The 55,330-nt window shown below is 59.5% G+C and carries 55 protein-coding genes and 1 rRNA gene (1 of these 56 cut by a window edge); 28 read left to right on the plus strand and 28 right to left on the minus strand.

All coding sequences use genetic code 11. The features are described from left to right. Positions 1-19: 19 nt before the first annotated feature. Positions 20-1,556 (minus strand): 16S ribosomal RNA (locus tag U367_RS0116645). Between the two features lie 591 nt (positions 1,557-2,147). Between U367_RS0116645 and U367_RS0116650 the strand changes: the two genes are divergently transcribed. Next, positions 2,148-2,477, plus strand: a complete 330-nt coding sequence (locus U367_RS0116650; protein ID WP_028617857.1) for a hypothetical protein — start codon at positions 2,148-2,150, stop codon at positions 2,475-2,477. An 8-nt stretch (positions 2,478-2,485) separates the two neighbouring features. Here U367_RS0116650 and U367_RS0116655 read toward each other — a convergent pair whose 3' ends face one another. Beyond that, positions 2,486-3,121 carry a LysE family translocator gene (locus U367_RS0116655; protein ID WP_028617858.1) on the minus strand — a complete coding sequence of 212 codons (636 nt, stop codon included), beginning with the start codon at positions 3,119-3,121 and terminating at the stop codon, positions 2,486-2,488. 126 nt (positions 3,122-3,247) lie between these two features. Here U367_RS0116655 and U367_RS0116660 point away from each other — a divergent pair, with 126 nt between their 5' ends. The 4 genes from U367_RS0116660 to U367_RS1000000130975 all read left to right on the plus strand — a co-directional run bounded on the left by U367_RS0116660 (position 3,248) and on the right by U367_RS1000000130975 (position 5,810). Next, entirely contained in the window at positions 3,248-3,619 is a 372-nt protein-coding gene (locus U367_RS0116660; RefSeq protein WP_028617859.1) for a PH domain-containing protein, read from the plus strand. 132 nt (positions 3,620-3,751) lie between these two features. Beyond that, positions 3,752-4,915 carry an S-type pyocin domain-containing protein gene (locus U367_RS0116665; protein ID WP_028617860.1) on the plus strand — a complete coding sequence of 388 codons (1,164 nt, stop codon included), beginning with the start codon at positions 3,752-3,754 and terminating at the stop codon, positions 4,913-4,915. 15 nt (positions 4,916-4,930) lie between these two features. Continuing rightward, complete coding sequence (locus U367_RS0116670; RefSeq protein ID WP_028617861.1) at positions 4,931-5,218, plus strand: colicin E3-like toxin immunity protein; 288 nt, start codon at positions 4,931-4,933, stop codon at positions 5,216-5,218. A gap of 4 nt (positions 5,219-5,222) precedes the next feature. Further along, complete coding sequence (locus U367_RS1000000130975; protein WP_317135398.1) at positions 5,223-5,810, plus strand: hypothetical protein; 588 nt, start codon at positions 5,223-5,225, stop codon at positions 5,808-5,810. A gap of 294 nt (positions 5,811-6,104) precedes the next feature. On the opposite strand, the gene U367_RS0116680 is transcribed toward U367_RS1000000130975, so the two are convergent. Together U367_RS0116680 and U367_RS0116685 are read right to left on the minus strand one after the other, a co-directional pair. Then, positions 6,105-6,482, minus strand: a complete 378-nt coding sequence (locus U367_RS0116680) for a c-type cytochrome (RefSeq protein WP_028617863.1) — start codon at positions 6,480-6,482, stop codon at positions 6,105-6,107. A gap of 43 nt (positions 6,483-6,525) precedes the next feature. Beyond that, positions 6,526-6,957, minus strand: coding sequence for a bleomycin resistance protein (locus U367_RS0116685; RefSeq protein WP_028617864.1), 432 nt, complete (start codon positions 6,955-6,957; stop codon positions 6,526-6,528). Positions 6,958-7,105: 148 nt separating this feature from the next. On the opposite strand from U367_RS0116685, the gene U367_RS0116690 reads away from it, so the two are divergent. From U367_RS0116690 to U367_RS0116700, 3 genes are all read left to right on the plus strand, one after another. Continuing rightward, positions 7,106-7,486: a response regulator gene (locus tag U367_RS0116690; protein ID WP_028617865.1), complete on the plus strand. Its 381-nt coding sequence runs from the start codon at positions 7,106-7,108 to the stop codon at positions 7,484-7,486. Between the two features lie 195 nt (positions 7,487-7,681). Continuing rightward, positions 7,682-8,296 (plus strand): biliverdin-producing heme oxygenase, encoded by a 615-nt coding sequence (locus U367_RS0116695; RefSeq protein WP_028617866.1) that lies wholly within the window; start codon positions 7,682-7,684, stop codon positions 8,294-8,296. Next, on the plus strand, positions 8,293-10,536 hold the full coding sequence (locus U367_RS0116700; RefSeq protein WP_028617867.1) for an ATP-binding protein: 2,244 nt from the start codon (positions 8,293-8,295) through the stop codon (positions 10,534-10,536). Before U367_RS0116695 ends, U367_RS0116700 begins: the two co-directional genes overlap by 4 nt. 11 nt (positions 10,537-10,547) lie before the next feature. On the opposite strand, the gene U367_RS0116705 is transcribed toward U367_RS0116700, so the two are convergent. Together U367_RS0116705 and U367_RS0116710 are read right to left on the minus strand one after the other, a co-directional pair. After that, positions 10,548-11,864: a sensor histidine kinase gene (locus U367_RS0116705; RefSeq protein ID WP_028617868.1), complete on the minus strand. Its 1,317-nt coding sequence runs from the start codon at positions 11,862-11,864 to the stop codon at positions 10,548-10,550. Continuing rightward, a complete protein-coding gene (locus tag U367_RS0116710) occupies positions 11,861-12,571 on the minus strand; it encodes a response regulator (protein WP_028617869.1) in 711 nt (236 codons plus the stop codon). Before U367_RS0116710 ends, U367_RS0116705 begins: the two co-directional genes overlap by 4 nt. A 165-nt stretch (positions 12,572-12,736) precedes the next feature. Here U367_RS0116710 and U367_RS0116720 point away from each other — a divergent pair, with 165 nt between their 5' ends. The 4 genes from U367_RS0116720 to U367_RS0116735 all read left to right on the plus strand — a co-directional run bounded on the left by U367_RS0116720 (position 12,737) and on the right by U367_RS0116735 (position 17,019). Then, positions 12,737-13,525, plus strand: coding sequence for an MlaA family lipoprotein (locus tag U367_RS0116720; RefSeq protein WP_028617870.1), 789 nt, complete (start codon positions 12,737-12,739; stop codon positions 13,523-13,525). A 131-nt stretch (positions 13,526-13,656) separates the two neighbouring features. After that, positions 13,657-13,863 carry a hypothetical protein gene (locus U367_RS0116725; protein ID WP_028617871.1) on the plus strand — a complete coding sequence of 69 codons (207 nt, stop codon included), beginning with the start codon at positions 13,657-13,659 and terminating at the stop codon, positions 13,861-13,863. Positions 13,864-13,974: 111 nt separating this feature from the next. After that, positions 13,975-15,864, plus strand: a complete 1,890-nt coding sequence (locus U367_RS0116730) for an alkaline phosphatase D family protein (protein ID WP_028617872.1) — start codon at positions 13,975-13,977, stop codon at positions 15,862-15,864. Between the two features lie 141 nt (positions 15,865-16,005). Continuing rightward, positions 16,006-17,019, plus strand: a complete 1,014-nt coding sequence (locus U367_RS0116735; protein WP_028617873.1) for a sensor domain-containing diguanylate cyclase — start codon at positions 16,006-16,008, stop codon at positions 17,017-17,019. A gap of 12 nt (positions 17,020-17,031) precedes the next feature. Here U367_RS0116735 and U367_RS0116740 read toward each other — a convergent pair whose 3' ends face one another. Further along, on the minus strand, positions 17,032-18,060 hold the full coding sequence (locus U367_RS0116740) for an amino acid ABC transporter substrate-binding protein (protein ID WP_028617874.1): 1,029 nt from the start codon (positions 18,058-18,060) through the stop codon (positions 17,032-17,034). Positions 18,061-18,204: 144 nt separating this feature from the next. Between U367_RS0116740 and U367_RS0116745 the strand changes: the two genes are divergently transcribed. Together U367_RS0116745 and U367_RS0116750 are read left to right on the plus strand one after the other, a co-directional pair. Further along, positions 18,205-19,104 carry a LysR substrate-binding domain-containing protein gene (locus U367_RS0116745; protein WP_032864356.1) on the plus strand — a complete coding sequence of 300 codons (900 nt, stop codon included), beginning with the start codon at positions 18,205-18,207 and terminating at the stop codon, positions 19,102-19,104. Positions 19,105-19,187: 83 nt separating this feature from the next. Then, positions 19,188-20,438, plus strand: a complete 1,251-nt coding sequence (locus tag U367_RS0116750) for a 2-aminoadipate transaminase (protein WP_028617876.1) — start codon at positions 19,188-19,190, stop codon at positions 20,436-20,438. Here the strand turns inward: U367_RS0116750 and U367_RS0116755 are convergent. Next, positions 20,435-22,459, minus strand: a complete 2,025-nt coding sequence (locus tag U367_RS0116755; RefSeq protein WP_028617877.1) for a c-type cytochrome — start codon at positions 22,457-22,459, stop codon at positions 20,435-20,437. The genes U367_RS0116750 and U367_RS0116755 overlap by 4 nt on opposite strands. Positions 22,460-22,658: 199 nt before the next feature. Between U367_RS0116755 and U367_RS0116760 the strand changes: the two genes are divergently transcribed. Beyond that, positions 22,659-23,162, plus strand: a complete 504-nt coding sequence (locus U367_RS0116760) for a DUF6622 family protein (RefSeq protein ID WP_028617878.1) — start codon at positions 22,659-22,661, stop codon at positions 23,160-23,162. A 70-nt stretch (positions 23,163-23,232) separates the two neighbouring features. Next, positions 23,233-23,952 carry a hypothetical protein gene (locus U367_RS0116765; RefSeq protein WP_028617879.1) on the plus strand — a complete coding sequence of 240 codons (720 nt, stop codon included), beginning with the start codon at positions 23,233-23,235 and terminating at the stop codon, positions 23,950-23,952. A 31-nt stretch (positions 23,953-23,983) separates the two neighbouring features. On the opposite strand, the gene ptaA is transcribed toward U367_RS0116765, so the two are convergent. The 8 genes from ptaA to hmpA all read right to left on the minus strand — a co-directional run bounded on the left by ptaA (position 23,984) and on the right by hmpA (position 32,751). Beyond that, the gene (gene ptaA / locus U367_RS0116770; protein WP_028617880.1) at positions 23,984-25,081 is read right to left on the minus strand and encodes a pyoverdine biosynthesis transaminase PtaA; all 1,098 of its coding nucleotides are present in this window, start codon (positions 25,079-25,081) and stop codon (positions 23,984-23,986) included. Positions 25,082-25,226: 145 nt separating this feature from the next. Then, positions 25,227-26,114 carry a heme o synthase gene (gene cyoE, locus U367_RS0116775; protein ID WP_003194050.1) on the minus strand — a complete coding sequence of 296 codons (888 nt, stop codon included), beginning with the start codon at positions 26,112-26,114 and terminating at the stop codon, positions 25,227-25,229. An 11-nt stretch (positions 26,115-26,125) separates the two neighbouring features. Then, positions 26,126-26,467, minus strand: a complete 342-nt coding sequence (cyoD, locus tag U367_RS0116780) for a cytochrome o ubiquinol oxidase subunit IV (protein WP_010206434.1) — start codon at positions 26,465-26,467, stop codon at positions 26,126-26,128. Continuing rightward, the gene (locus tag U367_RS0116785) at positions 26,467-27,093 is read right to left on the minus strand and encodes a cytochrome o ubiquinol oxidase subunit III (RefSeq protein ID WP_010206435.1); all 627 of its coding nucleotides are present in this window, start codon (positions 27,091-27,093) and stop codon (positions 26,467-26,469) included. The genes cyoD and U367_RS0116785 overlap by 1 nt, the downstream gene beginning before the upstream one ends. 3 nt (positions 27,094-27,096) lie before the next feature. Beyond that, positions 27,097-29,115, minus strand: coding sequence for a cytochrome o ubiquinol oxidase subunit I (gene cyoB, locus U367_RS0116790; protein WP_028617881.1), 2,019 nt, complete (start codon positions 29,113-29,115; stop codon positions 27,097-27,099). A 3-nt stretch (positions 29,116-29,118) separates the two neighbouring features. Next, on the minus strand, positions 29,119-30,060 hold the full coding sequence (cyoA, locus tag U367_RS0116795) for a ubiquinol oxidase subunit II (protein WP_028617882.1): 942 nt from the start codon (positions 30,058-30,060) through the stop codon (positions 29,119-29,121). 792 nt (positions 30,061-30,852) lie between these two features. Further along, complete coding sequence (locus U367_RS0116800; RefSeq protein ID WP_010206438.1) at positions 30,853-31,359, minus strand: disulfide bond formation protein B; 507 nt, start codon at positions 31,357-31,359, stop codon at positions 30,853-30,855. A gap of 210 nt (positions 31,360-31,569) precedes the next feature. Then, a complete protein-coding gene (gene hmpA, locus U367_RS0116805) occupies positions 31,570-32,751 on the minus strand; it encodes an NO-inducible flavohemoprotein (protein ID WP_028617883.1) in 1,182 nt (393 codons plus the stop codon). A gap of 147 nt (positions 32,752-32,898) precedes the next feature. Here hmpA and norR point away from each other — a divergent pair, with 147 nt between their 5' ends. Continuing rightward, positions 32,899-34,422: a nitric oxide reductase transcriptional regulator NorR gene (gene norR, locus U367_RS0116810; protein ID WP_028617884.1), complete on the plus strand. Its 1,524-nt coding sequence runs from the start codon at positions 32,899-32,901 to the stop codon at positions 34,420-34,422. Between the two features lie 46 nt (positions 34,423-34,468). Here the strand turns inward: norR and U367_RS0116815 are convergent, their stop codons facing one another. Further along, positions 34,469-35,368 carry a DMT family transporter gene (locus tag U367_RS0116815; RefSeq protein ID WP_028617885.1) on the minus strand — a complete coding sequence of 300 codons (900 nt, stop codon included), beginning with the start codon at positions 35,366-35,368 and terminating at the stop codon, positions 34,469-34,471. Positions 35,369-35,506: 138 nt separating this feature from the next. Here U367_RS0116815 and U367_RS0116820 point away from each other — a divergent pair, with 138 nt between their 5' ends. Further along, complete coding sequence (locus U367_RS0116820) at positions 35,507-36,382, plus strand: helix-turn-helix domain-containing protein (RefSeq protein WP_028617886.1); 876 nt, start codon at positions 35,507-35,509, stop codon at positions 36,380-36,382. On the opposite strand, the gene U367_RS0116825 is transcribed toward U367_RS0116820, so the two are convergent. The 8 genes from U367_RS0116825 to U367_RS0116860 all read right to left on the minus strand — a co-directional run bounded on the left by U367_RS0116825 (position 36,379) and on the right by U367_RS0116860 (position 46,693). Next, positions 36,379-38,880, minus strand: a complete 2,502-nt coding sequence (locus U367_RS0116825; protein WP_028617887.1) for a LuxR C-terminal-related transcriptional regulator — start codon at positions 38,878-38,880, stop codon at positions 36,379-36,381. The genes U367_RS0116820 and U367_RS0116825 overlap by 4 nt on opposite strands. Positions 38,881-39,121: 241 nt before the next feature. Beyond that, on the minus strand, positions 39,122-40,480 hold the full coding sequence (locus U367_RS0116830) for a DUF1329 domain-containing protein (protein ID WP_028617888.1): 1,359 nt from the start codon (positions 40,478-40,480) through the stop codon (positions 39,122-39,124). 26 nt (positions 40,481-40,506) lie between these two features. Beyond that, positions 40,507-42,297, minus strand: coding sequence for a DUF1302 domain-containing protein (locus U367_RS0116835; protein WP_028617889.1), 1,791 nt, complete (start codon positions 42,295-42,297; stop codon positions 40,507-40,509). A 484-nt stretch (positions 42,298-42,781) separates the two neighbouring features. Further along, positions 42,782-43,693 carry an SDR family oxidoreductase gene (locus tag U367_RS0116840; protein WP_028617890.1) on the minus strand — a complete coding sequence of 304 codons (912 nt, stop codon included), beginning with the start codon at positions 43,691-43,693 and terminating at the stop codon, positions 42,782-42,784. 117 nt (positions 43,694-43,810) lie between these two features. Beyond that, on the minus strand, positions 43,811-44,713 hold the full coding sequence (locus U367_RS0116845) for an alpha/beta fold hydrolase (RefSeq protein ID WP_028617891.1): 903 nt from the start codon (positions 44,711-44,713) through the stop codon (positions 43,811-43,813). Continuing rightward, a complete protein-coding gene (locus U367_RS0116850; protein ID WP_028617892.1) occupies positions 44,713-45,495 on the minus strand; it encodes a class II aldolase/adducin family protein in 783 nt (260 codons plus the stop codon). Before U367_RS0116850 ends, U367_RS0116845 begins: the two co-directional genes overlap by 1 nt. A 150-nt stretch (positions 45,496-45,645) precedes the next feature. Beyond that, complete coding sequence (locus U367_RS0116855) at positions 45,646-46,332, minus strand: LrgB family protein (protein ID WP_028617893.1); 687 nt, start codon at positions 46,330-46,332, stop codon at positions 45,646-45,648. Further along, complete coding sequence (locus tag U367_RS0116860) at positions 46,322-46,693, minus strand: CidA/LrgA family protein (RefSeq protein WP_028617894.1); 372 nt, start codon at positions 46,691-46,693, stop codon at positions 46,322-46,324. The genes U367_RS0116855 and U367_RS0116860 overlap by 11 nt, the downstream gene beginning before the upstream one ends. Before the next feature lie 98 nt (positions 46,694-46,791). Here U367_RS0116860 and U367_RS0116865 point away from each other — a divergent pair, with 98 nt between their 5' ends. After that, a complete protein-coding gene (locus U367_RS0116865; protein WP_028617895.1) occupies positions 46,792-47,688 on the plus strand; it encodes a LysR family transcriptional regulator in 897 nt (298 codons plus the stop codon). On the opposite strand, the gene U367_RS0116870 is transcribed toward U367_RS0116865, so the two are convergent. Next, entirely contained in the window at positions 47,669-48,124 is a 456-nt protein-coding gene (locus tag U367_RS0116870) for a flavodoxin (RefSeq protein ID WP_028617896.1), read from the minus strand. The two genes, U367_RS0116865 and U367_RS0116870, sit on opposite strands and share 20 nt — an antisense overlap. 128 nt (positions 48,125-48,252) lie before the next feature. Here U367_RS0116870 and U367_RS0116875 point away from each other — a divergent pair, with 128 nt between their 5' ends. After that, positions 48,253-48,720, plus strand: a complete 468-nt coding sequence (locus U367_RS0116875; protein WP_028617897.1) for a PAS domain-containing protein — start codon at positions 48,253-48,255, stop codon at positions 48,718-48,720. 58 nt (positions 48,721-48,778) lie between these two features. Beyond that, positions 48,779-49,384, plus strand: coding sequence for a hypothetical protein (locus U367_RS0116880; RefSeq protein WP_028617898.1), 606 nt, complete (start codon positions 48,779-48,781; stop codon positions 49,382-49,384). Positions 49,385-49,386: 2 nt separating this feature from the next. Here the strand turns inward: U367_RS0116880 and U367_RS0116885 are convergent, their stop codons facing one another. Then, the gene (locus U367_RS0116885) at positions 49,387-50,337 is read right to left on the minus strand and encodes a MerR family transcriptional regulator (protein WP_028617899.1); all 951 of its coding nucleotides are present in this window, start codon (positions 50,335-50,337) and stop codon (positions 49,387-49,389) included. Positions 50,338-50,552: 215 nt separating this feature from the next. On the opposite strand from U367_RS0116885, the gene U367_RS0116890 reads away from it, so the two are divergent. Genes U367_RS0116890 through U367_RS0116915 form a run of 6 tightly spaced genes read left to right on the plus strand, consistent with a single transcriptional unit; the run spans position 50,553 to position 53,480 of the window. Continuing rightward, positions 50,553-51,113 (plus strand): antibiotic biosynthesis monooxygenase, encoded by a 561-nt coding sequence (locus U367_RS0116890; protein WP_028617900.1) that lies wholly within the window; start codon positions 50,553-50,555, stop codon positions 51,111-51,113. A 57-nt stretch (positions 51,114-51,170) separates the two neighbouring features. Beyond that, complete coding sequence (folM, locus tag U367_RS0116895) at positions 51,171-51,881, plus strand: dihydromonapterin reductase (RefSeq protein WP_028617901.1); 711 nt, start codon at positions 51,171-51,173, stop codon at positions 51,879-51,881. A 19-nt stretch (positions 51,882-51,900) separates the two neighbouring features. Next, the gene (folE, locus tag U367_RS0116900; RefSeq protein WP_028617902.1) at positions 51,901-52,455 is read left to right on the plus strand and encodes a GTP cyclohydrolase I FolE; all 555 of its coding nucleotides are present in this window, start codon (positions 51,901-51,903) and stop codon (positions 52,453-52,455) included. A gap of 2 nt (positions 52,456-52,457) precedes the next feature. Then, complete coding sequence (folX, locus tag U367_RS0116905; protein WP_003176029.1) at positions 52,458-52,829, plus strand: dihydroneopterin triphosphate 2'-epimerase; 372 nt, start codon at positions 52,458-52,460, stop codon at positions 52,827-52,829. Between the two features lie 23 nt (positions 52,830-52,852). Beyond that, positions 52,853-53,149 carry a DUF1244 domain-containing protein gene (locus U367_RS0116910; RefSeq protein ID WP_010206472.1) on the plus strand — a complete coding sequence of 99 codons (297 nt, stop codon included), beginning with the start codon at positions 52,853-52,855 and terminating at the stop codon, positions 53,147-53,149. Beyond that, complete coding sequence (locus U367_RS0116915) at positions 53,142-53,480, plus strand: HopJ type III effector protein (RefSeq protein WP_028617903.1); 339 nt, start codon at positions 53,142-53,144, stop codon at positions 53,478-53,480. The genes U367_RS0116910 and U367_RS0116915 overlap by 8 nt, the downstream gene beginning before the upstream one ends. A gap of 155 nt (positions 53,481-53,635) precedes the next feature. Here U367_RS0116915 and trxB read toward each other — a convergent pair whose 3' ends face one another. Next, the gene (trxB, locus tag U367_RS0116920) at positions 53,636-54,598 is read right to left on the minus strand and encodes a thioredoxin-disulfide reductase (RefSeq protein ID WP_016976180.1); all 963 of its coding nucleotides are present in this window, start codon (positions 54,596-54,598) and stop codon (positions 53,636-53,638) included. 283 nt (positions 54,599-54,881) lie between these two features. On the opposite strand from trxB, the gene cysZ reads away from it, so the two are divergent. Further along, positions 54,882-55,330, plus strand: the 5' portion of a protein-coding gene (gene cysZ / locus U367_RS0116925; protein ID WP_028617904.1) for a sulfate transporter CysZ. It continues 319 nt past the right edge of the window; 449 of the gene's 768 nt are visible here — the first part of the coding sequence; its start codon is at positions 54,882-54,884; its stop codon lies beyond the right edge, outside the window.

Consider the following 55,330-nt stretch of genomic DNA (forward strand, 5'->3'; position numbering starts at 1 on the left):
AGCAGCTGATGTCGTCGATTAAGGAGGTGATCCAGCCGCAGGTTCCCCTACGGCTACCTTGTTACGACTTCACCCCAGTCATGAATCACACCGTGGTAACCGTCCTCCCGAAGGTTAGACTAGCTACTTCTGGTGCAACCCACTCCCATGGTGTGACGGGCGGTGTGTACAAGGCCCGGGAACGTATTCACCGCGACATTCTGATTCGCGATTACTAGCGATTCCGACTTCACGCAGTCGAGTTGCAGACTGCGATCCGGACTACGATCGGTTTTATGGGATTAGCTCCACCTCGCGGCTTGGCAACCCTCTGTACCGACCATTGTAGCACGTGTGTAGCCCAGGCCGTAAGGGCCATGATGACTTGACGTCATCCCCACCTTCCTCCGGTTTGTCACCGGCAGTCTCCTTAGAGTGCCCACCATTACGTGCTGGTAACTAAGGACAAGGGTTGCGCTCGTTACGGGACTTAACCCAACATCTCACGACACGAGCTGACGACAGCCATGCAGCACCTGTCTCAATGTTCCCGAAGGCACCAATCTATCTCTAGAAAGTTCATTGGATGTCAAGGCCTGGTAAGGTTCTTCGCGTTGCTTCGAATTAAACCACATGCTCCACCGCTTGTGCGGGCCCCCGTCAATTCATTTGAGTTTTAACCTTGCGGCCGTACTCCCCAGGCGGTCAACTTAATGCGTTAGCTGCGCCACTAAAAGCTCAAGGCTTCCAACGGCTAGTTGACATCGTTTACGGCGTGGACTACCAGGGTATCTAATCCTGTTTGCTCCCCACGCTTTCGCACCTCAGTGTCAGTATTAGTCCAGGTGGTCGCCTTCGCCACTGGTGTTCCTTCCTATATCTACGCATTTCACCGCTACACAGGAAATTCCACCACCCTCTACCATACTCTAGTCAGTCAGTTTTGAATGCAGTTCCCAGGTTGAGCCCGGGGATTTCACATCCAACTTAACAAACCACCTACGCGCGCTTTACGCCCAGTAATTCCGATTAACGCTTGCACCCTCTGTATTACCGCGGCTGCTGGCACAGAGTTAGCCGGTGCTTATTCTGTCGGTAACGTCAAAACACTAACGTATTAGGTTAATGCCCTTCCTCCCAACTTAAAGTGCTTTACAATCCGAAGACCTTCTTCACACACGCGGCATGGCTGGATCAGGCTTTCGCCCATTGTCCAATATTCCCCACTGCTGCCTCCCGTAGGAGTCTGGACCGTGTCTCAGTTCCAGTGTGACTGATCATCCTCTCAGACCAGTTACGGATCGTCGCCTTGGTGAGCCATTACCTCACCAACTAGCTAATCCGACCTAGGCTCATCTGATAGCGCAAGGCCCGAAGGTCCCCTGCTTTCTCCCGTAGGACGTATGCGGTATTAGCGTTCGTTTCCGAACGTTATCCCCCACTACCAGGCAGATTCCTAGGCATTACTCACCCGTCCGCCGCTCTCAAGAGAAGCAAGCTTCTCTCTACCGCTCGACTTGCATGTGTTAGGCCTGCCGCCAGCGTTCAATCTGAGCCATGATCAAACTCTTCAGTTCAAACATCTTTGGGTTTTTAAGAAACCCTAAACTTGGCTCAGCAATCGTTGGTTACATCTTTGATTTCTCGCGGAGTAACTTGTGATGCTGATAATCTTGTTGACTATCAGTCTGACTCCACAAGCACCCACACGAATTGCTTGATTCAGTTGTTAAAGAGCGGTTGGTTAAGATCTTTCATCTCAACCGAGGCGCGCATTCTACAGCAGCCTCATTTGCTGTCAAGTGATTATTTTTAGAAGCTTTCGAAGATTTCTTCAACAACTTCAACCACTTGCGCTTCCGATCTCTCGTCAGCGGGAGGCGAATAATACAGCTTTAAAATTCGTGGTCAACCCCTGCATGGAAATTCTTTTTTACTTACCGAAGAGCTCAGGTTGCCACTCTGAAAATGTCCGAGGCCTGTACAACATCTCCGGGCAGCACGGTCAGAAGGTGAGCTTGAAACGCGTCATGAAGTTCCGCGGCGCGCCATAAGCATTCCAGTTGCCTGCCTACGCATAGTAGTAGCCCCAGGTCTTTTTTTTCCGCCACGGAACAGGGATCATCGCCCTCCCCTACTATCCCCAAAGACGCCGAGGAACCGAGACCATGGAATTGACGCTGGAAGCGGCTGCGCTCTTTGCACTGAAGCTGGTGCACGAGACGGAAGGCGGCAGCACGGTTTTACGGGATGATCCGGTGATGGAGGGGTATGACCGCGAAGTGTTTGGGTTGTTGGTGCGGCAGGGGGATTTGGCTGGGATTCAGTTGAAGCTCAATGAATGCCTGAAGTTGGCGCTAGACTCCCTGGGCGGCGCCGATACTGTGCTGGGTCGCGAACTGCAACGGCTGGCGGTGGATGTGCGCCAAGCGTCGACACTGAATGAACTCAATGCCCCGCTCAGCGCACTCAAGGACTATCTGAAAGCCGTCCTATAAAGAACAACTTACCGCCGCCCTTCCACCGCCATCCGCACCGCCAACCCCATCAACACCGACCCCATCAACCAACGCTGCACCACCTGCCACCCCGGTCGGGTGACGAAAAACACCGCGATGGATCCCGCCATGGAGGCAATCACCGCATTGACGCTCACGCTGATAAAAATCTGCGTAAAACCCAGCACCAGCGATTGCACCAGCACACTGCCATGACCGTTCGGGTCGATGAATTGGGGCAGCAATGACAAATACATCACCGCCACCTTGGGGTTCAGCAGGTTGGTGACCAGGCCCATGGTGAACAGCTTGCGCGGACTGTCCTTGGGCAGGTCCCGCACCTGAAAGGGTGAACGCCCACCCGGCCGGATCGCCTGCCAAGCCATATACGCCAGGTACATCGCCCCGCCGAAGCGCAGCGCGTCGTAGGCAAACGGCACCGCCATCACCAACGCCGTGATCCCCAGCGCCGCGCACAGCATATAAACCAGAAACCCCAACGCCACGCCGCCCAGTGAGATCAATCCGGCCGTGCGCCCTTGGCAGATCGAGCGGGAAATGAGGTAGATCATATTCGGGCCGGGTGTGAGCACCATGCCGAGTGATATCAGCGCATAGGCCAGCCAATTGGAGAGTTCAGGCATGATGGGGCTCCGTTTTTGAAACATCTGGCCAAGGTTGTAAGGTTGGCCGCCATGGTAGGGCGTTCAAAATGCCCGTGTTAGATACAGATCCGCGAGCAAAACGGCATACACCCAAGAGGCAGGCCCATGATCGATTTCAACAACAACGGTTTCTTCAAACTCAAGCAAAACAACGAATACGCCGAACGCGTCGCCGACCTGCTGCTGGACGGTGAAGAAGTGGTGGATGCGTACAAGGCCATGCGTGATGGGGTGGTGTTTACCACCAAGCGGATTATCGCGGTGAATGTGCAAGGGATTACCGGCAGCAAGAAGGACTTCACGTCGCTGCCGTACAAGAACATCGTCGCTTATTCGGTGGAGACGTCCGGGACGTTTGATCTGGACTCGGAGTTGGAGATTTACTTTTCTTCGCTGGGCAAGGTGAAATTCGAATTTACTGGGAGGACCTCGATTGTCGAAATTTCACGGTTGATTTCCAAGCACCTGCTGACCTGATCAACCTGCAGAAACAGACGCCTTCACTCAAGCGTCAGTCCACTTTTCCCACATCAATCACCGATTGATGCCGACATAAGGTTTTAACTACCCCTCGTACGCTCACTCTCTCCCACAAGGAAGTGAGCCGACATGTCAGAACGCTTTTACCCACCCACAGAAGAAGAGTTAAGCAAGCGACGGATCCTGACCCCGCAACCATCGCGTGCGCCTTATTCGCCGTCTGTTGATTACTTCGAGGCATCCCCTGCCCCGCCACCCGCGATAGCCAAACCTCCCGGCTGCGTCTTTATCAAACCCTGCCAACTGCCTGACGGCATCACTCATTACTTCAACCCCGCCGGTTATGTCCCACTGGAGTTGATCAAGGAGTACAGCCATTTAAGCCTGTTGGGTGGGCGTGAAGTGGACAGCCGGGGGACGGTTGTCTTACGCAAGATCAGTGGTAGCGCTTTGCCTGCTGGGTTGGGGCAATTGGCATTGCGTTCGGCGGTTCTGGAGTCGGCGGCCACTGCCGTCGTGTCCGCTGCTGGTGGATTGTTGACAGGTTTGGTGGCTCTGGCTTGGCCGTCGGAATTGGGCGATAGCGCGCTCTACAGCGAAGCGCAATTGCGCTCGATGCAGCGGGCGCGTTCGCAGATGCGGCTGCATGTCGAACAAAGGGAGGACGGCACGCTCAAGGGGTATGGGTTTTACACAGGCAATAACCCTGACTGGCAGATGATTGATGTGGTGCAGTTTCAAAGCCGTGGCGATCAGTTTGTGGCGGATCTGGGTGAGGGTGTGGAGCTGATCTGGACACCTGCCGTTGATCCAGGTGACACGTTAGGTATTCCGGCGTTGGAGGCTGCGCCGCAAGCGCCGGTGATCTGGATTTATCCGCCGACGGAGAAGGCGGCGCAGATTCTGGTGAACCCGATTTACCCGCCGGAGTATCGGGATTTTATTCTGGTGTTCCCGGTGGAGTCGGGGGTTCGGCCGCTGTATGTGGTAATCAATAATCCAAGGAAAGGGCTCAAAAACCCAGACCATGATTACTTCCCTGCGCCCGAAATCGAAAACATAACAGGCTTCCCAGGTCTGATTCCGCAAAAACCTGTGACACCAAGAAGAGGTGGAGCAGGCTTACGTGAACGCTGGATAGACGCAAAAGGAAGAAAGATATTTGAATGGGATTCCAAGAAAGGCGAGCTGGAAGTCTATCGGAACAGTGATCTAGAACACCTTGGCGCGTTTGACCCTTACACCGCCGAACGTCGAGGCCCGGCGGACCCGAAACGTCGAATCTACAGATAACGAGGAACTCGGAAAATGGTGATGAAAATCAAATTACGATGGTACGAAAAGCACAGCAATGACTTGAAAGCGCATGAGTACTCAGCGGACATCGAAGATTCAGACGGTGTTTTTGAAGCGTTGGATTTAGCTGAAGAAACTGCGATATATGCAGATGTATTCAACGTATTGCCTAAGTGGCTAGCGATTATTCAACCTTACTTCCAACACATGATTGAACCCGACCACTTCGATTATCAAATCTCCTTCCGCTACCAAGGCGCCTGGCCACCACCTCCCAAGCAACCTAACAAGGAGTTTTGATGCAATGAGACCTGTACTGCAGAAGCCCCTCCTCTACCGCTCAGTCAACACCCGAACCCATGGCGTACGCCACGGGAGTTGCAGCGCTTACCGATACGAACGCCACAGCAAAAAGGCACAGCGCGCACTATCAACCCGTGGCTCAATGCACAGCCATCATCAGCACGGGCTTGATTACACCCCGCTATTCCGCTTCCTCTTATCCAAAGTCGGTCATCAATGGGATAACGTTTTCAGCGAAGCCAACGCCCGTCTGGATCGTCCGGATCCTGTGTTCTGGATGGTTGCGCTACATGAAAGCGACAAGCGGGACTACGTAGTATTGGATGAAAATAGCTATTACAGCGGCTTATGTGTCGACGAAGCGGGCCTGCTGCAAAAGGTCAATCCACAGCTGACGCCCGAGCAGATGAACCCCGTTTGCGATGGCTACACCCACACCTTCAACGGTGTGGTATTCGCCCAGCCTTTGCCACGCAAACGGAGGCCAACGCCCACCATCACCCCTCCTTCACCTCAGTCCCCGCCCCCCCGATCAACACCGATTCCCCGGATCCGTAATATCAAACACCTGCAGCGCACACGCTGTTAAGCCGGAACTGGAACTCCACCCAATACACCTTGGCCTTCTGCGGGCTGAACGTGCTCATCACTGGCCCGCAGCTGTAGTAAGTCCCATTGCCCTGGCTTCTCGCCGAGCTGAACACGATGAGTTTCTTGCCAGGATCCGCCTGTATATCCAATTGAGGAAACCGATTGAACCCCGCGCTCGCCACCGTCTGGTTGACCTTGGCAATCCAGTTGAAGACCTTGGCCGAACAACACTCCTAAGAGTTTCAACGCCGGTAAGGGCTGACCCGAGGGCTGTATGAGAGTGCGCGAATGATCACTTAGGCTGGAAGGTTTCCAGGTACGCCAGGATGTTTTCGATTTTCTCCTGATCACTAATGCCCCAGAAGATCATCCGCGTGCCACTCACCACCTTCTTCGGTGCCTCGATGTAGGCAGCGAGTTTGTCCCGGGTCCAGACCACGCCGGAGTTTTTCATCGCGTCGGAATACTGGTAGTCCGTGGTGGTCCCGGCGGGTCGGCCGATGATGCCGTTGAGTTCTGGCCCGAACCCACCTCGCGCACCTTCACCGATGCTGTGGCAACCGCCGCAGGTCTTGGTGAAGAGCTTGCCACCGGCCTCGGCGTCGCCGGCTGCGAAGGCAGGGCTTGTGGTGAGAATCAGGGCGAGGGTCATCAAAGCGCGGTACTTCATGGGGACTCCATTTCAAGCGTTGCGGCGACAAAGGTCGAGGTAATTATGCCGGTACTAAAGGCCTTTCCCCCAGCCGTTCAACCAGGCGTACCAGGTAACCGTCCGGGTCTTGCACAATGAACTGGCGCTGCCCGGCCTCTACATCGCCCGCGCGGTACCAGGCTTGCTCAACATCCTTGAATAGCGGCCAGTCAACAAGGGCCAAACGTTGCAAAATCGGCGCGACGACGGGTACGTCGATCTGCAGGTTGATACCTCGTCCGAAAGGTCGATCCAAAGATGCGGTCAACCATTGCCCGGCGTTGGGGTCGTATTGCTCCAGCATGATTTGCGCGCCATTCAGGTCGAGGTATGCAAAGCCTTCCTCAACGCGCTGGTAAGCCAGGGTGAAACCCAACTTGTGCACCCAGAAATCCAGACTGGCACTGAGGGTCGTAACGATCAGTTCTGGAACCATAGGGTTACGAATAAACATGTCAATCCTTGAGCACGTAGAAGCAAGCCCCGCACTTTACCGGATAGTGCCTCTAAAACGACCATCCATCGCCCCATAGATATCCAATCGAACCTATATAGACGTGTTCTACTCCACCTCTATGAACCCTGATGGTGGAGTAAGGATCATGGCTCAGCCATCGATTTTAGTGCTGGAAGACGACGAGATCATTCGATCATTGATGGTGGATGTACTGGAGGATTTCGGCGCGCTGGTGACGTCGTTTCCTTCGGCGGATGAAGGGATGATTTACCTGGAACGGGGCGATGACCCGGTGGACTTGATTGTCAGTGATATCCAGATGCCGGGGTTGCTCAATGGTTATGACTTGAGTCGGGTAGTCGCCCATCGTTGGCCGAGCGTGCCGGTGGTGCTGACGTCGGGTAATACCAGGCTGGCGGCTCAGTTGGGGGGATCCGTGCGCTTTCTGCCCAAGCCGTGGAGCAGAGAACACCTGATTGAATGCGTGAAAACTGCCCTGACCCAACAGGGGTTGTCCATGCATTAATAGCATCACGACATCACTGAAACCGAACTTCGCGACAAGCCCTGCGGTCATTAATGAGGCAAGGAGCGACTTTTCTGATCCGCTGGTCAGCCTTTTCGCCTTGTGCGTACAGATGAAGGCTTTGAGGTGTGTAGAATCGTCGCCCATTTCGACGCGTCATTCATGGCCGAGAGGCCCACAGTTCGAGCTCATTGAATGCATTCACAGGCCCATGACGTTGGTGCGCCCTCATTGCTGGAAGCGTTGCGCACAGGCACGGCCCTGTTGCATGTGGCGCTGGAAAAGCGCCTGCCGTTTTTCTCAGAACGACTGGATGCCGATTGGTACGTGCGCTTGCTCGAGGCGTACTACGGGTTTTATCAGCCGACGGAGTCCGCCCTGTATGACAGTGGCTTGATCCCAGATGGATTCGACACAGCGCTGCGTGTGAAAACACCCACGTTGGTGTGCGATCTCAATGCGTTGGGCCTGGATGCCCCGGCCATCAACACCCTGCCCCGTTGTACTGAACTACCAACCTTCAATACCCCCGCCGCCTGCCTCGGTGCTCTGTATGTACTGGAAGGCGCGACCCTGGGCGGCCAGGTATTGCGTCGGGAAATGACTCAGCGCCTGAACGTAAACGCCGACAACGGTGGTGCATTTCTCAATGTGTACGGAGCCGAAACCGGTCGGCGCTGGAAAGATTTTCTCGACTACCTGGGCGTCCAGCCACTGGACGCGCCAGCCAGGCAGCGCGCAGTAGACGCTGCCCGATCAACATTCAGCTGCTTTGAGCATTGGCTCGACAGCCAGGAGGTACTGCTATGAAACCCGAAGATTTTGAAGAGCTGCTTGCCAACTGTGCCGACGAGCCCATCCGTTTTCCTGGAGCGATCCAGCCCCACGGTGTGCTGCTGACGTTGTCGGAGCCGGACCTGAACATCATCCAGGTCAGCGCCAACATCGGCATTTTGTTCGGCCATGCCCCCGAGGCGCTGCTGGGCCAGCCACTGCACACGTTGGTAGGCGCGGAGCACGCCAAGGCGGTTGCCGTCATGGCCGAAAACCATACGTTCTTCGATGCCCCCCCTTTGCATGTCACATTCAACGGCGCGGAATTCGAAGGTCTGCTGCATCGCCATCAAAATGTGCTGGTGCTGGAGTTCGAACCGCTGCTCAAGGATTTCCGCCCGCGGGCGCTGAATGGTCGCACCAGTGACCTGGGCAAAATGCTGCAGCGCTTGCAGTCGGCGAAAACCCTGCAAGCGCTGTACGAAATCAGCGTGAATGAAATCCAGGCCATGACCGGGTACGACCGGGTACTCATCTATCGCTTCGAAGACGAAGGCCATGGCCAAGTGATCGCCGAAGCGTCGGCGCCGTCCATGGAGCTGTTCAACGGGCTGTTCTTCCCTGCGTCCGACATCCCGGAGCAAGCCCGCGAGCTGTATCGCACCAATTGGCTACGCATCATCCCGAACGCGGCCTACGAGCCCGTGCCACTGCTGCCCAAGCTGCGCCCGGACACCGGCCAGCCGTTGGACTTGAGCTTCGCCACACTGCGCAGCGTGTCGCCGATTCATTGCCAGTACATGCAGAACATGGGCGTGTTGTCGTCCATGAGTATCTCGCTGATGAAGGGCGACAGGCTGTGGGGCCTGATTAGTTGCGGCAACCGTGAGCCGTTGCTGGTGCCTAATGACCTGCGTACGGCCTGCCAAACCATCGGCCAGGTGTTGTCGTTGCAGATCAGCGCCATGGAAGCCCTGGACCTGAGCCGTCAGCGTGAAGAGAAAGTCGAGGCCCTGGCCTTACTGGATCAGGCGATGAAGCGCTCGGAAGCAAACGTGTTCGACGGCCTGGCCCAGCAAGGTCAGTTGCTGATGGACCTGACCCTGTCCGGCGGCGTGGCGATCATCGAAGACAAGCAACTGCACCGCTACGGAAACTGCCCGGAGCCGGCGCAGATCCGTGCTTTGCACAAGTGGCTGCAAGAGGGTGGCGAGCCGGTGTTCTCCAGCCATAACCTGTCGTCGGTGTACCCGCCGGCCGCCGAGTTTCAGCAGGTAGCCAGTGGGGTGCTAGCCATGAGCCTGCCCAAGCCTGTGGATAACGGCGTGCTGTGGTTCCGCCCGGAGGTGAAGGAGAACATCAACTGGAGCGGCGATCCGAAAAAACCGCTGGACCTGGAAAACTCCGACGCCGGCTTGCGCCTTCGCCCACGCACCTCGTTTGAAATCTGGAAGGTGGAGATGGCCGGCATCTCCACCAAGTGGAGCCATGGCGACCACTTTGCAGCCAATGACCTGCGCCGCTCGGCCCTGGAAAACGACCTGGCGCGCCAGGTGCTGCGCGAACAACAAGCCGTGCGCGCCCGCGACGAACTGGTGGCGGTGGTGTCCCATGACCTGCGCAACCCGATGACAGTGATCTCCATGCTGTGCGGCATGATGCAGAAGGCCTTCAGTTCAGATGGCCCCCACACTTCGCGGCGGATTTCCTCGGCCATCGACACCATGCAACAGGCCGCCGGGCGCATGAATGTGTTGCTGGAAGACTTGCTCGACACCTCGAAAATCGAGGCCGGGCGTTACGTGGTGCGGCCAGTGATCCTGGATGTGAGCCAGATTTTCGACGAGGCCTACTCGTTGCTGGCCCCCCTGGCGATGGAGAAAGGCATCGATCTGTCGTTCAACGCCGAACCGGGCCTGCAAATCAATGCCGACCCGGAGCGTCTGTTCCAGGTGCTGTCGAACCTGATCGGCAATGCCATCAAGTTCACCCCGCGCCAGGGCAATATCGGTATCAGCGCCATGAGCAATGGCGAAGAAATCGTGTTCTCGGTGCGCGACTCCGGCGAAGGTATTGCACCGGAGCAACTGCCTCACGTGTTCGATCGCTACTGGACGCAAACAGAAAACAACCCGACCGGCAGCGGGCTGGGACTGTACATCACGCAAGGCATCGTCCAGGCCCATGGCGGCAAGATCGTTGCCGAGAGTGAGGTGGGGCGCGGCAGTGAGTTCCGGTTCACAGTGCCGAAGGTGATTGACGACTCGCATACCTGACGGACCTTGGGTTAAACAGGTAACACCACCACCGCCTCCACCCCCCCACCCTGGCGCTCGGCCAGGGTCAAGGTGCCGCCATGTTCCAACACAATCGCCCGAGCGGTGGAGAGTCCCAAGCCGACACCGCCCGTGCTTTTGTTGCGTGACCCTTCAAGGCGATAGAACGGCAGGAACACCTGCTCACGATGCTCAACGGGAATGCCTGGCCCGCGATCCAGTACGCGAACCACCACCTCTCCATTTTTTTGCTGCAATTCGATCTCCGGCGCGGTGCCGTAGTGAATCGCGTTGTCCATCAGGTTGGTCATCACGCGCTTGAGGCCCAACGGTCGGCCGAAGTACACCAGGCGCGGCGGGCCGCGAAAGGTCAGGTCAATGGCCTGGTCGCGGTAGTCGTCGATCAGGGTTTGCAGCAATTCCGCGAGGTCCAGTTGGGTGGCTTGTTCCAGGCGGGCATCGTCGCGGAAGAATTCCAGCGCGGTGTTGATCATGGCCTGCATTTCATCCACATCGCGAAACAGCTTTTGCTGTTGATCAACATCCTCGATGAACTCACCACGCAGGCGCAGGCGGGTCAACGGCGCGCGCAAGTCGTGGGAAATGGCCGCGAGCATTTGGGTGCGGTCCTGGATGAAATGCCGCAACTGCGCCTGCATGCTGTTGAAAGCGAGGATCGCCTGGCGGATTTCGTGCGGGCCGACCGGCTCGATGGGCGGTGCCCGAAAGTCGGCACCAAAGCGCCGCGCGCCCTGAGTGAAGTGCTGCAGAGGGCGGGCCAGGCGGCGGGTCGCGACCAGGGTGACCAGCGCGGTCGATATCAGCACCAGCAACACCACGATCAGGCTGCGTGCACCATCGTCCAAACCCCAACTGCGCGACGGCGCGCTGAACATCAGCCAGGAGCGGTCAGCCAATTGCACCAGCAGCGCATAGCGGCCGTTGCCGCCGGGCCAGTCAGACGGCTCATACGCCTCCATCGGACGAGGTGGCCCTTGGAGCAGGTGCTTGAACACCTGCTCGCCCGAGTGGAAATCAGGGTCGGCCAGAACGGGTAACCCCAATGCCTGGCGCTGCGCGGCCCAGGTCACCCTGAACGTTTCGTCACCTACCGCTTGGGCCAGACGTGGACGTTGCGACGGGTCGGAGGCCTCGACCACGCGCACGACGACGGCGATCCTTTCCAACAATCCGATTTCAGTCAGCGGTGGTCGCGCCCACACACCTGCCATTTGCACAAACAAAGCGTTGAACGCCAATGCAGTCAACATCGCAATCAGAATGGTCAGGGCGATCCAGCGCGCCACAGTATCGCGTGGGCGCCTCATGAGCGGGTCACACTGGCGGTGAATTGGTAGCCACCGTTGCGCACCGTGCGAATCATCGCCGGGCGCTTGGTATCGAATTCCAGCTTGCGGCGCAGGCGGCTCACTTGCACGTCAACGCTGCGGTCGAATGCATCATGACTGTGGCCACGCGCCAGGTTCAGCAATTGCTCGCGACTGAGCACCCGTTGGGGGTGTTCGACAAACACCAGCAGCAGGTCGAACTCGCCGGATGACAATGGGATCATCACCTGATCCGGCGAGCGCAATTCGCGGCGCGTGAGGTCCAGTTGCCAGCCGGCAAAACGGATCAGCGGGCGCGCGGCATCGCCCAAGGGCGGCCGGCTCTCCCCCGCCCGGCGCAACACCGCGCGCACTCGGGCCAGCAATTCACGCGCGTCGAAAGGCTTGCTCAGGTAATCATCGGCGCCCATTTCCAGGCCCACCACACGGTCGCTGAGTTCACCCATAGCGGTGAGCATGATCACTGGCGTGGCGTATTGCTGGCGCAGGCGCTGGCACAGCAGCAGGCCGTTGTCGCCGGGGAGCATCAGGTCGAGGATGATCAGGTCGGCGGGCTGGCGCTCCATGGCCGCCCACAGCTCGATGCCACTGGCCACGGTCTCGACCGCATAGCCGTGTTGCAGGAAAAATTTCTTCAGCAGGGCGAGGACTTCAAGGTCATCGTCCACGATCAACAGGTTGCTCACCGACGGTCTTCACTGGGCTGGGACAAGGTGCCATCTAAAACCATTCGGCGCGGCTCGTCATATATTTCAACCGTGCAATAAAGCGTCACCGGCGCAATAAACCAGACATCTTTGCGCAAGACGGCAGTGCCAGCATCGGCTTCCTTTTTGCGGAGACCGTCCCCCATGCGCTCGCTAACCTACCCCCAACATCTGGCCCGCCAGGCCGTGCTGTTGCTGACTGTGTCCTACCTGACGGGCTGTGCGAGCCCGGCGCCCGTAACGCCCGCCACGCAGTGCGCACAGGTGAACTACCCGGTGTATGACCCGGCGGAACCGGTCAACCGCGGGGTGTTTGCATTCAACCGTGCGGTGGACGACTACGCACTGGCTCCCGTAGCCCGCGGCTACCGTTACCTACCGGATTTTTTCCAGCAGGGTGTGCATAACTTCGCGAGCAACTTCAGCGAGCCAAAGGTGTTTATCAACGATCTGCTGCAAGGCAACCCGCGACGCTCGGTCAATACCCTGGGGCGTTTCGCAGTGAACACGACGGTAGGCGTGGTGGGGCTGTTTGATGTGTCAGATAGCCTGGGCATCCCGCGCCACACAGCTGACTTCGGCCAGACATTCGGCGTGTGGGGCATGGGTAACGGCCCCATTGTCGAGTTGCCATTGCTGGGCACCAGCAACAGCCGGGACGCTGCGGGCAAGGTCTTGAGTTTCCTGGTTTCGCCACTGGGGGACAGCGACACGGTGCAGACTTTGGGCACCCTCAGCCTGGTCGGCGGTACGGTCGATACACGGGCGTCATTGTTGCCGCTCACCGACAGCCTGCAGAAACTGCCGGATTATTACAGTGCGTTGCGTAATGTGGTGGCGGACAATCGCGCGGCGTTTGTGCGGGAGGGCAAGCAAGGCGCTACCTCTCCCGGCCTAGACAGTTGCGCGAACAGCGCCTCGGATGACTTCTGAAAGCGCCAGCCACCTCCTGGTCATATCTTGCAGCAGCGCGTTTATAGCTGACCCGTTTCGTCCTCTATAAGTTTGGCCTCACTTCGCTCCAACAGGCGAAGTAACCGTCTACTCACAAGAAGGAAACATTCATGCTTAGCGCAATCAATCACTCACTGGGCAGCTTTCAATACCCTCCCCTGCAGCAGGATGATGCAGAGCCCCAGCGCAGGAAGCGCAGCATTGAAGCAACACATACGCAACAGAGCGCCGCTGATCCTGAAGGCTCGGCCGCCAATGATCGGCGCCGTAAAACCGGAGGTGGGCTAGATAGCCTCGGTGGAGGCAATCTGCTGTAAACCGCATTAGACGAAGGGCAGTGCACGGCCCTTCGTACTTTCCCTTAACAAAATCATGACATTCACTGGATTAATCTCGCGGGTTCAATCCAGTCTGGAAATCTTGCCTGCATGCCGCTCACCCACACACTGCCCGCCGTACTGGCTGGACCGCTGCTGCGACGCCTCGAACCACGGCGCCTGGTGGTGTGGCTGGTGGGGAGTCAAGCGCTGGTATTGACCCTGAGGCTACATCTGCCCTCACGAATCCTGGAGGTCCCCCTTGACCACTGTCAGGTCGTACCCGTGGGGCGCCATGCCTTTATCCACCTGATCGATGTGACACTGGACAACGCACTGCCCCTGGACGTGGAGATCAGCTACGACCTGCTGTTCGACAACACCGGCATCGCCGACTGGGCACCGCACCTGCTGTACGCCAACGCCCAGTTACCGAGCTTTGTGCTGCACAGCCGCATTCATCAATTGGTTCACGGCTCATGCCGCAAACCCCATCACACCGCCGACGAGGGTCTTTTGTGTGTCGATCGCCTGTTGGCCGATGCCCAAACGCCTGCCGACCGCCCGGCGCTGTTGATGATGAGCGGCGACCAAGTCTATGCCGACGATGTCGCTGGGCCGATGCTGCGGGCAATCCATGCATTGATTGCACGCCTGGGTTTGTTCGATGAATACCTGGAGGGCGCTGTGGTAGATGACAGCGCCAGCCTCTATGGACATAGCGCCAGTTATTACCATCGCGCCGACTTGCTGCCGGCGTTGGACAGCAACAAAACCCTGCGCGAACGCTTCTTTGGCGGTGTGAAAAAACCAATCTTTACCAGCAGCACCGCCGACAACCACCTGGTGACCTTCGCCGAAGTCATCGCAATGTACTTGCTGGTGTGGTCGCCGACGCCCTGGACGCTGATTGCGCCTCAACCTCCGCATCTGAATGCAGAACGACAGCAGCGTTACGCCCGTGAACAGACCCAGATAGAGCGATTCCGCGACGGCCTGCCAGGCGTCGCGCGGGTCTTTGCGCACCTATCCACCTTGATGATCTTTGATGATCACGACATCACCGATGACTGGAACCTCAGTGCCCAGTGGGAAGAAACCGCCTACGGCCATCCCTTTTCAAAGCGCATCATCGGCAACGCCCTGTTGGCCTACCTGCTATGCCAAGGTTGGGGCAACCAACCGGATGCATTTGGGGAACTGATCAACCAGACCCAAGCGCTCACTGCTCAACCACAAGCCAACCATCTTGACGCCACCGCGCAGGATGAACTGCTCGAAACACTGCTGGAATTTCAACGCTGGCATTACGTATTGCCTACCACGCCGGCCCTGGTGGTGCTCGACACCCGCACCCGCCGCTGGCGCAGCGAATTCACGCTCAAGCAACCTTCCGGCCTGCTGGACTGGGAAGCCTTGAGCGAGCTGCAACAGGAACTGCTGGACCACCCCTCGGCCATCATCGTCTCACCCGCGCCGATCTTTGGCGTCAAGCTGATCGAGACGGTGCAGAAAGTCTTCAGCTGGTGCGGCCACCCCTTGCTCGTCGATGCGGAAAACTGGATGGCCCATCGTGGCGCCGCCCAGGTGATCCTCAATATCTTCCGCCACTCGCGCACGCCGGGTAACTACGTGATCCTCTCCGGTGACGTGCACTACTCGTTCGTCTACGAAGTGCTGATCCGCCATCGCAACGCCGGCCCCAGGATCTGGCAGATCACCAGCAGCGGTATCAAGAACGAATTCCCACCACGATTACTGGAGTGGTTCGACCGCCTCAACCGCTGGCTCTACTCGCCCCGCTCGCCCCTCAACTGGTTCACGCGCCGCCGCACCATGCAGGTGGTGCCACATATTCCCGAGCATGCCGAAGCGGGCGAACGGTTATGGAATTCGGCGGGTATCGGCCAGGTATTTTTCAATGATCAGGGCCAGCCAGAAACGATTTACCAGCACAACGCGGATGGGAAGGTGCCGACGAGGATGGCGGCCCCAAATTAATAGCCTATAGCCATCAATCGTAAGCCGTACATCTGCCCTATTCAAAGCCTCCAGACCTCGTTGTACAGTAGCCTCAGCCACGGAGTATCGGCGACAACAATGGCGGGCTTCAGATGCCTGCCTACGCAAGGAAACGCGCAGATGAACGAGACCTCCGACAACAATCCGTTAAAGCAGGATTTCTCTCACTTCAACGCCGACATGCTGCACACCGTCCTGGAGCTGGTCAGCGATGGAATCTGGGATTGGAACGCCAATACCGGGTTCGTCTACCGCAACCCCGGCTGGTACGAAATGCTTGGCTATCATCGCCACGCACTGGAGAACAGCGTATTCACCTGGGAGAACGTGATCCACCCGGATGACTACCCCCAGGTGATGAAACGGTTCGACGACTACATCCACCGTCGCGCCCCTCACTACCAGGCCGAGTACCGTTGCCGCAAAAAAGATGACAGCTACCTGTGGATCGAAGACCGCGGCTACGTGATTGCGCGCAATGAGGATGGCTCGGTGGCGCGCATGGTGGGCGCCCACCGCGATATTCATCTAAGGAAATGCTCCGTCGAACAGTTGGAACGGCGCAATCAATCCCTTGAAGCGCTGGTGGCCGAACGCACCCGCGAGCTGTCACGGGTCAATCAACAGTTGCAACTGCAGTTGGATGAAAACCGCGCCCTGGCCGAAAGGGATGCCTTGACTCTGGTCGCCAATCGCTACCGCCTGGAAAAAGTGTTGCTGGAAGAGTGCGACCGCGCCCAGCGCTTTCGCCTGCCGCTGGCGCTGATCGCCATGGACATCGATGATTTCAAGTCGATCAATGATCGATACGGTCACGGTGTGGGCGATCAAACGCTGGTGCAGGTGGTTGAATGCCTGCAAAGCTGTATTCGCCCAGGTGACCTGCTGGCTCGATGGGGTGGCGATGAGTTTGTGCTGATCCTGCCCAAAACCTCGGTGGAAATCGCAAAAACAATGGCGGCGAGTGTGCGTCTGAAGTTGAAGAACAGCCCGCACCGGGATGACTTCAAGGTCACCCTGAGCCTGGGCGTGGCCGAGCGTCAAACGAATGAGCCCCCCGCCGCCTTGATAGCGCGCGCCGATCAGGCGTTGTATCGCGCCAAAGCGGCGGGGAAGGATGGGGTGTCCGAATAACACCCCAGCGTCTCAGCGAACCGGCGGTGCGTACTGGATGCCACCGTTGTTCCACAGCGCGTTGAGCCCGCGCTTGATCTTCAACACGCTGCCCTGGCCAATATTGCGTTCAAACACTTCGCCGTAGTTACCCACTTGCTTGACGATCTGCACTACCCAATCCTTGCGCAGCTTCAAATCCTTACCGTATTCGCCGTCCGTCCCCAGCAACCGCGCGACATCCGGATTCTTGGTGGTTTTGGCCTGCTCCTCGACGTTCTGCGAGGTGATGCCCATTTCCTCGGCGTTGAGCATCGCGAACAGGGTCCATTTGACGATGCTGAACCACTCGTCATCCCCCTTGCGCACCAATGGACCCAGTGGTTCCTTGGAGATCACTTCCGGCAACACCACGAACTCGTCCGGGTGAGCCATCTTGATGCGCTGGGCGTACAGGCCCGACTGATCGGTGGTCAGCACGTCGCAACGCCCGGCTTCCAGGCCCTTGGCGCTTTCGTCGGCGGTGTCGAAGGTAATCGGCGTGTACTTCATGCCATGGGTGCGGAAGTAGTCCGAGACATTCAACTCGGTGGTGGTGCCGGCCTGGATGCACACCGTGGCGCCGTCCAGTTGCTTGGCAGCGGTGACGCCCAGTTTATTGTTCACCAGAAAGCCAATGCCGTCGTAGTAGGTGACGCCGGTGAACACCAGGCCCATGCCCGAATCACGGGAACTGGTCCAGGTGGTGTTGCGTGAGATCAGGTCGATTTCACCGGATTGCAGCGCAGTGAAGCGCTCCTTGGCGGTCAACTGGGTGAACTTCACTTTTGATGCATCGCCAAAAACCGCCGCCGCCACCGCGTGGCACACGTCCACATCGATACCGGTCATCTTGCCCTTGCTGTCCGGTACGCCGAAACCCGGCAGTCCGTCACTGACGCCGCATTGGATAAAACCTTTTTTCTGGATGGCGTCCAAGGTCGTGCCCGCCTGGGCGGTGCTCGCCAAACCGAAAACGGCGGTGGCGCCGATGGCGGCCAAGGTGGTTTTGAATGGGTTCATGCAAGGCGCTCCCTGTCATTCCTTATTATTCGGCGCCCCACAGCCCGCGCCGGTTTATAGTGCTGCGGGGCAGTATCAACGGCTTTGCGCTACTGCCACAAACGACCTTTAGGCAAAGGCTCCTTCCGATTTGGAATGAACTGCATGATTTCAAAACGCTTGACCCCATCGATGACCGCCCTGCAATGCTTCGAAGCCGCCGCCCGCCATTTGAGTTTCACTCGCGCCGCCGAAGAGCTGCACCTGACCCAGAGTGCGGTGAGCAAGCAGGTGGCGCAGCTGGAAGAGATGCTTTGCCACAATCTGTTCGAACGGGTGCGTCAGCGCCTGTACCTGTCGCCGGCGGGCTCGCTGTACCTTGCCGAGGTGCACAAGATCCTCACTCAGGTGGACATCTCCAGCCGCTACATCCTCACCTACGGCGGCGAGACTGAAGTGCTGCGCATCGCCACCCAGCCCACCTTCGGTGACCGCTGGCTGGTGCCCAAACTCAAGGATTTCGCGGCGAAACATCCGAATATCCATCTGGACGTGCGCAACGAGCTGGAGCCTTTCGACGTATTGCAGGCCAAGGCCGATATCGCGTTTTTCTTCGGCCAAGGCTCATGGCCAGGCGCAACCTGCATCGAGCTGTTCCGTGAGGCGGTAGTGCCGGTGTGTGCGCCAGGATTCGTCGCCGAAGGCAGCGATGCGTCGTCGCGCCACACCTTGCTGCAATGCACCTCGCGTCCGGAAGCCTGGCACGAATGGTTCCTGGAGCAGGGCCTGCACTCGCAAAACAGCTACCACGGCCCGCGTTTCGACACGTTCTACATGTGCATCCGCGCGGCACAGTCGGGCTATGGCGTAGCGCTGGTGCCGCAGTATCTGGTGGCGGATGAACTGGCGCAGGGTAGCCTGATGATTCCGTGGAACTACGCGATGCCCAGCAGCGGCGCGCACTTCATCGCCCATGCCGAACATGCCGGCGAGATTCCCAAGGTGAAAGCCTTCCTCAACTGGATGGTGGAGTACATCGGCACACATCCCGACTTTCAGTCATGACCCGGCGACTTTATTTCGTTTGCGGCAAGTGCGGGTGCCCGGCTTAGATAAAAACAAGCCCGTCACTGCCGAGTCCCCGATTCATGAGCCGCGAAACCATCAGCCAATCGATTTCCATTGTTCACCCCATCAGCCTCAGCCACGGTAAAAACGCTGAGGTCTGGGACACCTCGGGTAAACGCTACATCGATTTTGTCGGCGGCATTGGTGTGCTCAACCTCGGTCACTGCCATCCCGGCGTGGTCGAGGCAATTCGCGACCAGGCGACCCAACTGACGCACTACGCGTTCAATGCCGCCCCTCACGCGCCCTACATCGAGCTGATGGATCGTCTTACCGCATTTATGCCGGTGGACTACCCGGTCAGCGGCATGCTCACCAACAGCGGCGCGGAGGCGGCGGAAAACGCGCTGAAGATCGTACGCGGCGCTACCGGCCGCACCGCAGTGATAGCGTTTGACGGCGCCTTCCACGGCCGTACCCTGGCCACGCTCAACCTCAATGGCAAAGTCGCGCCCTACAAACAAAAGGTCGGGGTACTACCAGGCCCGGTGTATCACCTGCCCTACCCCAGTGCCGATAACGGCGTGACCTGCGCCGAGGCGCTGAAGGCCATGGACCGCTTGTTCAGCGTGGAAATAGATGTCAACGACGTGGCCTGTTTCATCATCGAGCCGGTACAGGGCGAAGGGGGGTTCCTGGCGCTGGACATCGAATTCGCCCAGGCGCTGCGGCGCTTTTGCGACGAGAACAACATTTTGCTGATTGTCGATGAAATCCAATCGGGCTTTGGCCGTACCGGCGAGCGTTTTGCGTTCTCGCGCCTGGGGATCGAGCCGGACTTGATCCTGCTGGGTAAAAGCATCGCCGGCGGTGTGCCGTTGGGCGCCGTCGTAGGGCGCAAGGCGTTGATGGACAATCTGCCCAAAGGTGGCCTTGGCGGCACCTATTCCGGCAACCCCATTGCGTGCGCGGCAGCGTTGGCGACCCTCGATGCCATGACCGATGAACACCTGAAAACCTGGGGCTTACAGCAGGAAGAAGCCATCGTCAGCCGCTATCAGACCTGGTGTGCGCAAGGCCTGACACCCTACCTCGGCCGTCTGACCGGCGTGGGCGCCATGCGCGGCATCGAACTGGCCAACGCCGACGGCACACCCGCGTCGAAACAGCTGACCCAGTTGCTCGGCCTGGCGCGGGACGCCGGTTTGTTGCTGATGCCCAGCGGCAAGTCGCGGCATATCATCCGCCTGCTGGCACCGCTGACCGTCGAGCCTGCGGTGCTGGAGGAAGGCCTGGATATTCTCGAGGCCTGCCTCAAACAGTTGGATTAGTAACGCGCATCGACAGGTTTACCGCCGTTCGGCCAGTCCTTGATCTTGTCCGGGAAGTCCGGGCGCGGTTGACCAGAGAAATATGCCGCCACATCCACGGCTTCCTGGTCCGATAAACCGCCCTGCCCCAGCGGGAATTTCTCGTGGAAGCCAATCGGCATGTTGCGTTTGACGAACGCCGCTGCCGTGTAGGTGCGCGCCATGCCGGCACCGATGTTGAACGATTGGTCGCCCCACAGCGGCGGGTAGATCAGCTCTCCATCGGCACGTGCCAGGCCCTGGCCGTTGTCGCCATGGCACACCGCGCATTGCTTGGCGTAGACCTGTTTGCCATTGGCCAGGTCCGGCTTGATCGCCGGGTCGACCTTGCCCACGCCGCGCCCGGCTACTTTGTCTTCGGGGCGGGTGTTGTTTTTCATCCAATCGAAATAGGCGACCATCGCTTGCATGTCTGCCGATTGTGGCGGCAGTGGTTTGCCATTCATCGAGCGGCGGAAGCAGCCGTTAATTCGTTCTTCCAGGGTCACCACCTTGCCTGCGCGCGGCGCATAGCTGGGGAAAAACGCCGAGACGCCTACAAACGGAGACCCATCCGCTACCGTGCCAGCGTTGAGATGGCAACTGGTGCAATTGAGTGAATTGCCGACATTGTTGGGCAGCAGCTCTTTGGTTTGCAGATGCAGGCGCATGCCGCGAATCACCTGGTCGGCGTTGGGCGCCGCAAGCAACTCGGCCAGGCGCGGGGTTTCGAAGGCCGATGAATCGGTGGTGGCCGGGTTGAGTTGGTCACGCAGTTTCTTCACCTGGCCGGCGCTGATCGGCGTGCCTTCGTTACCCCAACGGGTACGTACGAAACTGAGGATCTCGGCGATTTCCTGATCGTTCAAGCGGGCGAAACCCGGCATGGTGTAGATCCGTGGGTGCGTTGCCGTTTGTGCGGTCTCCCAGCCGGTGAGGGTGATGTGCAGCAGTGACGTCGGGTTGCTGGACGCAATGCTCGGATTGCCGGCCAAAGGTGGGAACAGACCTTTCACGCCCGCACCATCGCTGCGATGACAGTCGCTGCAGAACTGCATGTAACCCAGTCCGCCACGACTGGTGAACACATCTGCAGGTGGCACGGCTGGGGCCTGGGCCACGGACGGCATGGGCAAGTCGTCTTTACCGAGGGGTAGGGATTTCAAGTAACTGGCGATAGCCGTCAGGTCGTAGTCGCTGAAGTGCTGGGTGCTGTGGTGAATCACATCGGCCATGTTGCCGGCGACCGTGGCAAAGCGGTTTTGCCCGGTCTTGAGCAGTTGCACGGTGTCTTCCACCGTCCACAGATTGCGCAGGCTCAGGGCGCGCCAATGCTCGACGGTTTCGCCGGCCAGGTAGTACTGGCCACTGGAGCCCTCGTCGCTCATGGCTTTTTCCTGGAACGCAATGCCCCGTGGCGTGTGACAGGAGCCGCAGTGGCCCAGGCCCTGGACCAGGTAGGCGCCACGGTTGAGTTGTTCATCGCGTGCCGGATCCGGCTTGAAGGGTTGTTTGTCGAGGAAGACAAAATTCCACAACGCCAGACCCCAGCGCTGGTTGAACGGGAAGCCCATGTCCGCCTCAAGATTGGCCTGCTGCACCGGCTCGACGCCTTGCATCAAATAAGTGAACAGGGCACGCATGTCGGTTTCGCTCATCTTGGCGTAGGACGGGTACGGCATCGCCGGGTACAGGTTCATGCCCGTCGGCGTCACGCCTTCGCGCATGACGCGGTCGAACGCTTCGAAGGTGTAGGCGCCAATCCCTGTCTCTCGGTCCGGCGTAATATTGCTCGAATAGATCGTGCCCATCGGCGTGCTCAGCTCCAGGCCGCCGGCCATCTCCTTGCCTTGCTTGGCGGTGTGGCAGGCGATGCAGTCGCCCAGTTGCGCGACGTATTTGCCCTGCTCGATCAGCGAAGCGTCGGGAACGTTGGCGTGTAGGGGAAGAGACAGGCAAAGCGTCGCCCCCAGCAAGGCCAGGCGAGAAAGGGAAAGCGCCATCGCATTAGTCCTTTAACAACCTGGCGTGGGGCGGTCCCCTCGGCGCAGGTCAGTGGTCGTTTTTATGGGTTCATCAGGCCTCTGTGTTGTAACGGTTTTGTGGGCGGGGAGTGTTGATGTGGGTCAGGGGCAGATCGCTGGACAAAGGCGTCAGTACTCAACGACTATCCACCACCTCCCCTCTGCACGGACGCACACCATGCTCGACATCCTCCAAGGCACGCCCATTTGGGTCTACGCCATTTACCTGTGGATTTGCTACTACGGCATCAAGGCCTGCCTGGGTGGACGCGAAAATCGCCGCTCGCTGGTGATCCTGCCGGTGGTGCTGGTGGTGTGGTCGTTGATGTCGCTGGCGCCTTCAATCTTGTCGAGCGGCGCCTGGGTTGCCGGCGCGGTGCTGGGCAGCCTGGTGGGGATGGTGCTGTTCAACGTTGAGGGGGCGCGGCTGGATGCCAATGGCGAGACCCTGGTATTGCCGGGCACCTGGAAAACCCTGCTGATCTCGCAACTGTTCTTTGCGGTGAAGTACTACTTCGGTTACCAGCAAGCCGTGCATCCGCTGCTGCTGAGCACGCCGTCGATGTTGATGGCAGTGGGCGGCGTATCGGGGTTTACCGTAGGTCTGTTTTGCGGACGAGCCGTACGGCTGCAGCGGGCGCTGACGGCGTTGCGTCGGGATAAGGGCATTGTGCTGCCTTGACCTGACCTCCCTCCCCCCTGAAAATGCCCGACGCTTTTTTGTCCTCGTTTACTGAAGTAGTGAAATTTCAATGTCCGATTCTTACACCGAAAAATCCGCCCCCGAAGAATCCGTAGTCGCCTCGCACGCCAAAGCCGAATACGAAAACGCCATCAATCTTTCACAGCATCTGCCAGCAGCCAAGATCATCAGTGAGATGGTGCTGGACGCGTTCCACACGTCCAAGGAAAGCGACCAGATCCGCGAGCTGCGCGTGGCCATCCGCCAGGCCCACGATGCTTTCGATGACGACAAGGCCTACGACCTGATGGGCCAGCTCAAGCAACTCAAGGACGCCGAAGCCGCCGATAACGCAGCCCTGGAAGACCTGAGCAGCAAGTTTTCGATCAGCCGCATCCTGTCCAGCTTCAAGGACGACCCCGAATTCCAGGAGTTGGTCTACGGCTTGGCGTTGAAAGTGCTGAACCAGAGCCACCAGGCCATCAGCAACCCAAGCGCCGGCAAGAGCAAGGCCTCACGGCCCAAGAAAGAAGCCGAAGTGTTTGTGATCAGCAAGGATGGCATCAGCGTCACCCTGCCGCTGCGCACGCCGCGCTCCAAGCTGAATGTCGACCGTGAGGCGTTCGAGTTTTTGGGGTTCAGCTTTGTGGGTGAAGGGGATGAGGCGGAGTTGGACGTTGAGAGTTTTGTCGATAACGCCGGCGCTGAGCAGCCGCTGAGCCGCAAGAGCGTGATTACTGCATTGCAGCAGCAGACTGCGTTTGACGGGTACAGCATCGCGCAGCAATAACCCCACATTGTAGGAGCCGGCTTGCCGGCTCCTACAATTGTTTCGTGGTGTCAAATTGCGCAAACACCTCACGAAACCGTGCCATCTCCCGCTTGTTCCCCACCGTCACCCGAACCCACTGCGGCCAGTTTTTAAACACACGGCCGATCAGCACGCCTTGGGCTGCCAGTTTCTCGATCACCTGCTCCGCCGGTTGCTTCACGTCGATCATGAAACAGTTGGCCTGGGAGGCCGTGCAGGTGAAACCACGCCCCTGCAGCCAGGCCACAGTCTCATCGCGCAGTTGTTTATTGAGCGCCTTGCGTTGCGGCAGCAGTTTGACGTCCTCAAGGCTGGCAAGGCCGCCGAGCAGAGTGGTACCGGCCGGCACGTTGTCGCCGCCAAATACGGCGAGGCGTTCCAGCAACGCCGGATGCCCGACCGCCAAGCCCAGGCGGGCACCGGCCATGCCGTAGATTTTCGAGAAAGTGCGCAGCACCAGCAGGTCGTCGTGGTCCTTGACCCAACTGACCACGCTGGGTACGTCGGCGAAGTCGATGTAAGCCTCGTCTACCACCAGCACACTGCCTTTGGGTTTATTCGCCAACGCGTGGCGGATGGCGTCGACGGGCGTAACGGTGCCAGTGGGGTTATTGGGGTTGCACAGGTAGAGCATGCCGGCCTGTGGATCGGCGGCGAGCATGGCCGGGATGTCGTGGGCGTGGTCGGCGTTCAGGCTGACTTCCTTCACCGCAGCTTTGTTCGCCTGCGCCGCCTGGTGCGGCACTTCGTAGGACGGCGTAGCCATCACCAGGCCGCGAGTTTCGCTGGTGAATGCCAGCACCGCATAACGTAAGGCCGCCATTGAGCCTGCAAACACTGCCACCTGTTCTTCGGCAATGCCTTGCTGCTGAGCAAATAGCCCGGCTAAAGCATACATGTGGTTGTAGGGGTAACGCCCGGACGTCGCGATACCACGCTGCATCGCTTCACGGGCGGCCTGTGAGGGTCCGTAGGGGCTTTCGTTGTAGTTGAGTCGCACCTCGTCAGACTTTGCCGGCGGCGGCGCCGCGACCGCCCAATCCAGGCGCCCCAATAAAGGCAGGGCGGCGCCCAGGGCGAGAAGGGACCGACGACTAACGCTGACCATGGGGCAACTCCTTGTTGGCGGGTGGTGGATTCGCAGAGCACGTACAGAGGGGTATGACGAGATAAACATCCGCAGATTTAAACCGACGCCCAAGAAAAAGCCCCGCGCTTCTCTCGAAGGCGGGGCTCTTTCACTGCAGGACCACTCAGTGAGCGTAGGTCAGCAACAGCTCTTTCGGCACTTGGAAATCCAGGGACATCATCACGCTGAGCGCGGTGATGGTGAAGATCGAGAACACGAACAGCTTGCGTGCCCAGACGGTGTCATCCACCGCCTTGTAGCCGGTCCAGGCCATGTACAACCAGTACATGCCCATGGCGGCGGCGACGGCAAGGTAGCTCATGCCGGCGTAGCCACTGAAGGTCAACATCAAGGTCGCCACGAGGAAGGCCAGGATGTACAGCAGGATGTGTTTCTTGGCGACCTGGATGCCACGCTTGACCGGCAGAACCGGAATCGAAGCAGCCAGGTAGTCATTGAAGCGGAAAATCGCGATGGCGTACGAGTGCGGCATCTGCCACAGGCTGAACATCACCAGTAGCGTCAGCGCGGCCATGTCGAAGCTATTGGTCACAGCCACATAACCAATCACCGGCGGCATCGCTCCCGACAGACTGCCCACCAGCGTGCCGTGAACCGACTTGCGCTTGAGGTACAGGCTGTAGAGGCCGACGTAGATGACAAAGCCGATCACGGCAAACAGCGCCGCCAGCGGGTTGGCCACCTTGTACAACAACGCCACGCCGGCAACACCGAGGACGGTCGCGTAGATCAGTGCCAGCTTCAGGGAGATGAGGCCCTGGACCAGCACACGATTCTTGGTGCGTTCCATCTTGATATCGATGTCACGGTCGATGCAGTTGTTGAACACACAACCGGAAGCTACCACCAGGGAAGTGCCGATCATTGCAGCCAGGAAGATGGCCAGATCGACATGTCCCTTGGAGGCCAGGAAGAAACCGCCCGCCACAGAAAGCACGTTACCGAAAATGATCCCCGGTTTGGTGATTTGGATAAAGTGCTTAAGCGACATCGGGTCTTACCTCACTTCGCCATCATGAACGTATGGATGCTGAACATGATCCATATCGACAGGCCAACCAGCAGCAGGATTACCAACCCTGCGAACACGAACGCAATCACGTTATCGCGTTGCTCTTTGGAGCGGTCCAGGTGCAGGAAGTACACCAGGTGAACCAGAACCTGAATCACCGCGAATGCCAGCACGATCATCAAGGTGATCGACTTAGGCAGGGTCGGGTACATCACCAGACCGAACGGGATGAGCGTCAGGATTACCGACAGGATGAAGCCGATGGCGTACGACTTAACGCTGCCGTGGCTTGCATCATGGCTGTCATGGTCATGGGAGTGTGCATTAGCCATTACAGAGTCCCCATCAGGTAAACAACGGTGAAGACGCAGATCCAGACCACGTCCAGGAAGTGCCAGAACAGGCTCAGGCAGCTCAGGCGAGTCTTGTTGGTGTTGGTCAGGCCGTGTTTATTGACCTGATACATCATCACCGCCATCCACAGCAGGCCAGCCGTTACGTGCAGACCGTGGGTGCCTACCAGCGTGAAGAACGCCGACAGGAAGCCGGAACGGTGCGGGCCGTAGCCTTCGGAGATCAGCAGGTGGAACTCATTGATCTCCATGCCGATGAAGCCCAGGCCGAACAGGAAGGTCAGTGCCAACCAGCTCAGTACGCCTTTCTTGTTGCCCTTGTAGAAGGCCAACATGGCGAAGCCGTAGGTGATCGAACTGAACAACAGCAAGGCGGTTTCGCCGAGCACGTAAGGCAGTTCGAAGATGTCGTGGCCCGACGGGCCACCCGCTACGTTATTTACCAGTACCGCGTACACCGCGAAGATCGACGCAAACAAGATGCAGTCGGTCATCAGGTAGAGCCAGAAACCGAAAACGGTCATCGGCCCCGAGTCGTGGTGATGGTCATCGTGCCCATGGTCATCGACATGGGCGTGTCCAGCATTGGTCACTAAGTTCGACATGGTTTAAGCCTGTTCCAACGAGGTTTCTACACGGTTGGCCGGGATTTTCTTCTCGGCGACCAGGCGAGCGTGTTGCTCGGCTTCGATGCGTTCGATCGTCTCGACCGGCACCATGTAGCCTTGATCATCACGTGCGGCGTGGACAATGAAGTAGCCGATGGTGCCCACCAGGCTCGCGATTGCCAGCCACCAGATGTGCCAGATCATCGCGAAACCGAACACGGTCAACAGCGCGCCCATCACCACGCCAGTGGCGGTGTTGTTTGGCATGTGGATCGGTTCGTAGTGCTTAGGACGCTGGTACGCAGTACCGTCTTCCTTGGCTTCGGTGAACGCATCAATGGTGTTCGCAGTAGGGATCACGGCGAAGTTGTAGAACGGCGGTGGCGAAGAAGTCGACCATTCCAGGGTGTGGCCATTCCATGGGTCACCGGATTCGCAAGCGTTCTGCTTACGGTCACGGACACTCACGTACAACTGGATCAGCTGGCAGGCGATACCCACAGCGATCATCACCGCACCGAACATGGCGACGTACAGGTACGGCACCCACTCAGGGTTGGTGGTAGCGTTCAGACGACGGGTCATGCCCATGAAGCCCAGTGCATAGAGCGGCATGAACGCGACGAAGAAGCCCGAGATCCAGAACCAGAATGCAGCCTTGCCCCAGCCTTCGTGCAGCTTGAAGCCGAACGCTTTCGGGAAGTAGAAGCTGAAACCAGCGATGTAACCGAATACAGCACCACCGATGATCACGTTGTGGAAGTGAGCGATCACGAACAGGCTGTTGTGCAGCACGAAGTCAGCACCCGGGATGGCCAGCAGTACGCCGGTCATGCCGCCAATGGCGAAGGTCACCATGAAGCCCAGGGTCCACAGGACCTGGCTGGTCATGCGCAGACGACCGTGGTAGATGGTGAACAGCCAGTTGAATAGCTTCACCCCCGTCGGGATGGAAATCAGCATCGTCGCCAGGCCGAAGAAGGCGTTGACGCTGGCACCCGAACCCATGGTGAAGAAGTGGTGCAGCCACACCATGAAGCCCAGTACCGAGATTGCGCCCGATGCATAAACCATCGAGTGGTGACCGAACAGGCGCTTGCCGGTAAAGGTCGAGATCACTTCGGAGAAGATACCGAACGCTGGCAGGATGAGGATGTACACCTCAGGGTGACCCCATGCCCAGAACAGGTTCACGTACATCATCGGATTGCCACCAAGTTCATTGGTGAAAATGTGGAAATCCAGGTAACGGTCAAGCGACAGCAGCGCCATGGTAGCGGCCAGGATCGGGAACGAAGCCACGATCAGCACGTTTGCCCAGGTGCAGGTCCAGGTGAAGATCGGCATGTCCATCAGTTTCATGCCAGGGGCGCGCATTTTCAGGACGGTGGCCAGGAAGTTGACCCCCGTCAGTGTCGTCCCTAGTCCTGATAACTGTAGGGCCCAGATGTAGTAGTCCACACCCACGCCAGGGCTGTATTGCAGGCCCGACAATGGCGGATACGCAACCCAACCGGTCTTGGCGAATTCGCCGACGCCCAGGGACACGTTGATCAGCACCACGCCGGAAACCAGCAGCCAGAAGCTCAGGGAGTTCAGGAACGGGTAGGCAACGTCACGCGCGCCAATCTGCAGCGGCAAGGCAAGGTTCATCAGGCCGGTGAAGAATGGCATCGCCATGAAGATGATCATGATCACACCGTGAGCGGTGAAGATCTGGTCATAGTGTTCAGGTGGCAGGTAGCCAGGCGAACCCTCGGTGGCCATGGCCAACTGGGTACGCATCATGATGGCGTCGGCAAAACCACGCAGCAGCATGACCATGGCAACGATGACGTACATGACGCCGATTTTCTTGTGGTCGACCGACGTCAACCACTCGGTCCACAGGTAGGTCCACTTCTTGAAGTACGTAATACCTGCAAACAGTGCCAGACCACCCAGCGCGATCATGGCGATGGTCACCATTACGATCGGCTCGTGGAACGGGACCGCATCCCAACTTAATTTACCAAACATCGTTTACTCCTCTGCCCCAGCAGTTGAATGCGAGCCCGTGTCAGAACCTTCAACCGCGGCCACTTCTTTCTTCTCGTGCTTGACCGGCTTGCCTGGCTTCATACCTTCGTACTTGTCGACGATTTTCTGAAACAGGTCCGGCTCATACGCGGAGTACAGAGCGACTGGGTTGTTCTGGCTTGGTTTGGTCAGGGCATCGTATTCAGCTTGATCAAGCTGTTTAGGTGCGGCCTTGACTTCGGCTACCCAGGCGTTGAAACCTTCCTGGCTCGTCGAGATCGCTTTGAATTTCATGCCGGTGAAGCCAGCGCCGCTGTAGTTTGCGGAGATGCCTTCCATTTCAGCTTTTTCGTTGGCGATCAGGTGCAGGCGTGTCTGCATGCCTGCCATCGCGTAGATCTGACCGCCCAGGGCTGGGATGAAGAACGAGTTCATCACGGCGTCGGAGGTGATCCGGAAGTTAAGCGGAGTGTTCTCTGGGAACTGGATTTCGTTGACGGTGGCGATACCCAGGTCCGGGTAGATGAACAGCCACTTCCAGTCCAGCGCGACCACTTCGATGTTGATCGGCTTGACGTCGGATTCCAGCGGACGGTACGGGTCCAGCTCATGGGTCGACTTATAGGTGATGTAACCCAGGGCGATGATGATGAGGATCGGCACCAGCCACACTGCGATTTCAATCTTGGTGGAGTGCGACCACTTCGGCGCGTAGGTCGCGCTGGTGTTCGACGCGCGGTATTTCCAGGCGAAGGCGAAGGTCATGATGATCACAGGCACCACAACCAACAACATCAGCAGGGTGGCGGTGATGATCAGGTTTCGTTGATCCAGACCGATCTGTCCTTTTGGGTCCATCAAGGTCCACTTGCAGCCTCCCAGCATTAACATCATGCCAAGCAGCGGCAAAAAGCCTAGTAATCGGGGGTACCTGTTTTTACTCATCTCACGACCTCTAAAGCAGCTTGCGCAATGCAGTTGGGTTTTGATCGCCAACACTTCACCCTGCCAAGGGTTGGCATTTCTCTTCGATTGAATAAGAGCCTGCCCATCGCGCCATTAGGTGGCGTTTCACGGACCTGCGGTGAGTTCTTATTCGATTTCGTGGTTAAAGGCCTTGTTACAGACCAATTCCATTTGGTGCGGATAGTTGAAAGGCTGTCGGAACCTTGGGGTCGCACAGAGCCGTCCATCTGCCCCTCGACCGCTCCAGTGCTCAAATATTGAACAGCACCGGACATTCAGTGCGGGCGATTGTAGTTAGCTAGCGATGTATAAACCATGTCTTATAAAGAAATAATTTTTATCGATTACAGCAATAATCCTTCACCAATATTGCAAAGGTTCGCGATCTTATCGTGTTCGATTCTCAACAAAAACCACAAAAAATGCCGTGTTATAGGGCGACCCGTCGCAGCCCATATGGGCTGTAAGGGTAAGCCAAAGCGATGCAAGCCCCCATAAAACAAGGCATTCGGACATCACGCAATTGCTGACGTGGCCTGAGGTTCGTGGCCTCGCCGGAACCACGAACTGACAGCACATCTTGGCCGTTTTATGCAAATTTAAGCGGCCGTTCGGCGGGTCAGAAACGTCCTGCGGCAGCTTCCGTGTGACAACATGTCGCACACTGCGCGCACCTAAAATTGTCCGGCGTCACGTTCTATTCACAAATCCCTACAAACAAAAACGCCCCGGCCGTCCCTCAAGAAGGACCGGGGCGTTTCAGGGATGGGCTCAGGCTTTGCGCTGGCGATTCCGGTAAATCCCCAACGGCACCAGGATCACCGTCAGCACGAACGCAACCAGTGCCCACTGCGCCAGGGACAGACCCAGCACGGGCGGATACGGGGTGCTGCAGAAGCCATCGACCTGGAACCCCAGGGGGAACACTTTGGCCAGCGGCAGGTCATCGACGATCGGTTGCAGCACATCAATGCCGCAACTGACCTGGGGGAAGAACTGGGTGTACACGTGGTGACCGGCTGCGGCCACACCGCCGAGGGCGCTGAGTATCACCAACCCTTCGAAAAACGTGAGCGCCCCTTTGGTGCGCATCGCCGCACCGATGAACGCGAAGATCGCGATCAACAGCAAGGCGTAGCGTTGCAGGATGCACAGCGGGCACGGCGCCTCGCCGAGTACCACCTGCATGTAAAGCGCACCGCCGATCAGCGCCAGGCAGATGATGCCCAGCAACACCAGAAAGCGCCGCTCCCTGCCTAAACGCAATTCGTCACTCATCACCGTTTCCCTTTGTTTGGTTGTGCCAATGGCCGCAAGTTTACACACAGGGAGTGGTTTAAACAGAGGGGGTTAACGGGGGATTAACCTGGAGGAATAGATAAGCAAATGTGGGAGCGGGCTTGCTCGCGAATGCGGTTTGTCAGTTGACCTGTAAGTGACTGATCTATCGCATTCGCGAGCAAGCCCGCTCCCACATTTTTGAGCGTGTTATTCCAGCGCCGCAGCCGGGCCGAAGAACTCATAGCGGCTTTGCTTCTCGGGTACACCCAGCGCCTTGAGATAGCGCTTGATCGCGCCCATGAAGCCTTTAGGGCCAAGGAAGTAGGCATCGAGGTCGCGCTGCTCGGGCAACCATGCCGCCAGTTGTTCCTGACTCAGCAAGCCGACCTTGTCCGCCGCCGGGCTCACGCCATCATCTTCGGCGTAGCAATAGAAGCGCTTGAGCTGTGGGTGCTTGGCCGCCAGGGCATCGACCCAATCACGGAACGCATGCACCCCGCCGTTACGCGCGCAGTGGATGAAGTGCACCGGGCGCTGGGTAGCCAGGGCCGCTTCGAGCATCGGCAAGGTCGGCGTAATGCCCACTCCACCGCTGATCAGCACCAGCGGTTTGTCGCTGGCTGCCAGGGTGAACTCCCCCGAAGGCGGAAACAGGTCAATAGTCGCACCGACGTGCAGTTGGTCGTGCAGGTAGTTGGACACCCGCCCGCCGGCCTCGCGTTTGACGCTGATGCGGTACAGGCCCGAATCGGTCAGGGCTGACAGCGAATAGTTGCGGCGCACTTCCTCGCCATCCAGCACCAGTTTCATGCCGATGTATTGGCCCGGTGCAGCGGCAAGAATCGGACCGTTGTCCACCGGGGCAAAGTAGAAGGAGATAATCTCGTCACTCTCCACCACGCGCTTGACGATGATAAACGGCCGCGCACCCCGCCAGCCACCCGGGGCCTGCGCTTTCTCTTCATAGATCGCCGCCTCGGCGCCGATCAGGATGTCGGCCAGTTGGCCGTAGGCCGCGCCCCAGGCGTTCATCACCTCGGGAGTCGCAATCTCACTGCCTAGCACTTCGGAAATCGCGCGCAGCAGGCACGCGCCGACGATCGGGTAGTGCTCCGGCAGGATCTGCAGGGCCACATGCTTGTTGATGATCTTGGCCACCAGGTCGCCCAGTTGGTCCAACTGGTCGATATGCCGCGCGTACATCAACACCCCGTTGGCCAAGGCGCGGGGTTGGTCGCCGCTGGCCTGGTGGGCCTGGTTGAACAGCGGGCGAACTTCCGGATACTCGGAAAGCATCATGCGGTAGAAATGGGTGATCAGCGCTTCGCCGCCGCTTTCCAGCAGGGGCACGGTGGATTTGACGATGGCACGGTCTTGGGCACTAAGCATGGGAGCCTCCTGGGCTTCTTTACTGATTGCCTTTACCTACTCAGTATTCGTGCCAACAAATAAATCGTTTAATTTCAATAGGTTATGCAATTTGTAGTCAGTATGACTTCCTGCAACGTATAGTCATAAGGACTACAAGGAGTCATTATGACTGCGCAATCGCTGCTCACCACCCTGCTGCCTCTGGTCGCCGACCTGTCCCGTGAACTGCCCGAAGGCGAGCGTTATCGTCGTCTATTACAAGCCATGCGCGCCCTGCTGCCCTGTGACGCCGCCGCGCTGTTGCGCCTGGACGGCGAATGGCTGGTGCCGCTGGCCGTCGACGGCTTGAGCGCAGACACCCTGGGCAGACGCTTCAAAGTCAGCGAACACCCGCGCTTCGCCGTGTTACTGAGCAGCCCAGGCCCTACGCGGTTTGACAGTGACAGCGAATTGCCCGACCCCTACGACGGCCTGGTCGATGGACTGCACGGGCACCTGGAAGTCCACGATTGCATGGGTTGCCCGCTGTTCGTCGACGATCAGCCCTGGGGCCTGCTGACCCTGGACGCCCTCGACACCGAGCGCTTCGAGCGCGTCGAACTGGACGCCCTGCAAGCCTTCGCCAGCCTCGCCGCAGCCACCGTCAACGTGGCCGAACGTATCGAACGCCTGACCCTGCGCGCCGAAATCTACCGCGAGGCCAGCGGCCAGCAGCACAAGGAGATGATCGGCCAGAGCAAACCCCACAAGCGCCTGGTGGAAGAGATCAAACTGGTGGGCGGCAGTGACCTCACTGTGCTGATCACCGGCGAAACCGGAGTTGGCAAAGAACTGGTGGCCCAGGCCATCCACGCCGCCTCAACCCGCGCCGATAAACCGCTGATCAGCCTCAACTGCGCCGCCCTGCCGGAAACCCTGGTGGAAAGCGAGCTGTTCGGCCATGTACGTGGGGCCTTTACCGGCGCGTTGAACGAACGTCGTGGCAAGTTCGAACTGGCCAATGGCGGCACGCTGTTTCTCGATGAAGTGGGCGAACTGTCGCTGACCGTGCAGGCCAAGCTGCTGCGAGTACTGCAAAGCGGTCAATTGCAACGCCTGGGCTCGGACAAGGAACACCAGGTGGACGTGCGCCTGATCGCCGCCACCAACCGCGACCTGGCTGACGAAGTGCGCCATGGTCGCTACCGCGCCGACTTCTATCACCGCCTCAGCGTCTACCCGCTGCAAGTGCCGGCGCTGCGCGAGCGCGGGCGCGATGTGCTGCTGCTGGCCGGCTTTTTCCTTGAGCAGAACAGGTCACGCATGGGCTTGGGCAGTCTGCGCCTGACCAGCGATGCCCAGGCGGCGCTGCTGGCCTATAACTGGCCAGGCAATGTGCGGGAGCTGGAACATTTGATCGGACGCAGCGCACTCAAAGCCTTGGGAAACTGTCGCGAGCGTCCGAAGATTCTGAGCCTGAACGCCCAGGACCTGGATCTGCCCGATGTCAGTGCGCCGGTGATCGACGAACCGGTCGATGCGGTGCCCAGCGTGACCGGCGACCTGCGCCAAGCCACCGAACACTATCAACGCCAGATCATCAGCGCCTGCCTGGAGCGCCACCAGCACAACTGGGCCAGCGCCGCCCGAGAACTGGGCCTGGACCGCGCCAACCTAGGCCGCATGGCCAAGCGCCTCGGCCTCAAATAACCCCACCCTCTGTAGGAGCCGGCTTGCCGGCTCATACAGTGATGGGTCAGGCCAAGGATTGTGAGGCAACCACGACCGGCTTGGGCTTACGAAACACCAACACATTGCCCAGCATCACCAACACCAACCCCGCCAGCGCTGGTGCAGTCCACTGGTACCCTTCGGCAAATGCCGAGACGTTCAACGCCACCACCGGGAACAGCACCGTGCAATACGCCGCACGCTCCGGCCCCATACGTCCGACCAACGTCAGGTATGCAGTAAAGCCGATCACCGAGCCGGGAATCACCAGGTACCACAGCGCGCCGATGTACCGCGCACTCCAGTCCATCTCGAACGGAATCCCACGCACCACGCAGTAGGTCGCCAGCATCAACGAACCATACAACATGCCCCAGGCATTTGTGGTCAGCGGTCTCAGACCGGCCTTCTGTTGCAGGCTCGAGAGCATATTGCCAGCCGAGAAACACATCGTCCCCAGCAGCGCCAACCCCAAGCCGAGCAAGGTTTGCGGGCTGGCGGTATGCCCCACCAGTTCCGGCCAGAACAGCAGGCCCAAGCCCATCAAGCCCAGCCCGCCGCCCATCAACACAGTGCGCGCCACCCGCTGGCCGAAAAACACCCGGGCATTCAGCGCATTCCACAGCGTGGCCGTGGAAAACACCACCGCCACCAACCCGCTGGGGATCCATTGGCTGGCCGTCAGGAAACACATGAAGTTCACACAAAACAGGCACAGCCCCTGGGCCAGGCAGATCAAATGCCCGCGCCGGTTCATCACCTGCAACTTGCGGCTGACCAGCAACAGCGCAAACAACACCAGCGCCGCCAGGCCGAAGCGATAGACGATGGACACAGGAATCGCCACCACGCCCAGTTGCCATTTGAGGGCGATCCAAGTGGTGCCCCAGATCAGCACGGTGAGTAAATACAGGGAAAGGTTCATAGCGGGCTCCATCGATTGAGCCACAGTGTGGCCTGCGATTCATGGCGCGCTCTTGCACAATCTTGCGCTTTTGTCGGACGGTGGGCGCACAGCACTCAACGCGCGGAGTAGGATGCAAGGCGTCGGAGAGTACGAACAATGCCTGATCTGGAATCCCTGCACGTCTTTCAAGCCCTTAACCGCTCGCCCAATGCACGCCTCGAAGCCTGCGCCGAGCTCGGTGACGGCTTGTCTGCGGCTTTGTGGAGCAACCATCACGATGCCCAGGATTACCAGGCTCCCAGCCATCACACCTTGTCGTGCTACATCGGCGGTGGCACCGGCACCTTTCGGCGTGACCAGCCGGGCACCAAGGGCGGGCCCGACAAGTTGTGCATCCTGCCCGCCGAGCATCAGTCGGCCTGGGTGATCAACGGCGAAATCCGCCTGGCCCATGTGTACTTCAGCCCGGAGCAATTCGCCCTGGGCTGCGTCACCCTGCTCGACCGCGAACCGCGCACTCTGCAATTGCGCGAAAGCACCTTCCTGGAAGACGCCAGCCAGGCCCGGCGCTTTCACCAGTTGATCGCGCTGAACTGGCACGAGCCCGCCGAGCGCCTGCTGACCAGTAGCCTGGCCCATGAAATGCTCAGCCACACCCTGCTCAGCCAGGTCGGCGCCCGCGATGGGCTGCGATTGAAAGGCGGGCTGGCGGCGCATCAGCGACGGCTGTTGGTGGACTACATCGACCAGCACCTGGAAGACCCGATCAGCCTGGGCCAGCTCGCCGGGATGTGTGCGCTGTCGGAATACCATTTCGCGCGGATGTTCCGCCAAAGCTTCGGCCTGCCGCCCCACCAATACCTGCTGGCGCGCCGCCTCACCCGTGCCCAGGCCCTGCTGCGCAGCAGCGCCCTGCCCTTGAGTGAAATCGCCTTGATGTGCGGTTTCTCCAGCGCCAGCCACTTCACCCATCGCTTCCGCCAAGCCATGGCCGCCACGCCCGGCGAGTACCGACAGGCGTTTTGCGCCTAGGTCATCAACCCCAACGTCTTGGCCTTGGCCACGGCTTGCGTACGTCGCTCCACGCCGAGCTTGCTGTGGATACGCCGCGCGTGGGTCTTGACCGTATGCAGGGAGATAAACAGCCGGTCGGCGATTTGCAGGTTGGAATTGCCCAGGGCGATCAACTGCAGGACTTCCAACTCGCGCTGGCTGAGTGGGCTCTCTACCGTTCCCGACCCTGGCGCTTGCGGCTCCATGCCCAGCTCACTCAACAACCCCGGCGAGCGCAACCGCAGTTCGCGAATCGCTTGCTGCACTTGGCAGCGTGCCGCCAACGCCAGCCCGGTTTGCAGCGAGCGGCGTGCCAGCGCGCAATCACCGACTTGCCAGGCCACTTCGCCCAGCACCAGGTGCAGCTCGGTTTCCAGGCAGAGCATGCCGCGCTGATGGGCGGTGTCCAGCAAGGCCGTGAGCCGCTCCACCGATTGATCGGCGCAACCCAGTTTCACTTCAGCCAGCACCAGCAGGTACTCCAGGCGCGGCACCAGTTCCAGAGTGGCCGGCGGGGCCTGTCTGGCCTGGGGCCCACGAAAGTGGCGAAGCACGCGGCGCACCGCTTCCACTGTCAATTCGGCACGCCCCTGCTGCAACCAGAAATGCCCGCTGACCAACAGCAACACCGCGCGGTACACCGTGTCGGGCACCTGACGCTGTTGCATCAGCCGCTCGGCGTCGCGCAGTTGCACAAAGGCCTGGGCGTAATCGCCACGGTTGGCGGCCAGCAGAGCCAGTCCAAGAAATCCGTAAAGCACGCGCTTGTCCTGGCTGTGCAGGCACATCTTCAAGCCCGCCTCGAAACACTCGGCAGCCAGGCTGTCCTGCCCTTGCCGCAACGCCAGGTGCCCGCGCCGCAGGGCGATGCGCCCGACCAGAGGCCCGGCCTTGAGGCGCTGCTCGAGCAGCATCGCCTGCACATTCTCCAGCAGGCTTTGCGCCCGATAAGGAGCGCCACGCTGCTCCAGCAGTTGCGCGTGATCCAGCTCCAACAAGGCTTCGAGCAGCAAAGAGCCGTGGGCACGGGCCAGGCACAAGGCTTCGCGGCTCAGGGCCTGGGCCACGTCCAGTTCACCGCGCAACAAGGCTTGCTGGGTCAGGCCCGAAAGACACATCAACCGCGACGTCCAGGCGCTGTCGGGCAAGGCTTGAAGCGCTTCGAGGAAGTGTTCGCGAGAACGTTCGGCATCGCCACCCAGATGCAGCAGCCAGCCCCACTGCGCCTGCCAGCGCGCCAGCAGATAGCGCTGCTGCGCCGCTGTCGGTTGCGGCGCGAAGCGTGCCAGTTGATGGATGCATTGCGCGGCCTGCTCGAAGCGCCCGGCGAACAGCAACGCCGCGGTCAACAGCCCGACCAATTGCGCCGAACCGAGCATCAGTTCGTCGCCCTGCTGTTCATGCAGGCGCAACAGCAGCATCGCGTTCTGCTGGCGGAACAGGTCTTCGAAACTGAAGTGCTGCAACAGGCTCACCGCCACTTCATATTCTTCGGCGAGCAAGGCTTGTTCAAATGCGGCCTGCCAGTCCTGTTCGGCGGTGAACCATTGGCAGGCGCGGCGATGCCATGAACGCTTGGCCGGCCAGGGCTCATCACGCAGCAAATGGGAGAGCGGAGGAAAAACCTGCAACCAGTCGGTGTCTTCCCAGGGCTGGATAAACGCGCCGAAGGCCTGCAGATCGTGCAGGTACTGATCACCGTCGCCAAAGCCGAACAAGTGCTCGCACAACCCAGCGTTGAAGCGCGGCAGATGGGCCAGCACGCGCCAGGCTTCGGCCAGTTCGGTTGGCAAGGTGCTGAACAGTTCGTGTTGCAGGTAATCGAGCAAGGTCTTTTCCGGGTGGCCGTCCCCCAACAAGGCAATGCGCGCGCCGGCACACCAACCAGCACTGAACTGCAACACGCTGTCGACGGATTGCCCCGGGGCATGAGTGAGCAAATGCTGGATCTCGACCGGACTGAACGCCAAGTCTGCGCCGCACTCCAGCAATTCGTCGTCGAGCAGCAACCGCGGCCAATTGCACAGTGGCCGACGGCGCGCGCCCAGCCACCAGGTCAGGGCTGGACTGCTGGCGGTCAACAGGCGATCGAGCAAAGCGTCGGTGTCCGGCGCGGGCAAGCGGCAGAAGTCATCGAGGAACACCCACGCCGGGGCCTGCCAACGCGCAAGGTCCGACAGCAGGGTGGCTTCATCGGTGAACGGCAAACCCAGGTTCTGCGCTAAGCGCTCGCAAAGATCGACGGGGCTCAGGGCAACGCCATTGAGCGGCAGCCAGTACACCGGGCAATCCTTGGGTGCCTGCAACGCGCACTCGGCGAGCAGCGCACTCTTGCCACTGCCAGCCGGCGCGCAGAGCAACTTGACCCTGACCTGCGCCGCCAGCAAAGGCTCGGCCAAACGTGGGCGCAATAGATGGTGGGCGGACAGCCGAGGCATGAATCCAGGACGGTCCAGGCAGCGTGTCATGGCGGTCATTGCTGCATCCTGCTTTTTTATTGTTATGCAACGTGGCGCCTACCCTAGTCCTGTGGTCGGCGGTTGTTGAAGAAGTATTCAGCAGGGTGATTTCCAGCCATAAAATTCAAGGTATCCACAACCCAATGTGGGAGCGGGCTTGCTCGCGAAGGCGGCGGATCAGTCTATGAATTCGGTGACTGACACTCCGCGTTCGCGAGCAAGCCCGCTCCCACATTGGACCTGCATTTTACATCAAGGATCAACGAACCCCTTCGGCCCTCAATGCGGCCGGGGTGTAGTCCGCAGCCTTGGCCGCGAAGCCAAACATAAAGCTGCTCTTCTCCTCATTCTTCATGCCCAGCGCGATGTAGCGCCCGGCGATGATGTCGTAGAGGGTTTCCACGGTGTAGGCCGGAGTCTGGTGGTCGTAATAGAACTGCGCATGACCTTCGGCGACACGCCACAGTTGACCACGGCCGTCGTAGTGATCCACCAGCGCCACCTGCCAGCTGTCCTCGTCGATATACATGTGGCGCTTGGCGTAGATATGCCGCTCACTCGGCTTGACCGTGCCCACCACTTCCCACACGCGGTGCAGCTCATAGCGGGTCAGGTCCTGGTTGATATGGCCGGCCTTGATGATGTCGTCGTACTTGAGTGTCGGCTGGTCCAGCTTGTAGCTGTTGTAGGGGATGTACATCTCTTTCTTGCCCACCAGCTTCCAGTCGTAGCGGTCCGGAGCACCGGAGAACATGTCGAAATTGTCCGAGGTGCGCAGGCCGTCGGAGGCGGTGCCCGGCCCGTCATAGGCCACTTGCGGCGCGCGGCGTACGCGACGCTGGCCGGCGTTGTAGATCCACGCCAGGCGCGGCTCCTTCACTTGGTCGAGGGTTTCATGCACCAGCAGCACGTTGCCCGCCAAGCGCGCCGGGGCCGTCACCGACTGTTTGAAGAAGGTCAGCACGTTGGCCGCCTTGGCCGGGTCCATGTCCGGGATCAATTGCGGCACCGCCACTTCCTCTTCGAAGCGGATCGGCGTGTAGCTGCCGTTGGTCTGCGGCGTGGCCTGGGTGATGATGCGGCGCAAATTGCCGCCGTGGTAGCGGGTGATGTGGTTCCACAGCACTTCCACGCCATTCTTCGGAATCGGGAACGCGTAGTAGCGGTTACCGGTGAAACCTTCCAGTCCATTGCCGTCGTTGATCGGCTTGACGTTCAGCGCGCTGCGCTTGATCGACTCGTAGACCTCCGGCGGCAGGTTGACCGTGCGGTGGGTTGGGTACACCGGAATCTTGTAGGTCTCAGGGTAACGCTTGAACATCGCCACCTGGCCGTCGGAAAGTTTGTCCTTGTACTTGTCGACAGTGGCCGCGGTGATCACGAACAGCGGTTTCTCACTGGCGAACGGGTCGGCGAGGAAGCCTTTGCTGTCGACGGCGCCGGCATTTTTAGGAATGCCACCGGTCCAGGCCGGGATTGAGCCGTCGGCGTTGCCGGCTTTTTCGGCGCCGACCGGGGTCAGGGTCGTGCCGAGCTTGGCCGCCTCTTCCGGCGACACCGCTGCCATCACGTGGGTGGCCAACAGGCTGAGGGCCAACACTGCAATTGTCTTACGCATGGATGCTTGTCCTTCTTTAAGCCAGGTCAGAAGTTCGCGCCGAAGCTGAGGGCGAGGAAGTCGCGGTCGGTCAGGGTGTTGTAGTCGCCGCCGAAAAAGTCGGTGTAGCTCAGGCTGGCGGTGTAGGTGCTGCGGTAGTCCGCGTCCACGCCGATGCTGATGGCCTTGGCGCCTTTGTTGAACAGACCATTGGGGCCGTAGCCGGCCACGTCATGGGACCACGACAGGTTGGGCTTGAGGTTCACCCCGAAAATTGCATTGTTGTAGTCAAGGATCGCGCGCGCTCGGTAGCCCCAGGAATTGGCTGTGACAAAACCGTCGGTGTCGCCTTGAAAACCATAGGCACCGTAGACCGAGTCGCGGCCGTAGCGCAGTTTGGATTTGTCTTCCAGCCCGGCGACGTGCACGTACGCAGCCTCGCCAACCAGCGTCAGGCGTTCGGCCCCCAGCACCTGGTCGAAGAACTGGGTCATGGTGCTTTGGATCTGGGTGATTTCCTTGCGGCGGTAGCCTTTGTTGTCGTCGCCAAAGTTGCTGCGGATCGGCGAGGCCAGTTGGCCTGCAACCGGGTTGATCAGGGCCAGGGTCAGGTCGGTGGTGTTGAGTTGCACGGGGGCATTGGGGCGATAGCTGATCTCGCCGGTCCAGGCCGTGCCGGTAGGCAAGGTGGTGGAGAAGCTCGCACCGAACAGGCGGATGTCTTCCGGGTAGTCGAGGTAATACTGGCCACGACCGAGCATCAGGCTCTGGACCAGACCTGCACCCGAGCCGGGCGCGATGCCATTGGCTGCGCCGGAGATCGCACCGAGCCTGGCCAGGCTTGTATTGTTGGTGATGGTGCCCACCGTCGGGGTGCGGCTGTGGTAGTTCATGAAGTACAGGCCGTATTCGGTGTCATCTCCCAACCAACGCAACGCCGTACCGAACTGACCACTGTCACGGGCATCACGATCCCGTGCACGCTGCACGATCACACCTTCACGGGTCACTTGAAAGCCCTGTCCAAACGCGGCGGCTAGAGGCTGCAACGGCGCAATCGCCGGGTTACCGACCGTGTAGTTGTCATTACAGCCGTGGGCCGCCACATCCCCACCAAAGAATGTGCCGCAATTATCCAGTACGGTATTTTCCCAGTTCAGTTGGTAAAAACCTTCCACTGTCAGCTGGTTGGTCAAGCTCTGGGAAGCGAACAGCATATTTACCGGAATCAGCCCTTCCTTGATCTCCGCACCGGGGCGGCGAAAGGCTGAAACGTCGATGGGGTTGATGCTGTTGATGGAGTTACCGATAAAAGTGCTCTCGCCCCAACTGACCACTTGCTTGCCCAGCCGCACGTTCCCTGGCTGATCGCCAATGGAATAGTTGTGATAGACGAAGGCATCGAGCAATTCGTAGCCGGAAGACCGCGCGCCTTCATCGCGGTGGTGATTGCTGATCTGTTTGAATTCGCGATCTTCATCCTGCAACTCGAAGTCGTACCAGTACTTGCCCCGAACGAACACGCCGCTGTCACCGTACTTGAGTTCCAGGTCGTGAATACCCTTGAAGATCTTGGAAAAGGTCTCGCCCTTCTTGAAGTTCAGGCGCCCGTCATCCCCGGTAGACGCCTGGCCAGTGCCGCCGTTGACGGTGCCCACCAGCTTTTTATCGGCGTCGCGCATGCCCCAGCTCGCGCCCACCGACAGCGAGGAGTCGAATTGCCCTTCGATCTCGCCAATGTTGAACGAAACAGCCTGTGCCTGGGCACAGCACCCCAACGCAACCGCAGCGGCCAGCGCCTGTGGCCTGAAGATGGCGCGCATTGTTGTTCTTGTCATGCGTCTTCCCCGGTGAGTGACAGAAGGCCCCACCCTACTGCCGCCCAACGGGAGCGATAAGCGCACCAAGGAGGGATTCGTGTTGTCGCCCAAAAGGATGACACGGCGCTCTGGCCTGGGCTCCGGGCGCAGGCATGCATTAGGTGGATGGAGGGTTATCAGGGGGATGTATGGAGGACTGCGCAACTGTTGCTGATTGCGCAACAGTCCTTGTCACGAATCGGCATTACTCATTTTGTTACAAGCGGCTATTCTTGTCGGGCTTTCAGGGCAAATAGCCCGCTTCCCCATCGGGAAGAAAAGCCAGATTCAAATGGATTGATGCCTTTTTTCAGTCTGTTACCCGTGTTCACTGACGTTGATTTGTCGCTCCTTGATCCAACGTCTTACTTCGGCCGCTGCCTATGCAGCGGCCTTTTTTATGCCTGGAATAAAACGGGACGCCATCAGCGCCCCGTAGGATTCAAGCTTATTCAAGCAACGATCACAGGCTGAACTTCTGCAAATTGGCCATCATCTCCTTCAACGCCTCGATGTTGTCCTTGGGGTGCGCCGCCCCTTCGAAGTCGCAGATCTGCTGCCAATGCGCCGCCACGTCATCAGGCGAGAAGCCCGTTTCCGGATCAAAGCCCACCCCCAGGCTACGCTCCCAACGGGTCTTGCCGATCCAGCCGCCGCCCACTTCAAACAGCCCCGAGGTTTCCTGGCACGCTTCGCTGCCCAGGTACACCACCAATGGGCTGACCAGCTCCGGCTTGAGCCGCTCGAATACCTGAGGCGGGATCAGGCCTTCGGTCATGCGCGTGCCGCCTGTCGGGGCGATGGCGTTGACCAGGATGTTGTTCTTGCGACCTTCCAGCGCCAGGGTCCGCGTCAGCCCGTAAAGACCCAGCTTGGCCATGCCGTAGTTGGACTGGCCGAAGTTACCGTAGATGCCCGAGGTGGATGCAGTGAAGATCACCCGGCCGTAACCTTGCTCGCGCAGATGGGGCCAAGCGGCGCGGGTAACTTTGTAGGCGCCCTCGACATGCACCCGGTAAACCAGGTCCCAGTCGCTGTCGTCCATTTTGTGGAAGGTCTTGTCGCGCAGGATGCCCGCGTTGTTGACCACCACATCGATACGGCCAAACGCATCGAGGGCGTTCTGCACAATCTTGTCACCGTCGGTGACAGAGTCATGGTTGGCTTCAGCAATACCGCCAGCTTCGCGAATCTGCGCCACCACGCGATCGGCAGCCGAAGCGTTGGCGCCTTCGCCCTGGGTGGAACCGCCCAGGTCGTTGACCAGCACCTTGGCGCCATGTTTGGCGAACAGCAGCGCATGGGCACGGCCCAATCCGCCGCCGGCACCGGTGACGATCACGACCTTATCCTGGAACTGCACTGATTCACTCATACCGAACTCCAATGGCGACAATGGGAATAGGTCGAGTGTCAGGCAAGGGGGCGCTGGTCACAATAAAGCCGGCCAGGGCTGAATGGTGCTCGATAAGGCTGGGGGATAATCGTCAGCTCAGGAATAGGCCAATCGAGGTGTCGGTTGCCCAATCCGGTCACGAAACGCCAGGTAGTGTTTGAGCACCTGCACCGGCGCCTCGATCTGTGGGTAGTGGCCGATATTGGCCAGCAGCACCGTGTCGGCGTGGGGCACCAACTCGCGGTAACGCGCCACCATATGAGCGCCCGAAATCGGGTCGATCTCGCCGTCGATCACCCGCAGCGGCACATCGCCCTGTTGCATCGCTGCCACCCAACGCTCACGCATACGGCGGCGTTGAGGGATGTAGGCAATGAGTTTGTGCAGGATGCGCGTGCCGTCATGGCAGTCGATCAGGCTCCAGAAATCATCCAGAGCGCTTTCGCTGGGGCGGGTATCAGGGCCAAAGATCTGGTTGAAACTGTTCGCCAAGGCATTGCGCCCAAAGGCACGACCGATCATCCAGCCCAGCGGGCTCAGCAAGAGTTTTTGCACCAGCGCCGGGCGATGGGTTTCGGGAAACAGCCCACCGTTGAGGAACACGCAGCTGGCCATCTGAAAGCGACCCTCGTAGTGCCGGGCCAGCAGTTCCTGGGCGACGCTGTCACCGTAGTCGTGGGCGAGCACGTGCACCGGCTGCTCAACGCGCAGGTGTTCCAGCAATGCTTGTTGCAAATCCGCCTGCTCCAGCAGGCAGTAACCGTGGTCGAGTGGCTTGGCCGAGTCGCCGAAACCGAGCATGTCGCAGGCGATCACCAAGTTGCGCTGGGCCAAGGGCTGCCACAAGTAGTGCCAGTCCCAACTGGCGGTGGGAAAGCCATGGATCAGCAGCAACGGCTCGCCCTGCCCCGCCACCCAATAACGGAGGGTGCGGCCATGGAAGTCGAACGTCTGGCTGCGTTTGCGCCAGGCTCTCAGCGGGATCTCGGCGAGTGGCATCAGCTTCTATACCCAGGGTCTTGAGTGTCCAGCTTACGCAGCAACGCCGGCCAGGCCAGCGCGCCTCCCATACCTTGCGCGCTCTTTGTGACAGCCGCCACCATCGCCTTGGCGCCAGCGAGAATCTGCGGGCCGATGTTGATCAATTCAGCGCCACCGTTTTGCGCCAGCGCCTGGATATCGCAGGCGCGCTGGAAAGTGAACATCATCAGAAAGGTGTCGGCAATGGTGCTGCCGCAGGTCAGCAGGCCATGGTTGTGCAGCATCAGGAAGTTGTTGTCGCCCAGATCGGCCTGCAGGCGGGCCTTCTCTTCATGATTCAGCGCCACGCCTTCGTAGGCGTGATAAGCCAGGCTCGACAGCACGAATATCGACTGCTGGCTGATCGGCAATATGCCTTGCTTCTGTGCCGCCACCGCCACACCGGCAGCGGTGTGGGTGTGCAGCACGCAGGTCACGTCGTGGCGCACTTCGTGGATGGCGCTGTGAATGGTGTAGCCCGCCGGGTTGATCTCGTAGGGGCTGTCCATCAGCTTCTTGCCGGCCTGGTCGACCTTCACCAGGCTCGACGCGGTGATCTCATGAAACATCAGCCCGTAGGGGTTGATCAGGAAGTCATCAGTGCCCGGCACCTTGGCCGAGATGTGGGTGAAGATCAGGTCATCCCAGCCATGCATCGCCACCAGGCGGTAGCAGGCGGCAAGGTCGACACGGGTCTGCCATTCGGCAGCGCTGACCTGATCTTTGACATTCTGTGGTGATAGAACGGGGGCATGACTCACGGCAACGACCTCCTTGGCACATTTTCTTCTTGTTATTTTGGGTGATGGGCCAGTCTAGTCAGACGTCTCTGCCGCCGTAGTTGCCTTGGCAGCCAGCTTGATGACCGTACGAGTCAGCGTTGAGAATAGTTGAGATCCATCCAAGCGACGTCAGAGAATTGCCGTCAATAAGGGCGCGGCGAACAGGTTGAGCAACCCCGTCAGCACCATCACCAAGCCCGCGACGGAGCCCTCTTCGCCGCCGACTTCATGGGCTCGGCTCACGCCCGCACCGTGGGCACCCACGCCAAACAGCGCGCCGCGCGCCAAGGGTGTGCGCAGCGGCAGCCACTTGAGCAGCACGCCGCCGAGCATGGCGCCGAATACGCCGGTGAACATCACGAACACGGCCGTCAGTTCCGGCACGCCACCCAGGTCGGACGACACGGGCATGGCGAACGGTGTGGTGATGGAGCGCGGCACCAGGGACATCGTCACCGAGCTGTCCAACGCCAGGGCTTTGGCCAGGCCGAACGAGGTGGCGATAGAGGCCACGCTGCCGGCGATCATACCCAACAACAAGGCCGGCCAGTAACGCGCCAGCAACGTGCGCTGCTGCCAGATCGGCACCGCGAACGCCACCGTCACCGGACCCAGCACGAGCATCAGCCAGTGGGTGTCGGCGGAGTACTCGGCGTAGGCGGTGTTCATCGGCACCGCCACGGCCAGCAAGAGTACCGGCACCAGGATCAGCGGCGACAACAGGTAACGGCCGGTACGGCGGTAGATCCAGCGGCTGAAAATATACGCACCCAAGGTCAAGGCGAGCCAGAATACCGGCATCCATTCAAGCTTCATGGCGCAGCCTCCAACGGCACACCAGTTCGACGGTGAACGCGGTCACCAACATCACCGCCAAGGTGCTGAAGCCAATTACCAGCAAGATGCGCCAGCCGTCATTGCGCAACAGGCCGCCGTAGTCCAGCAGGCTCATCAGCGCGGGGATGAAGAACAACAACATTTCAGCCATCAATACACCGGCGCCCAATTGCAGGGCCGCCGGTTTGACCAGGCCGCTGGCGAAGGTTGCAAGCAGCAAGCCGAGGCCTACTACACCACCAGGGATCGGCCACGCCAGCCAGACGGCCAACTGGCAACCGAGCAGGTAAATGGCCAACAACACGACCAGTTCAATCAACAGACGGATGAAACGTTTCATGGGCTTTGGGTCCTCGCAGGCCTTCATCTTAGAGAGGCGCGCCCTATCCCCACAGCGAATTGTTAGACTGCCAGCCATTCCAAACAGGAATTCAGTAGATGGAATTCAAACAGCTGCGCAGTTTTGTAGAAGTGATCCACCGGGGTGGCTTCACTCAAGCGGGAAAAACGCTGCACATCAGTCAATCCGCCGTCAGTAAACAAGTGGCACAACTGGAGCAGAGCCTGGGCACACCGCTGTTGGAACGTACCGGCTCACACATCCGCCTGACCGCCACCGGCGAAGTGGTGCTGCAACGGGCTGAAGCCATGCTGCGCTTGCAAACAGAACTGCTCAGTGAGCTGGATGATATGCAGCAACTGACCCGCGGCGAGTTACGCCTGGGCCTGCCGCTATTGGCGGGCGATACGCTGTTTGCCGGGCTGTTTGCCGAGTACCGCAAGCGCTACCCGAAAGTCACCATCCAGTTGCTGGAGGGCGGCAGTCGCACGATCGAACAGGCGATTCTCAATGGTGAACTGGATGTGGGGGGCTGCCTGAACTCCAGTGATCCGGCCTTCGCCCGACAAGCCTTCTGCGATGAACCGCTCGACGCCCTGCTGCCGATGGATCACCCGCTGGCACACAACGCTCAGGTGCGCCTGGAGGAACTGGCGGACACGCCGTTCCTGATGTACCAGCGCAGCTTTGTGCTCAATGATCGGTTGATCCAGGCCTGCCAGCAGGTAGGTTTCACTCCCCGGGAAATCGGGCGCAGCGGCCAGGCCGACTTCCTCGCTGCCCTGGTCGCGGCCGGACAGGGCGTGGTGCTGTTGCCCAGCGTGGTTGCCCGTGGACTGGTGCGACCGGGCGTGGTGCGCCTGACGCTCAAGGCACCCGACGACCTGCGCTGGGACATTGCGTTTACCTGGCGTGCGGGCGCCTATCTGTCGAAGGCCGCCCAGGCCTGGCTGGCGTTGCTGCGGGAATTTCCGGTCAGCCGCGCAGTGCAGTGACCAGGTCGGCCAACCACGGTTCGGCGTCGGCTTCGGGGGTGACGCTTTCGCTGGCGTCCAGGCGCAGCATTGGCAGCACTTCGCGCACGCCGAGTTCACCAAACAGCTCGCGCATTTGTTCGCCGCCACCACAGAAGGTATCACCGTAGCTGGCGTCACCCAGGCCGATCACCGCGCCGGGCAGACCGCGCCAGGCGGCAGGCAGTTGGTCGCGAATGGCCGAATACAGGGGTTGCAGGTTGTCGGGCAACTCGCCCATGCCGGTGGTGGATGTCACCGCAAGGAACGCCTCGGGGCCGAAGGCTTGCACATCCGCCAGCGTGGCGCGTGGATTGTGCCAGGCCTCGAAGCCGGCGGCCTTGAGGATGTCGGCGGCGTGGCGGGCGACTTCTTCTGCAGTGCCGTAGACCGAGCCGGAAAGGATGGCGACTTTCATCAATCTGATCCTGTAGTTGAGCGAAAGCGTGGGATATTAACAGCTGAGGCAAATATTTCGGCGCAGCCCGTGCAACATTCGCCAATTGCCATAAACTTCAGGCTCAAAAACAAGCCATGGACCGCTCAATGATTAACGCCAAGCTGATGCAACTGGTCGTCAACGCTTCCAACGACGGCATCGTCGTCGCCGAGCGCGAAGGCAAGGACAAGCCGCTGATCTATGTCAACCCGGCATTCGAACGCCTGACCGGCTACACCCTGGATGAAATCCTCTATCAGGATTGTCGATTCCTGCAATCGGGCGACCGCGACCAGCCGGCCCTGATGGCCATTCGGGAGGCACTGGAGAGTGGCGGGGCCTGCCGGGAAATCCTGCGCAATTACCGCAAGGACGGCACCCATTTCTGGAACGAGCTGTCGCTGTCGTCGGTGTACAACGAGGCGGACAAGCAGACGTATTTCGTCGGTGTGCAAAAGGACGTTACCCTGCAAGTCAAAGCCCAGCACCGCGTCGCCCAACTGGAGAGCGAACTGGCGCAGGTCAAGGCTGAACTGGCGATGTTCAAAGCGACGAGCGGATCTAACAAAATTTAGAAAATGCGGTCATTAGGGGGGATAATGGCATTTTAATACCCCCTAATGAGCATGAGTGATGCAGCGTGACGCGCTTCTGACCCAGGATGAGCTGGACTTCATTCAGAATATGCAACACAACCCGCAACTGAACCTGCGGGATGCGTCGTCGAGCTTAACGGTCAACGGGGGCGCGCAAATTCGCGATTTGCTCACACGACTGGCCGCTCATGACCACGTCACCATCCAGGCGCAATTCGACAACCAGCAACTCACTTTTCCGCTGCACCTGGTGGAAGATGAGTTCCATGCGATTCACCTGCGTCTGGGCGTACCGAGTATTTTCGAAGACGGCCCGATGATTCGGCCGTGGCGCCTGGCGCTTGAAACACCGGTGGCGCTGGAAAACATCAGGGGCAACGCAGGTGCGTTGTGGGTGCATGAGGTGTCGTTCAAGGGTGTGCTGGTGGAGATTCGCGGTCGGGTCAAGCCGCCGAAAACCTTTTCCCTGTGGTTCAGTCCTTCAGGTTACGAACGCATCGCGCTGCGCGGAACCTTCGAACGAGAAACCGCACGTGGGCTGTTCGCCTATCGGCTGAGCCAGGGCGACATCGACGAAACCGAGCGCCTGCGCCAATTCATCCTGCACCAGCACCGTCTGGTCCATCCTGAAGTCCATGCTTGAGATCAGGTATCCAGGCCACCGCCCAGAAACTGCTGCAAGCGGCGCTGCATCAACCGGCCTTCATTCCCCAGACAGCCGATTGATGACCCGGCGAGGCTTTCCTGCGCCAAGTCCGCTGCATCACCGGCCAGCAACAGCGGGCAATGCAGGGTCAGCGCCAGACGCTTGAGCCGTAGCGGCAACTCGCTGCTGGGGGCGCGATTGGAAAACAGCACCAAGGCACTGGGTTGGGTCTTTTCACAGATCAGCGTCAACTCATCGAATGGCTGCCCCACACCCAAGATCTTGACCGCTTGTTTTTCCCCGGACATCAGCAGGCCCGCGACCAGCAACTCCAACTCGCGGCACTCCCCTGCAACAGCCGCCAGCAATACGCGAGGCAGCGGCGCAGCGGCGGCCATCTGCAGACGTTGTGCGGTACGCGAGCGCAGGAAATTATCGAAGAACACCCACTCACTGGCTTGGCCGAAGCGGCCTTGGTGACGCAACAATGCCTGCCAGAGCGGCATGAAAATGTCCTGGAACACCACGGCGAGGGGATAGGCGGAAAAGATCTGGCCGTACAAACGGTCCAATTGGCGGTCATCGAACGCGCTGATTGCATGGCGCAATTGCCCGTGCCATTGCTCCCACTCCGCCTGCGCGCCGAGGGCGGCATCAGGTTTGCTGAGCAACGCGTCGCGCGCCAGGATCCTGCCGACTTTGCTCACCGCCACGCCGCGTTCGATCCAATCGAGAATCCGGTGCACGGTGTCGATATCGAGGCGCGAGTACAACCGATGCCCGCTTTCGGTGCGAGTGGGTTGGATCAGGCCGTAGCGCCGTTCCCAGGCACGCAAGGTCACCGGGTTGACGCCGGTCAGCCGGGCGACTTCGCGGATAGGGAAAAGATCATCGGAAACGGTGCCGTTGTCGGAAGTCGTTTCGCGCTGAAGATCAATAGTTTCGGGCATCAGAGGTCAAAAACGTCCGTGTCAGTTTGGATACTATTTAACGCTTATTAGACGGGTTGATTCAAGGAGCACGACGAGCCGACCAAAGTATCTGGCGTATTTCGCTAAAACAGGAATAATCCTTGCCTGTTTTTTCTACGTCGCTGCAACACCCCGCAGCCTCGTTCGTGTGCCGCCTACCCGGCCCAGCGCACTCGCTTATTTGGAGATACACAATGTCTACCTCTCCCGTCACCCTGATGGTTGCGCGCCGCGTGGCCAAAGGTCGCTACGAAGAACTGATGGCCTGGCTGCGCGAAGGCGAGCAATTGGCCACAGACTTTCCCGGCTACCTGGGCTCAGGTGTCCTTGCACCGCCGCCCAACGATGATGAATTCCAGATCATTTTCCGCTTTGCCGATGAAAAGACCCTGCATGCCTGGGAGTTTTCGGCGTCCCGCAGTGCCTGGTTGAGCCGTGGCAGCGAGCTGTTTGCCGACCCGTCCGAGCACCGCGTACGCGGTATCGATGGCTGGTTCGGCGCAGTCGGCGCCCGCCCACCACGCTGGAAGCAGGCGGTGGCGATCTGGTTGGCATTTTTCCCAGTGTCACTGCTGTTCAACTTTGTCCTCGGACCGCTGCTCAGCGAGCTCGACCTGGCGCCGCGAGTTCTGGTCAGCACAATGGCCCTTACGCCGCTGATGGTGTACTGGTTCATCCCGCTGTCGACCCATCTGTTGGCCAATTGGCTGCATCCTGTTCCGACCCCGCGCAAGGCCAGCGAAGCCGCTGCTTGAGTACAGGGGCGCCCGGTCGCTGGTATAGTTTCAATCTGCCAGCGACTCGAGCCTCCCATGACTGCAACGAACGCCCCGATCCTGATCACCGGCGCCGGCCAGCGTGTCGGTCTGCATTGCGCCCAGCGCCTGCTGGACGACGGCTATCCGGTGATTTTCAGCTACCGCAGCGAGCGGCCCGGCGTACAGGCCCTACGCGAACGCGGAGCGATTGGGGTGTTTGCCGATTTCTCCAGCGAGGCCGGCATCCTGGCGTTTATCGCTGAACTGAACACCCATACCCAACGCCTGCGCGCGATCATCCACAACGCCTCGGCCTGGATCGCCGAAACGCCCGACGAAGAAAGTCGCGCCTTTACCGACATGTTCAGCGTGCACATGCTTGCGCCGTATCTGATCAACCTGCATTGTTCACCTTTGCTGCAACGCTCTTCTCCCGCAGACATCGTGCACATCAGCGATGACGTGGTGCGCAAGGGCAGCCGCCAGCACATTGCCTATTGCGCCACCAAGGCCGGCCTCGACAGCCTCACGCTGTCACTTGCCGCGCAGTTCGCGCCGTCGATCAAGGTCAACGGCATCGCCCCGGCAATGGTGATGTTCAACGAAGGCGACGACGCAGCCTACCGCGCCAAGGTGCTGGCCAAGTCGGCACTGGGCATCGAGCCCGGGCCCGAGGTGATCTATCAGAGCGTGCGTTACCTGCTGGATAACCCTTATGTCACCGGTACCACCCTGACCGTCAACGGCGGGCGGCATATCAAGTAGCCGTTTGTGAGGATGTTGTATGACCCTGCCCCACCATTACCGCGAGATCCTCAAAGGCCTGGGCGAAGACCCGGAACGCGAAGGCTTGCTCGACACTCCCAAGCGCGCCGCCAAGGCCATGCGGTACCTGTGTCACGGCTACGAGCAAAACCTGGAAGAGATAGTCAACGGTGCGCTGTTCACCTCCGACAATGACGAGATGGTGATCCTCAAGGACATCGAGTTGTACTCGCTGTGCGAGCACCACCTGCTGCCCTTCATCGGCAAGGCCCATGTGGCCTATATCCCCACCGGCAAGGTGCTGGGCCTGTCGAAGCTGGCGCGCATCGTCGATATGTTCGCCCGGCGCCTGCAGATCCAGGAAAACCTCACGCGGCAGATCGCCGACGCGATCCAGGACGTGACCCAGGCCGCCGGCGTGGCCGTGGTGATCGAAGCCAAGCACATGTGCATGATGATGCGCGGTGTGGAAAAACAGAATTCAACCATGAACACCTCGGTGATGCTCGGCGCGTTCCGCGAGTCGAACACCACGCGCATGGAGTTCCTGCAACTGATCGGACGGAGCAAGTAGCAATGCCACAACTTCAACCAGGCATGGCGCGCATCCGGGTCAAGGACCTGTGCCTGCGCACGTACATCGGCATCAACGAGGACGAGATCCTCAACAAGCAGGATGTGCTGATCAACCTGACCATCCTGTATGCCGCCCAGGAAGCTGTACGCGACAATGACATTGATCATGCGCTGAACTACCGCACCATCACCAAGGCGATCATCGCCCACGTCGAGGGCAACCGCTTTGCCCTGCTGGAGCGCCTGACCCAGGAACTGCTGGACCTGGTGATGAGCAATGAGTCGGTGCTGTACGCCGAGGTCGAAGTGGACAAGCCCCATGCACTGCGCTTTGCCGAATCGGTTTCGATTACCCTGGCGGCCAGCCGCTAACCCCTGAATTGTCAGTGAGCCCTATGAACGACCAACAACGCCTCGAACTTGAAGCCGCCGCCTTCCGCCGCCTGGTGGCGCATCTGGACAGCCGCAAGGATGTGCAGAACATCGACCTGATGAACCTCTCGGGCTTCTGCCGCAACTGCTTGTCCAAGTGGTACAAGGCCGAGGCCGACGAGCGCCAGATCGAGCTGAGCCTCGATGACGCCCGTGAAGTGGTGTACGGCATGCCGTACGCCGAGTGGAAAGCCCAATACCAGAAAGAAGCCAGCGCCGACCAACAGGCTGCGTTCGCCAAAGGAAAAACCCATGACTGATTTGAACACCCTGCGCGCCAGCCTCAACAGTGGCAAACATGTTTTTGCCGATACCTTGGCGTTTGTGGCTGCCGGTTATGACTACCAGCCGCAAGCCTTTACCAATGGCGACGTGGAAAATGCCGCGGGGCAGAACGAAGGGTCGTGCAAGACCTTGGGCTTGGCGTTGCTGGAAGGTCTGAGCGACCAGGAAGCACTGCTGGCGTTTGGTGAGCATTACCGCTCGGTAGTGGCGACGCCTGAGGGCAGTGATCACGGCAACATCCGTGCGCTGATCGCCCATGGGTTGGCCGGTGTGAAATTTGACCAGCAACCTCTGACACGCCGCTAAATCAATTTGAAAACCTGGTCAGTGTGGGAGCCGGGCTTGCCCGCGATAGCGGTGGTAACTGACACACCGCTATCGCCGGCAAGCCGGCTCCTACAGCGGATAACAGCGGACATAAAAAAACCGGCCTTTCAGCCGGTTTTTTTAGTTCAACGGGTTCAGAACGAAGCGTTCTGCAGGCCGTCGAGATAACGCTCGGCATCCAGTGCCGCCATGCAGCCGGCGCCAGCCGAGGTGATGGCCTGGCGGTAGACGTGGTCGGCCACGTCACCGGCAGCGAAGATACCTTCGATGTTGGTGGCCGTCGCGTTACCTTCACGACCGCCCTGCACCACCAGGTAACCGTCTTTGGCTTCCAGCACGCCTTCGAACAGCGAAGTGTTCGGCGTGTGGCCGATGGCGATGAACACGCCGTCGACTTTCAGTTCGTCGAAGCTGCCGTCGTTGTTCTTCAGGCGGGCACCGGTCACGCCCATGTTGTCGCCCAGGACTTCGTCCAGGGTGGCGTTGAGCTTGAGGATGATCTTGCCTTCAGCGACACGGGCATGCAGCTTGTCGATCAGGATCTTCTCGGCGCGGAAGGTCTCGCGGCGGTGAACCAGGGTCACGGTGCTGGCGATGTTGGCCAGGTACAGCGCTTCTTCCACGGCCGTGTTGCCGCCACCGACTACGGCGACTGGCTTGTTGCGGTAGAAGAAACCATCGCAGGTCGCGCAGGCCGAAACGCCTTTGCCCATGAACGCCTCTTCCGACGGCAGGCCGAGGTAGCGGGCGCTGGCGCCGGTGGCGATGATCAGCGCGTCACAGGTGTAAACGCCGCTGTCGCCGGTCAGGCTGTAAGGCTTTTTGGAGAAGTCGACCTGGTTGATGTGGTCAAACACGATCTCGGTTTCGAAACGTTCGGCGTGTTCCTTCATGCGTTCCATCAGAACCGGGCCGGTCAGGCCGTGGACGTCGCCCGGCCAGTTGTCGACCTCGGTGGTGGTGGTCAGCTGACCACCCGCCTGCATGCCAGTGATCAGCAGCGGCTTCAGGTTGGCCCGGGCAGCGTAGACCGCAGCGCTGTAACCGGCAGGGCCGGAACCCAGGATAATCACTCGCGAATGACGGGTATCAGACATGACTCACTCCTATCGACCGCCCGGACTACAAGGCGGCTGGAATAAAAAAGGGACCACGAAGCACTTGGGGAAGGCTTCAACTCGCAGACCCTGAAAAATAATGGGTGCAGCGTATCGAGGGGGGCAAGATTAAGGAAATACGGAATAACAATCCAGCTCATAGGTGGTCTCTATGCAGTTGGCTGGGTTGATCGACACGTTTGTTACTGATGATGTCGCCGCTTTCGCCTGTTGAACAAAGCCGGTAAGGTCGGCGCGTTCGTCACTTTGTTCGGAGTTCTCCATGCCCGCCCCCGCTCTTTCCGGCCCGCAATACCTGCGTGAAGGCCTCAAACTGGTGTTGAGCCCCGGCCTGCGTCTGTTTGTGCTGCTGCCGCTGGCGATCAACCTGGTGCTGTTCGTCGGCTTGATCTATTTCGCCGGCCATCAGTTCAGTTTGTGGGTCGATCATTTGATGCCGACGCTCCCGAGCTGGCTGAGCTTTCTGAACTACCTGCTCTGGCCCCTGTTTGTCGTACTGGTGGTACTGATGGTGTTTTTCACCTTCACCATGCTGGCCAACATCATCGCCGCGCCCTTCAACGGTTTTCTCTCGGAGAAAGTGGAAGTGGTGGTACGCGGCACCGATGACTTCCCGGCCTTCAGCTGGGGCGAATTGATCGCCATGGTCCCGCGCACCCTGGCCCGGGAAATGCGCAAGCTGGGTTACTTCCTGCCACGGGCCATTGGCCT

The sequence above is a fragment of the Pseudomonas canadensis genome, from assembly GCF_000503215.1.
GTDB lineage: Bacteria > Pseudomonadota > Gammaproteobacteria > Pseudomonadales > Pseudomonadaceae > Aquipseudomonas > Aquipseudomonas canadensis.

Excerpts from the sequence above, each read along its gene's own strand:
- U367_RS0116650 (WP_028617857.1), top strand. The coding sequence starts at position 2,148 with ATGGAATTGACGCTGGAAGCGGCTGCGCTCTTTGCACTGAAGCTGGTG.
- U367_RS0116655 (WP_028617858.1), bottom strand. The coding sequence starts at position 3,121 with ATGCCTGAACTCTCCAATTGGCTGGCCTATGCGCTGATATCACTCGGC.
- U367_RS0116660 (WP_028617859.1), top strand. The coding sequence starts at position 3,248 with ATGATCGATTTCAACAACAACGGTTTCTTCAAACTCAAGCAAAACAAC.
- U367_RS0116665 (WP_028617860.1), top strand. The coding sequence starts at position 3,752 with ATGTCAGAACGCTTTTACCCACCCACAGAAGAAGAGTTAAGCAAGCGA.
- U367_RS0116670 (WP_028617861.1), top strand. The coding sequence starts at position 4,931 with ATGGTGATGAAAATCAAATTACGATGGTACGAAAAGCACAGCAATGAC.
- U367_RS1000000130975 (WP_317135398.1), top strand. The coding sequence starts at position 5,223 with ATGAGACCTGTACTGCAGAAGCCCCTCCTCTACCGCTCAGTCAACACC.
- U367_RS0116680 (WP_028617863.1), bottom strand. The coding sequence starts at position 6,482 with ATGAAGTACCGCGCTTTGATGACCCTCGCCCTGATTCTCACCACAAGC.
- U367_RS0116685 (WP_028617864.1), bottom strand. The coding sequence starts at position 6,957 with ATGTTTATTCGTAACCCTATGGTTCCAGAACTGATCGTTACGACCCTC.
- U367_RS0116690 (WP_028617865.1), top strand. The coding sequence starts at position 7,106 with ATGGCTCAGCCATCGATTTTAGTGCTGGAAGACGACGAGATCATTCGA.
- U367_RS0116695 (WP_028617866.1), top strand. The coding sequence starts at position 7,682 with ATGCATTCACAGGCCCATGACGTTGGTGCGCCCTCATTGCTGGAAGCG.
- U367_RS0116700 (WP_028617867.1), top strand. The coding sequence starts at position 8,293 with ATGAAACCCGAAGATTTTGAAGAGCTGCTTGCCAACTGTGCCGACGAG.
- U367_RS0116705 (WP_028617868.1), bottom strand. The coding sequence starts at position 11,864 with ATGAGGCGCCCACGCGATACTGTGGCGCGCTGGATCGCCCTGACCATT.
- U367_RS0116720 (WP_028617870.1), top strand. The coding sequence starts at position 12,737 with ATGCGCTCGCTAACCTACCCCCAACATCTGGCCCGCCAGGCCGTGCTG.
- U367_RS0116725 (WP_028617871.1), top strand. The coding sequence starts at position 13,657 with ATGCTTAGCGCAATCAATCACTCACTGGGCAGCTTTCAATACCCTCCC.
- U367_RS0116730 (WP_028617872.1), top strand. The coding sequence starts at position 13,975 with ATGCCGCTCACCCACACACTGCCCGCCGTACTGGCTGGACCGCTGCTG.
- U367_RS0116735 (WP_028617873.1), top strand. The coding sequence starts at position 16,006 with ATGAACGAGACCTCCGACAACAATCCGTTAAAGCAGGATTTCTCTCAC.
- U367_RS0116740 (WP_028617874.1), bottom strand. The coding sequence starts at position 18,060 with ATGAACCCATTCAAAACCACCTTGGCCGCCATCGGCGCCACCGCCGTT.
- U367_RS0116745 (WP_032864356.1), top strand. The coding sequence starts at position 18,205 with ATGATTTCAAAACGCTTGACCCCATCGATGACCGCCCTGCAATGCTTC.
- U367_RS0116750 (WP_028617876.1), top strand. The coding sequence starts at position 19,188 with ATGAGCCGCGAAACCATCAGCCAATCGATTTCCATTGTTCACCCCATC.
- U367_RS0116755 (WP_028617877.1), bottom strand. The coding sequence starts at position 22,459 with ATGGCGCTTTCCCTTTCTCGCCTGGCCTTGCTGGGGGCGACGCTTTGC.
- U367_RS0116760 (WP_028617878.1), top strand. The coding sequence starts at position 22,659 with ATGCTCGACATCCTCCAAGGCACGCCCATTTGGGTCTACGCCATTTAC.
- U367_RS0116765 (WP_028617879.1), top strand. The coding sequence starts at position 23,233 with ATGTCCGATTCTTACACCGAAAAATCCGCCCCCGAAGAATCCGTAGTC.
- ptaA (WP_028617880.1), bottom strand. The coding sequence starts at position 25,081 with ATGGTCAGCGTTAGTCGTCGGTCCCTTCTCGCCCTGGGCGCCGCCCTG.
- cyoE (WP_003194050.1), bottom strand. The coding sequence starts at position 26,114 with ATGTCGCTTAAGCACTTTATCCAAATCACCAAACCGGGGATCATTTTC.
- cyoD (WP_010206434.1), bottom strand. The coding sequence starts at position 26,467 with ATGGCTAATGCACACTCCCATGACCATGACAGCCATGATGCAAGCCAC.
- U367_RS0116785 (WP_010206435.1), bottom strand. The coding sequence starts at position 27,093 with ATGTCGAACTTAGTGACCAATGCTGGACACGCCCATGTCGATGACCAT.
- cyoB (WP_028617881.1), bottom strand. The coding sequence starts at position 29,115 with ATGTTTGGTAAATTAAGTTGGGATGCGGTCCCGTTCCACGAGCCGATC.
- cyoA (WP_028617882.1), bottom strand. The coding sequence starts at position 30,060 with ATGAGTAAAAACAGGTACCCCCGATTACTAGGCTTTTTGCCGCTGCTT.
- U367_RS0116800 (WP_010206438.1), bottom strand. The coding sequence starts at position 31,359 with ATGAGTGACGAATTGCGTTTAGGCAGGGAGCGGCGCTTTCTGGTGTTG.
- hmpA (WP_028617883.1), bottom strand. The coding sequence starts at position 32,751 with ATGCTTAGTGCCCAAGACCGTGCCATCGTCAAATCCACCGTGCCCCTG.
- norR (WP_028617884.1), top strand. The coding sequence starts at position 32,899 with ATGACTGCGCAATCGCTGCTCACCACCCTGCTGCCTCTGGTCGCCGAC.
- U367_RS0116815 (WP_028617885.1), bottom strand. The coding sequence starts at position 35,368 with ATGAACCTTTCCCTGTATTTACTCACCGTGCTGATCTGGGGCACCACT.
- U367_RS0116820 (WP_028617886.1), top strand. The coding sequence starts at position 35,507 with ATGCCTGATCTGGAATCCCTGCACGTCTTTCAAGCCCTTAACCGCTCG.
- U367_RS0116825 (WP_028617887.1), bottom strand. The coding sequence starts at position 38,880 with ATGACCGCCATGACACGCTGCCTGGACCGTCCTGGATTCATGCCTCGG.
- U367_RS0116830 (WP_028617888.1), bottom strand. The coding sequence starts at position 40,480 with ATGCGTAAGACAATTGCAGTGTTGGCCCTCAGCCTGTTGGCCACCCAC.
- U367_RS0116835 (WP_028617889.1), bottom strand. The coding sequence starts at position 42,297 with ATGACAAGAACAACAATGCGCGCCATCTTCAGGCCACAGGCGCTGGCC.
- U367_RS0116840 (WP_028617890.1), bottom strand. The coding sequence starts at position 43,693 with ATGAGTGAATCAGTGCAGTTCCAGGATAAGGTCGTGATCGTCACCGGT.
- U367_RS0116845 (WP_028617891.1), bottom strand. The coding sequence starts at position 44,713 with ATGCCACTCGCCGAGATCCCGCTGAGAGCCTGGCGCAAACGCAGCCAG.
- U367_RS0116855 (WP_028617893.1), bottom strand. The coding sequence starts at position 46,332 with ATGAAGCTTGAATGGATGCCGGTATTCTGGCTCGCCTTGACCTTGGGT.
- U367_RS0116860 (WP_028617894.1), bottom strand. The coding sequence starts at position 46,693 with ATGAAACGTTTCATCCGTCTGTTGATTGAACTGGTCGTGTTGTTGGCC.
- U367_RS0116865 (WP_028617895.1), top strand. The coding sequence starts at position 46,792 with ATGGAATTCAAACAGCTGCGCAGTTTTGTAGAAGTGATCCACCGGGGT.
- U367_RS0116870 (WP_028617896.1), bottom strand. The coding sequence starts at position 48,124 with ATGAAAGTCGCCATCCTTTCCGGCTCGGTCTACGGCACTGCAGAAGAA.
- U367_RS0116875 (WP_028617897.1), top strand. The coding sequence starts at position 48,253 with ATGATTAACGCCAAGCTGATGCAACTGGTCGTCAACGCTTCCAACGAC.
- U367_RS0116880 (WP_028617898.1), top strand. The coding sequence starts at position 48,779 with ATGCAGCGTGACGCGCTTCTGACCCAGGATGAGCTGGACTTCATTCAG.
- U367_RS0116885 (WP_028617899.1), bottom strand. The coding sequence starts at position 50,337 with ATGCCCGAAACTATTGATCTTCAGCGCGAAACGACTTCCGACAACGGC.
- U367_RS0116890 (WP_028617900.1), top strand. The coding sequence starts at position 50,553 with ATGTCTACCTCTCCCGTCACCCTGATGGTTGCGCGCCGCGTGGCCAAA.
- folM (WP_028617901.1), top strand. The coding sequence starts at position 51,171 with ATGACTGCAACGAACGCCCCGATCCTGATCACCGGCGCCGGCCAGCGT.
- folE (WP_028617902.1), top strand. The coding sequence starts at position 51,901 with ATGACCCTGCCCCACCATTACCGCGAGATCCTCAAAGGCCTGGGCGAA.
- folX (WP_003176029.1), top strand. The coding sequence starts at position 52,458 with ATGCCACAACTTCAACCAGGCATGGCGCGCATCCGGGTCAAGGACCTG.
- U367_RS0116910 (WP_010206472.1), top strand. The coding sequence starts at position 52,853 with ATGAACGACCAACAACGCCTCGAACTTGAAGCCGCCGCCTTCCGCCGC.
- U367_RS0116915 (WP_028617903.1), top strand. The coding sequence starts at position 53,142 with ATGACTGATTTGAACACCCTGCGCGCCAGCCTCAACAGTGGCAAACAT.
- trxB (WP_016976180.1), bottom strand. The coding sequence starts at position 54,598 with ATGTCTGATACCCGTCATTCGCGAGTGATTATCCTGGGTTCCGGCCCT.